The sequence below is a fragment of the Robertmurraya mangrovi genome (assembly GCF_034427655.1).
In the GTDB taxonomy this organism is placed as follows: domain Bacteria; phylum Bacillota; class Bacilli; order Bacillales; family Cytobacillaceae; genus Robertmurraya_A; species Robertmurraya_A mangrovi.
The window spans coordinates 1-57,157 of the sequence record NZ_JAXOFX010000009.1 but is presented as its reverse complement, the minus strand read 5'-3'; the positions used below and the strand labels follow the sequence as shown (position 1 = coordinate 57,157).

The 57,157-nt window shown below is 35.3% G+C and carries 63 protein-coding genes and 1 pseudogene (1 of these 64 cut by a window edge); 50 read left to right on the top strand and 14 right to left on the bottom strand.

What is annotated here, in order from left to right; translation table 11 throughout:
* The 3 genes in view from SM124_RS14130 to SM124_RS14120 are tightly spaced (at most 30 nt apart) and all read left to right on the top strand, a layout consistent with a single transcriptional unit that may run on beyond the window.
* On the top strand, nt 1-812 hold the 3' portion of the coding sequence (locus SM124_RS14130) for a DMT family transporter (RefSeq protein WP_322447171.1). The gene continues 184 nt to the left of window position 1, outside the view; 812 of the gene's 996 nt are visible here — the last part of the coding sequence; its start codon lies off the left edge, out of view; its stop codon occupies nt 810-812.
* Between the two features lie 30 nt (nt 813-842).
* Nucleotides 843-2,063, top strand: a complete 1,221-nt coding sequence (locus SM124_RS14125; protein ID WP_322447170.1) for an MDR family MFS transporter — start codon at nt 843-845, stop codon at nt 2,061-2,063.
* A gap of 13 nt (nt 2,064-2,076) precedes the next feature.
* Complete coding sequence (locus SM124_RS14120; protein WP_322447169.1) at nt 2,077-2,676, top strand: short chain dehydrogenase; 600 nt, start codon at nt 2,077-2,079, stop codon at nt 2,674-2,676.
* A 77-nt stretch (nt 2,677-2,753) separates the two neighbouring features.
* On the opposite strand, the gene SM124_RS14115 is transcribed toward SM124_RS14120, so the two are convergent.
* The gene (locus SM124_RS14115; RefSeq protein WP_322447168.1) at nt 2,754-3,578 is read right to left on the bottom strand and encodes an SAM-dependent methyltransferase; all 825 of its coding nucleotides are present in this window, start codon (nt 3,576-3,578) and stop codon (nt 2,754-2,756) included.
* A 269-nt stretch (nt 3,579-3,847) separates the two neighbouring features.
* Here SM124_RS14115 and SM124_RS14110 point away from each other — a divergent pair, with 269 nt between their 5' ends.
* Nucleotides 3,848-4,927, top strand: coding sequence for a metallophosphoesterase (locus SM124_RS14110; protein ID WP_322447167.1), 1,080 nt, complete (start codon nt 3,848-3,850; stop codon nt 4,925-4,927).
* Nucleotides 4,928-5,008: 81 nt separating this feature from the next.
* Here SM124_RS14110 and SM124_RS14105 read toward each other — a convergent pair whose 3' ends face one another.
* Nucleotides 5,009-6,520: a methyl-accepting chemotaxis protein gene (locus SM124_RS14105; protein WP_322447166.1), complete on the bottom strand. Its 1,512-nt coding sequence runs from the start codon at nt 6,518-6,520 to the stop codon at nt 5,009-5,011.
* A gap of 466 nt (nt 6,521-6,986) precedes the next feature.
* On the opposite strand from SM124_RS14105, the gene SM124_RS14100 reads away from it, so the two are divergent.
* From SM124_RS14100 to SM124_RS14090, 3 genes are all read left to right on the top strand, one after another.
* The gene (locus SM124_RS14100) at nt 6,987-7,604 is read left to right on the top strand and encodes a hypothetical protein (RefSeq protein ID WP_322447165.1); all 618 of its coding nucleotides are present in this window, start codon (nt 6,987-6,989) and stop codon (nt 7,602-7,604) included.
* Between the two features lie 237 nt (nt 7,605-7,841).
* Nucleotides 7,842-8,894: a P-loop NTPase family protein gene (locus tag SM124_RS14095; protein ID WP_322447164.1), complete on the top strand. Its 1,053-nt coding sequence runs from the start codon at nt 7,842-7,844 to the stop codon at nt 8,892-8,894.
* A gap of 59 nt (nt 8,895-8,953) precedes the next feature.
* Nucleotides 8,954-9,766, top strand: a complete 813-nt coding sequence (locus SM124_RS14090; protein ID WP_322447163.1) for an alpha/beta fold hydrolase — start codon at nt 8,954-8,956, stop codon at nt 9,764-9,766.
* A 74-nt stretch (nt 9,767-9,840) separates the two neighbouring features.
* On the opposite strand, the gene SM124_RS14085 is transcribed toward SM124_RS14090, so the two are convergent.
* Complete coding sequence (locus SM124_RS14085) at nt 9,841-10,056, bottom strand: hypothetical protein (protein WP_322447162.1); 216 nt, start codon at nt 10,054-10,056, stop codon at nt 9,841-9,843.
* A gap of 307 nt (nt 10,057-10,363) precedes the next feature.
* Between SM124_RS14085 and SM124_RS14080 the strand changes: the two genes are divergently transcribed.
* Nucleotides 10,364-11,428 (top strand): alpha/beta hydrolase, encoded by a 1,065-nt coding sequence (locus SM124_RS14080; RefSeq protein WP_322447161.1) that lies wholly within the window; start codon nt 10,364-10,366, stop codon nt 11,426-11,428.
* 162 nt (nt 11,429-11,590) lie between these two features.
* On the opposite strand, the gene SM124_RS14075 is transcribed toward SM124_RS14080, so the two are convergent.
* Nucleotides 11,591-12,097: a MarR family winged helix-turn-helix transcriptional regulator gene (locus SM124_RS14075; protein ID WP_322447160.1), complete on the bottom strand. Its 507-nt coding sequence runs from the start codon at nt 12,095-12,097 to the stop codon at nt 11,591-11,593.
* 211 nt (nt 12,098-12,308) lie between these two features.
* Between SM124_RS14075 and SM124_RS14070 the strand changes: the two genes are divergently transcribed.
* From SM124_RS14070 to SM124_RS14055, 4 genes are all read left to right on the top strand, one after another.
* Complete coding sequence (locus SM124_RS14070; RefSeq protein WP_322447159.1) at nt 12,309-13,127, top strand: hypothetical protein; 819 nt, start codon at nt 12,309-12,311, stop codon at nt 13,125-13,127.
* A gap of 316 nt (nt 13,128-13,443) precedes the next feature.
* On the top strand, nt 13,444-13,656 hold the full coding sequence (locus SM124_RS14065) for a heavy-metal-associated domain-containing protein (protein WP_322447158.1): 213 nt from the start codon (nt 13,444-13,446) through the stop codon (nt 13,654-13,656).
* 21 nt (nt 13,657-13,677) lie between these two features.
* Nucleotides 13,678-14,064: a DoxX family protein gene (locus SM124_RS14060; protein ID WP_322447157.1), complete on the top strand. Its 387-nt coding sequence runs from the start codon at nt 13,678-13,680 to the stop codon at nt 14,062-14,064.
* Nucleotides 14,065-14,278: 214 nt separating this feature from the next.
* Nucleotides 14,279-14,434: a YpzG family protein gene (locus SM124_RS14055; RefSeq protein WP_322447156.1), complete on the top strand. Its 156-nt coding sequence runs from the start codon at nt 14,279-14,281 to the stop codon at nt 14,432-14,434.
* Nucleotides 14,435-14,595: 161 nt separating this feature from the next.
* Here SM124_RS14055 and SM124_RS14050 read toward each other — a convergent pair whose 3' ends face one another.
* Complete coding sequence (locus tag SM124_RS14050; protein ID WP_322447268.1) at nt 14,596-15,387, bottom strand: hypothetical protein; 792 nt, start codon at nt 15,385-15,387, stop codon at nt 14,596-14,598.
* Nucleotides 15,388-15,521: 134 nt separating this feature from the next.
* Here SM124_RS14050 and pepF point away from each other — a divergent pair, with 134 nt between their 5' ends.
* Complete coding sequence (pepF, locus tag SM124_RS14045; RefSeq protein WP_322447155.1) at nt 15,522-17,312, top strand: oligoendopeptidase F; 1,791 nt, start codon at nt 15,522-15,524, stop codon at nt 17,310-17,312.
* A 49-nt stretch (nt 17,313-17,361) separates the two neighbouring features.
* Here pepF and SM124_RS14040 read toward each other — a convergent pair whose 3' ends face one another.
* Nucleotides 17,362-17,697, bottom strand: coding sequence for a hypothetical protein (locus SM124_RS14040; protein ID WP_322447154.1), 336 nt, complete (start codon nt 17,695-17,697; stop codon nt 17,362-17,364).
* Nucleotides 17,698-17,718: 21 nt separating this feature from the next.
* Nucleotides 17,719-18,744: a hypothetical protein gene (locus SM124_RS14035; RefSeq protein ID WP_322447153.1), complete on the bottom strand. Its 1,026-nt coding sequence runs from the start codon at nt 18,742-18,744 to the stop codon at nt 17,719-17,721.
* A gap of 147 nt (nt 18,745-18,891) precedes the next feature.
* On the opposite strand from SM124_RS14035, the gene SM124_RS14030 reads away from it, so the two are divergent.
* Nucleotides 18,892-20,139 carry an ATP-binding protein gene (locus SM124_RS14030; RefSeq protein WP_322447152.1) on the top strand — a complete coding sequence of 416 codons (1,248 nt, stop codon included), beginning with the start codon at nt 18,892-18,894 and terminating at the stop codon, nt 20,137-20,139.
* A gap of 39 nt (nt 20,140-20,178) precedes the next feature.
* On the opposite strand, the gene SM124_RS14025 is transcribed toward SM124_RS14030, so the two are convergent.
* A complete protein-coding gene (locus tag SM124_RS14025; RefSeq protein ID WP_407691411.1) occupies nt 20,179-21,006 on the bottom strand; it encodes an arylamine N-acetyltransferase in 828 nt (275 codons plus the stop codon).
* 190 nt (nt 21,007-21,196) lie between these two features.
* On the opposite strand from SM124_RS14025, the gene SM124_RS14020 reads away from it, so the two are divergent.
* The 3 genes from SM124_RS14020 (at nt 21,197) to SM124_RS14010 (ending at nt 23,209) form a co-directional block, all read left to right on the top strand.
* On the top strand, nt 21,197-21,400 hold the full coding sequence (locus tag SM124_RS14020; protein WP_322447150.1) for a hypothetical protein: 204 nt from the start codon (nt 21,197-21,199) through the stop codon (nt 21,398-21,400).
* A gap of 201 nt (nt 21,401-21,601) precedes the next feature.
* Nucleotides 21,602-22,429, top strand: coding sequence for a VOC family protein (locus SM124_RS14015; RefSeq protein ID WP_322447149.1), 828 nt, complete (start codon nt 21,602-21,604; stop codon nt 22,427-22,429).
* An 18-nt stretch (nt 22,430-22,447) separates the two neighbouring features.
* Nucleotides 22,448-23,209 carry a helix-turn-helix domain-containing protein gene (locus SM124_RS14010; protein WP_322447148.1) on the top strand — a complete coding sequence of 254 codons (762 nt, stop codon included), beginning with the start codon at nt 22,448-22,450 and terminating at the stop codon, nt 23,207-23,209.
* 47 nt (nt 23,210-23,256) lie between these two features.
* Here the strand turns inward: SM124_RS14010 and SM124_RS14005 are convergent, their stop codons facing one another.
* Nucleotides 23,257-24,549: a DUF2254 domain-containing protein gene (locus SM124_RS14005; RefSeq protein WP_322447147.1), complete on the bottom strand. Its 1,293-nt coding sequence runs from the start codon at nt 24,547-24,549 to the stop codon at nt 23,257-23,259.
* Nucleotides 24,550-24,685: 136 nt separating this feature from the next.
* On the opposite strand from SM124_RS14005, the gene SM124_RS14000 reads away from it, so the two are divergent.
* Both SM124_RS14000 and SM124_RS13995 read left to right on the top strand, forming a co-directional pair.
* The gene (locus SM124_RS14000; RefSeq protein ID WP_322447146.1) at nt 24,686-25,153 is read left to right on the top strand and encodes a hypothetical protein; all 468 of its coding nucleotides are present in this window, start codon (nt 24,686-24,688) and stop codon (nt 25,151-25,153) included.
* A gap of 240 nt (nt 25,154-25,393) precedes the next feature.
* Nucleotides 25,394-25,765 (top strand): VOC family protein, encoded by a 372-nt coding sequence (locus SM124_RS13995; protein ID WP_322447145.1) that lies wholly within the window; start codon nt 25,394-25,396, stop codon nt 25,763-25,765.
* A gap of 47 nt (nt 25,766-25,812) precedes the next feature.
* Here SM124_RS13995 and SM124_RS13990 read toward each other — a convergent pair whose 3' ends face one another.
* On the bottom strand, nt 25,813-26,517 hold the full coding sequence (locus SM124_RS13990; protein ID WP_322447144.1) for a DUF421 domain-containing protein: 705 nt from the start codon (nt 26,515-26,517) through the stop codon (nt 25,813-25,815).
* Between the two features lie 295 nt (nt 26,518-26,812).
* Here SM124_RS13990 and SM124_RS13985 point away from each other — a divergent pair, with 295 nt between their 5' ends.
* Nucleotides 26,813-28,117 (top strand): uracil/xanthine transporter, encoded by a 1,305-nt coding sequence (locus SM124_RS13985; RefSeq protein WP_322447143.1) that lies wholly within the window; start codon nt 26,813-26,815, stop codon nt 28,115-28,117.
* A gap of 22 nt (nt 28,118-28,139) precedes the next feature.
* Nucleotides 28,140-28,301, top strand: a complete 162-nt coding sequence (locus tag SM124_RS13980) for a hypothetical protein (protein ID WP_322447142.1) — start codon at nt 28,140-28,142, stop codon at nt 28,299-28,301.
* 100 nt (nt 28,302-28,401) lie between these two features.
* Here SM124_RS13980 and SM124_RS13975 read toward each other — a convergent pair whose 3' ends face one another.
* Nucleotides 28,402-28,842 (bottom strand): cell wall hydrolase, encoded by a 441-nt coding sequence (locus SM124_RS13975; RefSeq protein ID WP_322447141.1) that lies wholly within the window; start codon nt 28,840-28,842, stop codon nt 28,402-28,404.
* A gap of 262 nt (nt 28,843-29,104) precedes the next feature.
* Between SM124_RS13975 and SM124_RS13970 the strand changes: the two genes are divergently transcribed.
* The 12 genes from SM124_RS13970 to SM124_RS13915 all read left to right on the top strand — a co-directional run bounded on the left by SM124_RS13970 (nt 29,105) and on the right by SM124_RS13915 (nt 41,148).
* Nucleotides 29,105-29,587 carry a DUF2975 domain-containing protein gene (locus SM124_RS13970; RefSeq protein WP_322447140.1) on the top strand — a complete coding sequence of 161 codons (483 nt, stop codon included), beginning with the start codon at nt 29,105-29,107 and terminating at the stop codon, nt 29,585-29,587.
* Between the two features lie 10 nt (nt 29,588-29,597).
* Nucleotides 29,598-29,807 carry a helix-turn-helix domain-containing protein gene (locus tag SM124_RS13965; protein ID WP_322447139.1) on the top strand — a complete coding sequence of 70 codons (210 nt, stop codon included), beginning with the start codon at nt 29,598-29,600 and terminating at the stop codon, nt 29,805-29,807.
* A gap of 50 nt (nt 29,808-29,857) precedes the next feature.
* Nucleotides 29,858-30,691 carry a DUF817 domain-containing protein gene (locus SM124_RS13960; RefSeq protein ID WP_407691410.1) on the top strand — a complete coding sequence of 278 codons (834 nt, stop codon included), beginning with the start codon at nt 29,858-29,860 and terminating at the stop codon, nt 30,689-30,691.
* 273 nt (nt 30,692-30,964) lie between these two features.
* Nucleotides 30,965-31,963 carry a LysM peptidoglycan-binding domain-containing protein gene (locus SM124_RS13955; RefSeq protein ID WP_322447138.1) on the top strand — a complete coding sequence of 333 codons (999 nt, stop codon included), beginning with the start codon at nt 30,965-30,967 and terminating at the stop codon, nt 31,961-31,963.
* Nucleotides 31,964-32,439: 476 nt separating this feature from the next.
* Nucleotides 32,440-33,651 (top strand): MFS transporter, encoded by a 1,212-nt coding sequence (locus tag SM124_RS13950; RefSeq protein ID WP_322447137.1) that lies wholly within the window; start codon nt 32,440-32,442, stop codon nt 33,649-33,651.
* Nucleotides 33,652-33,750: 99 nt separating this feature from the next.
* Nucleotides 33,751-34,311, top strand: coding sequence for a GNAT family N-acetyltransferase (locus SM124_RS13945; RefSeq protein ID WP_322447136.1), 561 nt, complete (start codon nt 33,751-33,753; stop codon nt 34,309-34,311).
* Between the two features lie 178 nt (nt 34,312-34,489).
* On the top strand, nt 34,490-35,395 hold the full coding sequence (locus SM124_RS13940; protein ID WP_322447135.1) for a PhzF family isomerase: 906 nt from the start codon (nt 34,490-34,492) through the stop codon (nt 35,393-35,395).
* A gap of 222 nt (nt 35,396-35,617) precedes the next feature.
* Complete coding sequence (locus tag SM124_RS13935; protein ID WP_322447134.1) at nt 35,618-36,574, top strand: MBL fold metallo-hydrolase; 957 nt, start codon at nt 35,618-35,620, stop codon at nt 36,572-36,574.
* Nucleotides 36,575-36,610: 36 nt separating this feature from the next.
* A complete protein-coding gene (locus SM124_RS13930) occupies nt 36,611-37,468 on the top strand; it encodes an alpha/beta fold hydrolase (RefSeq protein ID WP_322447133.1) in 858 nt (285 codons plus the stop codon).
* Nucleotides 37,469-37,637: 169 nt separating this feature from the next.
* Complete coding sequence (locus SM124_RS13925; RefSeq protein WP_322447132.1) at nt 37,638-38,207, top strand: sigma-70 family RNA polymerase sigma factor; 570 nt, start codon at nt 37,638-37,640, stop codon at nt 38,205-38,207.
* A complete protein-coding gene (locus tag SM124_RS13920) occupies nt 38,204-39,289 on the top strand; it encodes a DUF4179 domain-containing protein (RefSeq protein ID WP_322447131.1) in 1,086 nt (361 codons plus the stop codon). The genes SM124_RS13925 and SM124_RS13920 overlap by 4 nt, the downstream gene beginning before the upstream one ends.
* A 227-nt stretch (nt 39,290-39,516) precedes the next feature.
* A complete protein-coding gene (locus tag SM124_RS13915; RefSeq protein ID WP_322447130.1) occupies nt 39,517-41,148 on the top strand; it encodes a WG repeat-containing protein in 1,632 nt (543 codons plus the stop codon).
* A gap of 121 nt (nt 41,149-41,269) precedes the next feature.
* Here the strand turns inward: SM124_RS13915 and SM124_RS13910 are convergent, their stop codons facing one another.
* Nucleotides 41,270-42,133, bottom strand: coding sequence for a methyl-accepting chemotaxis protein (locus SM124_RS13910; protein WP_322447129.1), 864 nt, complete (start codon nt 42,131-42,133; stop codon nt 41,270-41,272).
* 191 nt (nt 42,134-42,324) lie between these two features.
* Here SM124_RS13910 and SM124_RS13905 point away from each other — a divergent pair, with 191 nt between their 5' ends.
* The 7 genes from SM124_RS13905 to SM124_RS13875 all read left to right on the top strand — a co-directional run bounded on the left by SM124_RS13905 (nt 42,325) and on the right by SM124_RS13875 (nt 46,450).
* Nucleotides 42,325-43,071: a MerR family transcriptional regulator gene (locus SM124_RS13905; protein WP_322447128.1), complete on the top strand. Its 747-nt coding sequence runs from the start codon at nt 42,325-42,327 to the stop codon at nt 43,069-43,071.
* 14 nt (nt 43,072-43,085) lie between these two features.
* Nucleotides 43,086-43,811, top strand: coding sequence for a CPBP family glutamic-type intramembrane protease (locus SM124_RS13900; RefSeq protein WP_322447127.1), 726 nt, complete (start codon nt 43,086-43,088; stop codon nt 43,809-43,811).
* A 79-nt stretch (nt 43,812-43,890) separates the two neighbouring features.
* On the top strand, nt 43,891-44,091 hold the full coding sequence (locus SM124_RS13895; RefSeq protein ID WP_407691413.1) for a transcription initiation factor TFIIIB: 201 nt from the start codon (nt 43,891-43,893) through the stop codon (nt 44,089-44,091).
* A gap of 45 nt (nt 44,092-44,136) precedes the next feature.
* Nucleotides 44,137-44,547 carry a hypothetical protein gene (locus SM124_RS13890; protein WP_322447125.1) on the top strand — a complete coding sequence of 137 codons (411 nt, stop codon included), beginning with the start codon at nt 44,137-44,139 and terminating at the stop codon, nt 44,545-44,547.
* 8 nt (nt 44,548-44,555) lie between these two features.
* Nucleotides 44,556-44,981 (top strand): YhfM domain-containing protein, encoded by a 426-nt coding sequence (locus SM124_RS13885; RefSeq protein WP_322447124.1) that lies wholly within the window; start codon nt 44,556-44,558, stop codon nt 44,979-44,981.
* A 244-nt stretch (nt 44,982-45,225) separates the two neighbouring features.
* The gene (locus SM124_RS13880; protein WP_322447123.1) at nt 45,226-45,879 is read left to right on the top strand and encodes a TetR/AcrR family transcriptional regulator; all 654 of its coding nucleotides are present in this window, start codon (nt 45,226-45,228) and stop codon (nt 45,877-45,879) included.
* Nucleotides 45,866-46,450 carry a hypothetical protein gene (locus tag SM124_RS13875; RefSeq protein WP_322447266.1) on the top strand — a complete coding sequence of 195 codons (585 nt, stop codon included), beginning with the start codon at nt 45,866-45,868 and terminating at the stop codon, nt 46,448-46,450. Before SM124_RS13880 ends, SM124_RS13875 begins: the two co-directional genes overlap by 14 nt.
* Before the next feature lie 63 nt (nt 46,451-46,513).
* Here SM124_RS13875 and SM124_RS13870 read toward each other — a convergent pair.
* Nucleotides 46,514-46,855: pseudogene (locus tag SM124_RS13870) on the bottom strand (cell wall hydrolase); the annotation flags it as partial.
* A gap of 559 nt (nt 46,856-47,414) precedes the next feature.
* Here SM124_RS13870 and SM124_RS13865 point away from each other — a divergent pair.
* From SM124_RS13865 to SM124_RS13830, 8 genes are all read left to right on the top strand, one after another.
* Nucleotides 47,415-47,774 (top strand): cupin domain-containing protein, encoded by a 360-nt coding sequence (locus SM124_RS13865; RefSeq protein WP_322447122.1) that lies wholly within the window; start codon nt 47,415-47,417, stop codon nt 47,772-47,774.
* Nucleotides 47,775-48,110: 336 nt separating this feature from the next.
* Nucleotides 48,111-50,081, top strand: a complete 1,971-nt coding sequence (gene ltaS, locus SM124_RS13860) for a lipoteichoic acid synthase (RefSeq protein ID WP_322447121.1) — start codon at nt 48,111-48,113, stop codon at nt 50,079-50,081.
* Between the two features lie 262 nt (nt 50,082-50,343).
* Nucleotides 50,344-50,466 carry an FbpB family small basic protein gene (locus SM124_RS13855; RefSeq protein WP_322447120.1) on the top strand — a complete coding sequence of 41 codons (123 nt, stop codon included), beginning with the start codon at nt 50,344-50,346 and terminating at the stop codon, nt 50,464-50,466.
* 16 nt (nt 50,467-50,482) lie between these two features.
* Nucleotides 50,483-50,872, top strand: coding sequence for a sporulation protein (locus tag SM124_RS13850; RefSeq protein WP_322447119.1), 390 nt, complete (start codon nt 50,483-50,485; stop codon nt 50,870-50,872).
* Between the two features lie 118 nt (nt 50,873-50,990).
* Nucleotides 50,991-51,263, top strand: coding sequence for a YkvA family protein (locus tag SM124_RS13845; RefSeq protein WP_322447118.1), 273 nt, complete (start codon nt 50,991-50,993; stop codon nt 51,261-51,263).
* Nucleotides 51,264-51,279: 16 nt separating this feature from the next.
* The gene (locus SM124_RS13840; RefSeq protein ID WP_322447117.1) at nt 51,280-52,071 is read left to right on the top strand and encodes a TerC family protein; all 792 of its coding nucleotides are present in this window, start codon (nt 51,280-51,282) and stop codon (nt 52,069-52,071) included.
* Nucleotides 52,072-52,097: 26 nt separating this feature from the next.
* Nucleotides 52,098-52,733 (top strand): protein kinase family protein, encoded by a 636-nt coding sequence (locus SM124_RS13835; protein ID WP_322447116.1) that lies wholly within the window; start codon nt 52,098-52,100, stop codon nt 52,731-52,733.
* A 46-nt stretch (nt 52,734-52,779) separates the two neighbouring features.
* On the top strand, nt 52,780-53,385 hold the full coding sequence (locus SM124_RS13830) for a DedA family protein (RefSeq protein ID WP_322447115.1): 606 nt from the start codon (nt 52,780-52,782) through the stop codon (nt 53,383-53,385).
* 40 nt (nt 53,386-53,425) lie between these two features.
* Here SM124_RS13830 and SM124_RS13825 read toward each other — a convergent pair whose 3' ends face one another.
* Nucleotides 53,426-55,132 carry a methyl-accepting chemotaxis protein gene (locus SM124_RS13825; protein WP_322447114.1) on the bottom strand — a complete coding sequence of 569 codons (1,707 nt, stop codon included), beginning with the start codon at nt 55,130-55,132 and terminating at the stop codon, nt 53,426-53,428.
* 352 nt (nt 55,133-55,484) lie between these two features.
* Between SM124_RS13825 and SM124_RS13820 the strand changes: the two genes are divergently transcribed.
* Nucleotides 55,485-55,850, top strand: a complete 366-nt coding sequence (locus tag SM124_RS13820) for a DUF2500 domain-containing protein (protein WP_322447113.1) — start codon at nt 55,485-55,487, stop codon at nt 55,848-55,850.
* 369 nt (nt 55,851-56,219) lie between these two features.
* Complete coding sequence (locus SM124_RS13815) at nt 56,220-56,864, top strand: hypothetical protein (protein WP_322447112.1); 645 nt, start codon at nt 56,220-56,222, stop codon at nt 56,862-56,864.
* Nucleotides 56,865-57,157 lie beyond the last annotated feature (293 nt).

The window sequence follows — 57,157 nt, the reverse complement described above, 5'->3', positions numbered from 1 at the left end:
GGTTTTTATTAACGATTTACATGAAAAAGAGTAAACAAAAATTTAATCTCCAAGTGAAGGACAAAAAAACAATACTAACATTGATTGTCTTAGCTTTATTTTATCCTATTTTGTTTTTTAGTTTCCAAGCATGGGGACTTAAGTATACTACTTCTGCAGAGTGCGGAATTATTTTAGCTTTCTCTCCCGCTCTAACGGCTTTATTTGCGGCAATTTTTATAAAAGAAAAGCTTAATGCTATGCAAATATCATTTATCTTTCTGTCTATTTTTGGAGTGGTCTATATTTTCTTGATGAACGGAATGGCCATTCAAGTCTCGCAAGCAAAGTTATTGGGGATTGTGTTTTTAGTCATTTCATGTGTTTCTGTTTCTGGATATTCCGTTTCAGCGAGGTTTCTATCTGTAAAATACACTCCCATTCAACTGACTTATATCATGATCACATTTGGAATGATTTTTTTTAATCTATATGCGATCGGAGTAAAAATGGCAGAGGGTAGTGTCTTAGATTATTTCACTTTATTTACAAATGTAGAATTTATATTAGCTGTGATATTCTTGGGGGTACTTTCGACGTTACTTACGTCCTTTTTATCCAATTATATCCTATCAAAGTTATCTGCATCAAAGTCTAGTATTTTTACTAACTTATCGACCATTATATCGATTGCAGCTGGCGCGATTGTTTTAAAAGAAAGCATAGAGTACTACCATATTATAGGTTCAATGATGATTATTTTTGGTGTGTTAGGTACGAATTTATATAAAGGTAAAAATCAGAAAAAAATGGGGATCCGAAAAGTTTCATAGTAGGTAGTGGTAACAAAAGAGGGGGCCTATGTGAGTAAGATTTTCGTATTTTTTAAACAGTTTCATCCTGTTGTTTGGACGATTTTAGTCGGGATGATATTGATTAGAGGGGCCGCTTTTATGACATTGCCCTTCTTATCGATTTATTTATCTAGAAATCTTGATGTGAATCCTTGGATTATTGGGATAACCGTAGGAATTAGTCCATTAATGTCTACAGTAGGGGGATTTATTGGCGGGCAACTTTCTGACCGATGGGGTAGAAAGCCAATCATGCTTTTCTCGTTATTTACGATAGCCGTTGTTTATTTTGGATTTATGATTGCCGATCACGCCGGTTGGTTCATCCTATTAAATGCTGTACTGGGTCTTTGTAATGCATTCTTTGAACCAACCTCCCAAGCGTTAATCGCTGATTTGACAACGAAGGAAAATCGAATGCTTGCCTATTCTTTACGCTATACGGCCATTAATATTGGAGCTGCTGTTGGACCATTAGTCGGGGTGTACTTAATCAGCCAATCCGCACAAACGACATTTTTTTATACAGGATTGATTTATTTCATATATGGGCTCGTATTAATGTTGATTTTATCTAAGTACTCAAAAACCAATTCAATGGCGGTTAAAAGTAATAATAGTTTTAGAGAAGCTTTTCATATTGTAAAGAAAGATAAGGCATTAAGATATTTAATTTTTGGCGGCATTTTAATTAATATGGGTTATGCCCAGAATAGCTCTAATTTGCCACAGCACCTAGAAGGTTCAATTGAAAATGGCGTAGTTTTGTATTCTATTTTACTATCCATTAATGCCGTCTTGGTTGTTTTTCTATCGATGCCTGTAAGTATGATTGTTTCAAAATTTAAACCGATGCAAGTGATGAAGGTGGGAGCCATTCTTACCTCCTTAGGGCTCATTGGATTTGGTATGAGTCAGGGATGGGTGATCGCTATTATTGCGATGACGTTGTTAACTTTAGGGGAGATATTAATTTTCCCGACAAACAGTCTATTGATTGATGAACTAGCGAGTGAACAGTTAAGAGGAACGTATTTTGGTGCCAGTCAGTTCCGGAAGCTTGGTAGTTTTCTAGGGCCCGTTCTCGGGGGATATTTATTTAATTATTTTGATGGCCCAACGATGTTTATGATTATATCGATCATTTCGTTAGGAAGTCTGTATTTTTTCACAATAGGAAATAGAGTGTATGCAAATGCCCATATAAAGGAAGTTTCTAACTTTAACTAGGAGATGAATAAAGATGAAGGTTTTATTGATTGGTGCAAATGGAACAATCGGCAGTGCGGTGCGTAAGGAATTAGAAGAAAATCATGAAATTATTTCAGCTGGAAGAACAGGTGCGGATGTTACGGTAGACATTACTTCTCCAGAAAGCATCCAAGCGATGTTTGAGAAAGTAGGAAAAGTGGATGCCGTTATTAATGCATCGGGAGCGACTTACTTCGGTTCACTTGAAGAAATGACACCTGAAAACAATGAAATCTCTATTATGAGTAAGCTTAAAGGACAAGTGAATTTAGTATTAATAGGACATTCATATGTTAATGATAATGGTAGCTTTACATTGACGACGGGAGTGATTATGGATGACCCGATATTGACTGGAGCTTCAGCAGCGATGGCAAGTGGAGCGGTTAAAGCGTTTGTACAATCGGCAGCGATCGAAATGCCACGCGGAATTCGAATTAATAATGTGAGTCCAAACGTATTAATCGAGTCAATGGAAAAGTACGGTCCATACTTCCCAGGCTTTGACCCAGTCCCTGCTAGTCGAGTGGCACTTGCTTATCGAAAAAGTGTAGAAGGTGGGCAAACAGGGCAGACTTACCGAATTTATTAATCTTGTAGAATTAGTATAATGGCTATCCTAAAATAAGGGTAGCCATTTCGTATTAGTGAGCCAATCTTGTTCAAAAATTACTCTGCGCATAAAATGAAACTATTTAATGACTGTACATCTTCATTTGTCACATTCATGAGTTCATAATAGCTGTAAATAAGCGTTTGAATCATTGGGGGTACATGAATAAATTCGTTTCGAATGGTATTGGCATAACTCTTTTCCCAATGTCCGTCCTGTAAATACGAGGCATCCACGATATCTTGACGGACGATTTGAAAACCTGCCTCATTGAGTAACTTGATCATTTGTTCTTTATGAAATAAGTTCTGAATATTTCCGTCATTATTTACAAAGTTTGAGTACAGGCCGAGGATAGAAGCAGCACAGAAATGGGCTCGTTGAGAGAGATGAGTAAAGTCAAGGTCCCACTCTGCAATACATACGTACTTCGTCATCTTACGTAACTTTTTAAAATAACGGTGTAAATCTTCTTTTGACTTGAAATACCAAGAACTATGAGATAATACGGCCATATCAAATTTTTCAGTAGATTGGAACATGTCAAAATCCGTATTAAAATGGAAGGTAATTCGCTCTCCCAGTGCAGAACTTCTGATAATATCTGTTGCCTGTCCTAACGTTAACGGAGCTCCATAATCACGACTGGCAATATCAATGCCAATCACTTTCCCCGTTTCTCCGACTGCATCTGCTAATGCTACAGTTGTATCTCCTTGTCCACAGCCAATTTCTAATACTTTCATCCCTATTTTTATGCCAAATGCTTCTACTAAATCCATGCGGTGTTGCAGTTGCACTTTCTGTATTTCATCTGTTTCAAACAGTTTGTATGTAGATATAAAGGTTGTTGTTTTCTCATTCAGCTCGAATGAAGTCATTGTCAGACCTCCACTAATTTTTTCGCTTAGCTTAGCTAAGCTTTTCTTTTCTTACTTTAAATGTCTTACTACAGCTTGTTTTAAATAGGTATATTGCGCTTCATTCGACTTAGAAATTCTTATTTCTATAAAACTAGTTTCATTATTATACAATCTTCCTTTGAAGTCAACGCACCTAGCAAAAGCAAACCATTAAATAAAAGGAATGGAAATTAATCGAGCAAATCGTTAAAATATTTTTAATAGATGATTATTGAGGAGACGTTCAAATGCTTGATGTAAGAAGCTTAACCTTGGATAAAACTAAGCGTATCATAGTCACATCCGATATACATGCGAATCTAGAACTTTTTAAGAAGCTATTAAACAAAGTTAACTTCACTGAAGATGACTATTTATTTATCAACGGAGATCTTTGTGAAAAAGGACCGAACAGTTTAGAAGTGGTGGAATATGTCCGCAATCTCATGACCGTTAACCAAAATGTATTTCTGACAAAAGGAAATTGTGATGTGGTCTTTCGTTATGTATTTAATAACTTACAAGGAATTATTCCATATATGAAGAGGCAACCTTACTCCATTTTAAATGAAATGATTAACATTTACGGGAAAACAATAGATGATTTTGCAGATTTAAAGGAGTTGTCTAAATTTTACCGAGAGAATTTCGGAGAGCTTATTGATTGGTTAGAATCATTGCCAAATGCGTATGAAACCGAAGACTTTATTATTGTCCATGCTGCATTAGAGAATATAAACGATTGGAAAGAAACGAAAGACGAATACTCCCTGTATACATACGCATTTGGGGAAAGTGAACATCAGGCTAATAAAAACGTGATTGTTGGTCACTGGCCAGTGGTTAACTACCGCGCAACAGATATTAGCTCGCATAATCCATTAATTGACTTGAATAAAAGAATCATATCGATTGACGGTGGGAATCAAATTAAACCAGATGGGCAATTGAATGCCCTAATTTTTGAAAACGGAGAGTACTCCTTTACCTTTGTAGATGAGTTGACAAAGGAAATGATGATTCCTGAAGATTTTGAAGATACAACAGGTAGAAAGGGAACCGTCACTTACCCTAATTATGAAATTAACATACTTGAGAGAGAAAAGTTTTTTACCCTTTGTGAAAATAAGAATCTAGCAATTAAACAATGGATTAAAAATGAGTATTTGTCAGAAGAGGGAGAAAAGGTTGTATGTAAAGATGATTTAAGCACGACCTTCTTATCGGTTAGTAAAGGTGAACGAGTAAAAGTGGTGGATGATCAGTGTGAGGGGTATACATTGGTTAAAAAACAAACGGGAGAGATTGGGTGGGTGCCAAAAATGTAGCTGCTCTTCTAAAATTAATAGAATAGAAGAATGGGGCTGTCCTCAAAAATGATGACATTTTGGACAGCTCCATCAATCGAATTAAGTAGTCGCAAACTCTACCAAAGATTTAGACATACTATTGATTTCTTCCATCGAAGCATTTAACTGCTCAGTTAGGGCTGCTTGAGATTGAGTGAGAGAAGTCATATTGCTAATATGGCCTAGTATCTCCTCAATCAAATCCTTCATTTCGTTTAAACTTTTTTCGATATTACCTGTAGCATCTGCACTATGAACAGCTAGCTTTCTAACTTCTTCTGCAACGACACCAAATCCTCGACCTTGTTCTCCAGCTCGAGCCGCTTCAATTGAAGCATTTAAACCAAGGAGATTCGTTTGTTCAGCGATTTCTCTAATAAAGTTTGAAATCGTTTTTGTTTCTTCTGTACTCTTCTTAGCTTGGTTAGCGGCTATGGTCGATTGTTCTTGAGCACTAGCTAAATCTTGTGCCTGTAGAGTAACAGACTCAATTCCCGCCACCATTTCGCTAATAGAGTTTGAAAGTTGTTTCATTTGCTCATTCATTACCATGGAAACTTCTTCTTTACGTTTCTCAAGAGTAATATCACGAATCGTACCAGCTACTCGAAGTGGCGCACCGTTTCGATCACGAATGGTTTCTCCACCTGCATGGAACCAACGATATTCCCCATTTTTCAATTGTAATCGATAGTCTACATCAAAAGGTGTTCTACCTGTATGGTCATTTAAATGGTCAGCAAAACATTGCAATGCAAACTCTTTATCTTCTGGGTGAAGTCTGTCACTCCAACTACTAAGTACATTTGGAAAATCCTTTTCATTTTCGAATCCTAGTGTTTTCCTAAACTGAGGTGACCACCAAAATTCATTGTTCGGATTAACAGGATCACCAGCCACCACCGTCATATCCCATGGTGCTTCGACTAGTGCACGATTAATTAAATCATATCTAACGATGAATGCTTGTAACTCATCTTCTTTTAATTTCTTTTCGTGAATGTCAAATAAAGCTCCAACCACTCTTAATGGAACTCCGTTTTTGTCTCGTGATGTTGTTCCAGTTGCACGGAACCAGCGGTACTCCCCATTTTTAAGGCGAAGGCGATACTCAATATCATAAGGAGTTCTCCCTGAATGGTCTGTTAAGTGATTTGCAAAGGCTTCTAGGGCCCAACCTTGATCTTCCGGATGAAGCTTTGACGCCCAGCTGTCTAAAACATTTGGAAAATCATTTTCATCACGATAGCCAAGCATCCTTCTTAATTCATTCGACCACTTGAATTCGTTGTTTGGATTAACAGGATCTCCTGCAATGACATTCATATCCCATAGGCCTACTTGGATCGCTTCAGTTACTAAATGTAAGCGAACATCTGAATCACTTGCTGACTTTCTTAACAATTCAAAAGCCAAATTCACATTTTGTACAATTTCCTTTGCCTCCGGAGAATCTATGTTGGAGCCAGACAGAGATGCGAAAAGGTTACTCTGTTCCATTGACTTTACTAGATTCCTACTTTCCTCTAAAAGTAGATTTAGCTCCTTTGGACTAGCCGTTTTAAAAAACATCGAATCATCCCCTCCGAAAAATTAAAAACCATTCCAACTGTTTACAAGTTAAAAAATAGTAAAATAGTAATATCTTGTACTTTGGTATTAAGACCAAAATACTCATATAAATAATACTATTGAACTAGAAAAATGGAAATACGTTTATAAAAATTTGTATTTTTGTCATAATATGGTGTATATATTTGGGTTCGTGCTTTATTCATTGAAGTAATGTGTAAGAGGAACAAACAAGTACCTTTTTAATACTTCTTTTAATTTTTCTACTAATATAGGAGGTTTTTCTCTCTTGACCTTAATAGAATAATCATTCAAAGGAACTATTCATCAGTGAAACATTAGTCACTAATTCCTGTTTTTATTATTTTTGAATTATTTAGTGGTAAAATGTGCTAAAATCAACAATTGTTGGAACTATTTAAATGTTGTTTAACTTAATAAAGAGGATATTAGGAGTGGAGGAATAATGAATATAGGAATGAAGAAACTTAGAAAAGGTATCGTAATGTCAACCGTCTTAGCATGTAGTCTTATCTTTGGTTCAACCGTTGCTGGAGCAGAAAGCAATGTTACTAATAGCAAGGAAACTCAGAGTTTTACACAAGCTGCTTCCACGGTTTCAAAAAAAGGAGTTCTTACTTTTCCAAAGAAATACAGCATGAAGAAAGTAACTAGTGAATTAAAACCAGAAGCTGCGAAACTAATGAAAATCTATGCAGAATCACTAAGAACAGGTAAAACTAAACCTTTTCATACGTATGTTAATAAACATGTTGCGGAAAAATCAGACGATAATTGGCTGATTGGACGCAAATATGTAAGAGATGGCTATAGTGATAAAGTAAAAGGCATGAGAAAAGCCAATTCAAAAGATACCCTCTCCACTTACTCCAAGGAAGTTAAGAAAGTAACGACTTCTAAAGTGAAAACTAGCCATACGTATAAAGGATCAGGCTTTGCTACATTTCAGTACGATTTTCAGCCAGCAAACTTCAATGCGTTTGGAACCGTAACAGTACAATTTAAATTTACTCAATTGAAGAATGGGAAATATGTTTTGGAGAATGTTTATTTCGTATATTAAGATATATAACTTGATGCGCTAGCCTAAACGGTTAAGCGCTTATATTTTGAGTCCTATAACGAAACAAATTTCATTCCTAAATATATTAATAACTAGCCTGTAGACTTGGATAATTACATGTTCTACAGGCTTTTTTATGTCTAATTGAATAAAGGAAAAGTTTGACAGATACATAACTCGGTATTATATTACTCTTAAAGGTAATAAAATTTCTTTAAAAAGTAAAGGGGTGTTTTCGTGGATAACATTAAACTTAATGTCGAGTTGTTACGACAAAAAGTAAAAAATCTAACGGTAGCGGCTGCTTCTGTAGGTCTTCGCCCAGCAACAGTTTCAAATTTATGTACCGGAAAAATTCCTTTAGGAAGAGCGGAGGTTCGTACCCTTGTGGCACTTGCAGATTTAGCTGAGGTTTCGGTTGATGACTTGATCCTTCGAGGAGATGAAACGGAAATGATTGAAACGGGAATTAAGGTGATTGATTTGTTTGCACCATTAACTCGAGGGGGAATGATTGGTCTTGTTGCAAGACCTGGAATGGGACAGTTAGTCATGTTAGGAGAGATACTTCATCGATTGAACCAACAAGGTTGTGTGACGATGTTTATTAAACCAACGGATTTGGTACCTGGTATTGAAGACGTGTTATCGGAAAGTCAGCATATATGCCAGACTTCAAATGAAGTATTTGAATTAATAACAGGTTTACAAGATAAAAATAACCTCATTCTTGCTGCTGATCGACAGAACGTGATTAACGGTGAAATCTACACTTTATTAGAACAGCTTAATGATGTAGGAGTGCCCACTGTTACTACTCTATTAGTAGATTTAAGAGGGGATGCTGTGGATGATGTGGAGCCTTATGGTCCGCTAGACACGCTTTGGGAGTTTGACGCTGAACTTATTTCTCGAAGAATGTATCCTGCCATACATCCCGTCTACTCTACCTCTGTTCTCCTAGAGGGAGCGCAGTTGGAAAAAGAACATATGCATACACAGCAACAAGCCAGAAAGTTCCTTCGCCGTTATCGTGAGCTGAGATTCTTAGGTAGCACATATGGTATGGATAAAATGCCTACAACGGATCAAGACATTTATCACCGAGGGTTACGTTTGGAAGCTTATTTGACGCAACCATTTTTGACAACGGAGGCTTTCACAAATAAGAAAGGTGAAACAGTTTCTTTATCAGAGACGTTAGAAGACGTGAAGCGAATTCTAAAGGGAGAGGTCGACCAAATCCCTGTTGATGCATTTTATCAAACGGGTAGTATAGCTGGATTATAGCAAGTTTATAAAATTGTCTATACAATAGTATCTTCCAAAATAGAAATGGAGAGGTCAAAATGAATACTATTCAATCTCAATCAGGATTTTTAGAAATAAACGGAACAGATCTATACTATGAAATAAAAGGAACAGGATATCCACTTCTAATGATACATGGGAACCCACTTGATTGTAGAATGTGGGAACCTCAATTTAACGAGTTTTCAAAACATTTTCAAGTGATCCGTTTTGATTTAGCGGGTTTTGGTCAGTCGGGTGTACATCATCATGATTTTTCCTTGATTGAAGACATTAAAAGATTATTAGATTCCTTGGAAATTAAACAGACGAACATCCTTGGGTTCTCTGTTGGTGGAATGTTAAGCATGGATTTCTCAATACTTTATCCGGAAATGGTCAATAAATTAATCGTGGCCTCAACGGGTTTGTTAGGCTGGAGTGAATTCTCACTTGAAAGACAAAAGTTCAATGAGGAATTAAATCTTGCTTCTAATACTCGAGATCAGAATTTAGTGATTCAATTAATGACAGAGGGGTGGGTGGCAGGTCCGTTTAGAGAGTTAGACGAAGTGGAGCAAGGAGTCCCATCCATATTTGTTGAAATGGTGCGGAATAACTTCTCAAAAGAGAAAGGAAAAGGAAGCATGATCCTTCCTACAACTAAAACAATAGACCTTGTTAGTGAGATAAAAGCTCCAACACTAATCATCACTCCAGAAATGGACTTCCCAGAATTTATAGCTATCGCAAATTATCTAAATAAAAAGATTATCGATTCTACCATCGTTCACATACCCGGGACTGCACATATGATTAATATGGAAAAGCCGGTGGACTTTAATCAGAGGGTGATTGAATTTTTAAGTTAGTATAGCTAGTCCTAAACATATTCAAATGGCTGGCAAGGAACTGTTAAAGTGCCAGCCATTATCGTTCTCCTCATCTAGTAATCTAACTTCTCAAAACTACGAATATCTTCTACAAAAATAAAATAATCACCAAATTCTTTTTGCGTGACCACAATCCTCTCCGTTAAGTCCTCTGTACGGAAAACAAACTCCTTCACACCAATAAATTCGGATTCAGAAACTAGGTAGAAGAATTGTCCTTTTTTATATTTCTTTTTAAAAGCTTTCCTCAGTTTAAACTTCTTCATCATTACCTCTAAATATATGATTTCAGGTTGAATATGATATTGAGTTTATCAAAGCTACCTTAAGCAAGCAAATTTTTATCCAATATTTTCATAAAAGTTCATTGACGAAATCTGTCGGAATGACATAATGAAGAAAACGATTAATTTTTTGAATTGGTTTTAAAAAGATGATTGGGAAAGAGAAGATGCGAGCAATTGAGTTGAAGGATGATGGGAAAAGTACGGAATCGTTTGAAAAACAAATTAAGAATCATTAACTGTTTTTCTCTTCCATTGGTTGTCCGTAATTTCTTTGAAGGAGGGGTTTAGAGTGGCATTATTTTTAAAAAAAAGACACGATTTTACTATCCCTGAAGGGGGTATAAGTTCTGTTGAAACAATTCAAATAGGAGGAATGGAGCAAACCATCCTTTTACAAGGGGAAAAACAAACGAATCCCGTTCTTTTAGTGGTTCACGGTGGACCAACGATGCCTCTTCCGGGAGTTTCATCAAGGGGGCGAGACTATACAATTGTGACTAATGTGAAGGAATTGGTTAAACACTTTATCGTTGTGTTTTGGGATCAGCGCGGAACAGGAAGATCCTATCAAAAAGATATACTTCCTCATACGATGACGATTGACCAGTTTGTTTCCGATGCGAATGAACTGACAGATTATTTGCGGACACGTTTTAATCAACCGAAAATCTTTCTTGCAGCCCATTCGTGGGGTACAACGGTAAGTTTAGAACTTGTCTCGAAATATCCGGAGAAATTTTATTCTTATGTAGGGTTATCCCAAATTGTTAGCTGGACTGAGAACGACCGATTAGCCCTCCGTTGGATAAAAGAAGAAGCAAAACGCAGAGGTCATACAAAAGCGCTAGGAGAGCTAAATTCCATAGGTGAACCGCCATTTGTAGAAAGCTTTAAGCAGTGGGGGATTTTAAGAAAATGGCAACGAAAGTTTAATACATTGATTTATACAGATGATCAGATTAAGCACCCTGGATTATTAGGGGTTTCCAAACCGATGTTTCAATCAGATGATTATACATTTAAAGACATTTTGAATTCCTATTATTATGGTTTTAAGCTTATCTATACACAAAATTTTATCGAAGAACTGGCTGAAAGAAATTTTATGGAAACAGTCAAAGAACTTCCTATTCCTATAACACTAATTCATGGCAAAAAGGATTTCCACGTCCACGGCATCTTGGCAGAACAATTATTAAATCAACTATATGCGAGCCAAGGGAAACAATTTGTTTGGGTAGAGAAATCGGCTCATTTATTCCATCCAGATGATACGAGATTAATAGAACAATATTTAATAAATGAATTAAGACATATAAAAAAAACCGAAACTCTAGAGGAGAAGGGATTATAAGATAAAAGGAAAAATAAATGTTTATGAAGGCATTAGTAGGAGGAAAGCTCATTTCTAAAGAGCCACTAAACCAAATGATGAATGGAATAAACTAACTGTAGGCCCAGAAAGTTATCTTTCTGGGTTGTTATACTTGGTAAAAATGTATAGGTTTTCTAAGTTTTAAATCTCTTTTAAATAGTCCGAAGTTCTTATGGCCCAATCCGTATATCTTTTACCTAAAAGTTCTTTACTCAAGTATGTTGAAACTTCAATATAGGTTTTTAAATCATTTTCAGGTATTTTTAATAATATGGAAAATAGATGTAAATTTGTACTATGAGAATGTTCATTGAGAATGGTATCGACCAATTCTTTTCCTTTTTCTGTTAGGCTAATCTCTCTAACTCGAGCATCCTCGTGTATTCCGATTGTCACTATGTTTAAGTCGCTTAATTTTAAAAGTTGTCTATATGTGTTAGACAGATTTGTGAGAGTAATCTCCTTAATTTCGGACATCGTCATTTTTTTATCAAAGGAAAGAATCCATAGAATTTTAAAGGTAGGGTAGGTTAATCCGTAAAGATTTTTAAGTCTAATCCTAATGTCCTCTTCAATCACTGTATTAAGACCTCGTAAAAAGGTGAACACTAAATGACCTTTTGAGTATAGCTCTTTCTCTTGTTTCACTAGTACTCCCTCCCGAGTAAATAAAATACATGTACATTATTTCCTTTAAATCCCAAATCATTCTTCTTCTGTCAACTAATTTTAAGATTTGGTTCATATTTAGGATTTTTTTCCTATTTCTATGTATATCCATTTCGGGAAAAGGGGAATATACAAGTACATATTTGCGAGCGCAAACATTCATGTTCCGTGCGGCAGGAAGGGATTCTATATGAAAAATAAAACGATTCCTTTTATGGTTTTGGCGATTCTACATATCATCTTATTTTTCTATACCTTTTATAAAAACAAGCAAAAAACGCTCGCAGTACTGTTCTTCGGTATAGGTCTTAGTTATGTGTTTGAATATTTTGTCCTCAATCTATTTAAGATGTATACCTATTATCCGAAAGTGTCTAAAAATCGCTGGATTGACTCCGTCTTTGGCGCGGTACTATCTCAATCAGTATTTGTTCCTATTGCAGGGACTTTCTTAGTTCTTTTTAACTTAAGTTGGAAATGGAAAATGGGCTTTACATTATTCTACGGAATCGTGGAGCAACTTTTTATTAGATGGAAAGTCTTTAGGAACAATTGGTGGAAGACAGCCTATACCATAACAGCCATGCCCATTTTTTTTTACTTAGTAAAAAAATGGTGGGTTAGTATCCAGAATGGAGGCAAACTTAATAAAAATTTTGCCTTGTTTCTTTTCTATTGGGTCAATTATACAAATATCTTATTTCTCCCTTTAGCCCTATTTAGAAAGTACTTTTTCCACATTGGTTTTCTGAAAGATCGGTACTGGGAGCACTTTGTATTAATACCCATTTATACATTCGTAACATCAGTAGGAGCAACCATTAATACTTTTGTGAGTAATAGAAAAAAACCGATTGTCCTATTGTTATTACATTTATTTGATCAGTTGTTATTTAAATTAAAAATCATTCAACCCAATAACAAAATCTATCTATATATGTTGATGCCTGTGCATTTGCTTGTGTTATATATGGGTGTTCTTTATAGACGTTTAATGGCAAATATCTAATGGTGAACATTGAAATACTCTCAGCCCTTAACATAAAAGCCAACTAGAAACCCTAAGGACATTAACCTTAGGGTATTTTAAATGATGGATTTTTTGTAATGGTAAACAATTACTAAATTTTTCTAAAAAAAGCAGTTGACAATATAGGGTACAGGGGTATAGTATAAAAATGTAAGTTAAAGATAAATTTGGAAGGGGGGGTATTAGTAAAAAATCATAAGTGTAAATTTTATATTTTTTTACCATTTTATATACCCTACGGCGGTATAGTAAGCAAAATGCACATTTCTTAAAATTCCAGAGGAGGAAATAGCAAATGAAACAAATGAAAATAAATATAAACGGTATGTCGTGTGGTAGTTGCGTTAGGAAAATTGAGGGTAGTTTGCAGCAACTGAATGGTGTGGAACATGTTGAGGTTCAGTTACAAGAGAAAAAAGCTGTAATTGAATTTAGTCCAGATTTAGTGGACGAACAGAAAATTATTAATAATATTACAGAACTAGGGTATAAAGTTTTAACTAAATAATGTGTAAAGGGAGAGAGAAACATGAATAACGGTTTGTTTATTGCTGGAAGAATTCTCATGGGAGCCGTTTTTGCCTATATGGGATTTTATAAAATTATAAATTGGGGAGCAACAACAGCTTGGATGGATATGAAAGGATTACCGTTCATTTCTTTCCTATTAGTAATCGCAATTGTGATTGAGCTAGGAGGAGGAATTTTACTCATCTTAGGTTACAAGACAAAAATAATAGCAACCATCATTGCCTTGTTTTTAATTCCAACTACTTTTATTTTCCACAACTTCTGGGCTTTACCACCGGAAATGAAAGCAAGTGAGTTTTTAAGCTTTTTACAAAATATCACGATCATTGGTGGATTACTTGTAGTATCAACAGGATTGGTAAATAAGGAAGTAAGCCGCGGCTAGTTTGTTTTGTTCTTTTACGCCCCCCGGAGTTTAAAGACAATTTCAGGTACTAGTGCGTTCACTTTATATTATCTCTATTGATATGTGAGTATTCGGTCATTAACTTAGGAAATCGTGTATTTTTTACAGCTAAAACTCACATACTTTAAAAGATATTCCCTGTAATATCATGGTTGATGAGAAATAACCTATCCTGACTATGAGGTGATTACGCGTGAGTTATAAAGATCATTTAGATCCACATTCTCAACTGTTTCACCATAATTGGACCAGACGTAAGAGAGCTAGCTCCCAAGTTAACGGACATACGATGCGTTCGCAGTCTGTTATCATTGCTAGAAGTAATGCGAAGGCTCACAGGATGTTCTAAGGTATTTCGAATAGACCGAATCAGGAAGAAGACTCTTTTGGGTCTTCTTTCTGTTTGTAAAATAGAAATCAACTAAGGTCTGTATGGGCACCATCTATAACTGATACTACTGTGCAAACTGAATGATTTACCCAATAACCAATCCTGAAATAACCTTAATTTCAAAATCCCATCTCAACTAATTCATCAAAATATAGTTCCTCAAACTTATGATTCAAAATTCCATAGTAATAGGCAACGGGTTTTCTAACGCTCTCACCAGATTTTATTTTACTAATCAGCTGTTTAAAAGACTTTATTGATACTTCTAGCATTTGACCACTTTCTTTCTCTCGGTTATTGCGATAAGCAGCAATTTTTGTCATATGCCAGTATTCTTCAATAACTCTTGCTTCTGGGTAAAAATACTTCACCAACTCTACAAAAGGCTGTGGCACTTGGTCACTGGTAAATGTGTAATCCAAATTATTCGCTTGCGTCACAATTAACGATGCGTCTTTACGTTTGTTGTTGTTTTCTTTTTTAGTTTTAGAAAGATCAAAAGCTTCTTTAGGGTGGTTCATTTTTTCCTCTTTAGGTGGTTCATTTGTTGGAAAACGGTTAAAAATATAGAGATTGCTGGTTTGGGAACCGTTTTTACGTTCGGTTTCATGTACTGTAATAATCCCTAGTTCCTTTGCTTTTATAATCATTCGTTTAAAAGTAGAGCGGGAGATGCCGTTGCCTTCATATTCCGTATGTATCGCTTTTAAAATGGTACCAATTTTCGCGTTGCAAACTCCAGGAATTTTAGCCGAATAACGAATTAATCTTTTTAAGCCAACGATTTCACTTTTAGAAAATTCATGGCCAAGCTCAAGAAACCACCTCTCCATATGGTGATTAAATTCTTTCAAATCGCAAAAAGAAGAAAACTTTTCAAATTGTTCAATGTTTCCAGATTTCATGTTCATCACATGCACCATCCCTTCATATATGTTATATAGATTTTTGGCAAAATCGGACATGGTGGTGTCAGAACAATTGTGGCAATTATGTGAAAATTAATTCAGACTTTAGTACAATAGAAAAAGGAAGGAGAGATCATATGACAACAACCTATAAAACAAGAATAGAAGTTCCTGAAAATGAAAAGTGGAATTTAGAAGATTTGTACTCTGATTTAAGCAAGTGGGAAGAGGACTTACAGGCGATTGAAAAAATGGCTGAGGAACAAAAGAAGTTCGATGGTGAAATAAAGGACGGTAAAAAATTATACCAATATTTAAAACAAGGAGAGGAGTTATCCTACAAGTTTAACCATGTGTTCGCCTATGCGATGTTAAAAGTGGATGAAGACACTAGAGAAACTTCTTCTCAATCGCTACTGGACCGAGCGAAAAGCTTAAGCGTAAAGGTTAGCTCTGCAACATCCTTTTTTATGCCGTTTTTATTAAGCTTAGATGAAGAGACGTTAAAAGGTTACATAGAGGAAGAAGAGGGCTTGAAATATTTTGAGGAAGATTTGTTTGAATCTTTCCGCTACAAAGCTCACGTACTTAGCAAGGAGCAAGAAGAAATTATCTCTCAACTTGGGGAAGCACTATCATCTCCTAGTAACACATTTGGAATGATAAACAATGCCGACATTAAGTTTGGTGAGGTTACGGATGAAAATGGGGAAAAGGTTGAACTTACAAGAGGAATGTATTCAAAGCTAATTGAGGATGAAGACCGTGAGAAACGGAAAGAAGCCTATAAAGCTTATTACAAGCCATATGTACAATTGAAGAATTCCATTGCATCGACCTTGTCAGCTGCTATTAAAAATAATGTAACGATTTCCAAATTACGAAAGTATCCTTCCGCTTTAGAAAAAGCATTATTCGGAGATAATGTTCCAAAAGAAGTTTATGAGAATCTGATTCAAGCAACGAAGGACAATATTGCATCACTACATCAATATTCAAAAATTCGTAAAGAAAAGCTTCAGCTTGAGGAACTGCGTCAATATGATATGAATGTTCCATTAGTTAGCGGAGTGAAACCAGAGATTTCGTATGAGCAAGCTTATGAAACGATGCTAAAGGCTCTAGCACCACTAGGGGAAGACTACGTAGAAATTTTAAGAGAATTCCGTGACTCCAGGTATATTGATGTACGAGAAACACCAGGAAAGCGTTCCGGTGCATACAACTTAGGCGTGTATGGAGTCCATCCTTATATCCTGCTAAACCATCGTGACAACCTAGACAGCTTATTTACACTTGCTCATGAATGTGGCCATGGGGTACACAGCAAGTTAAGCTCCCAGCATCAACCGCAAATTACGGCTCGCTATAGCATTTTTGTAGCGGAGGTAGCTTCTACCGTAAATGAGGTATTATTAATCAATTATCTGTTAAAAAACGAACAAGATGAAAAAGTTCGTAAGCACCTGTTGAACCATTTTATCGACCAGTTCAGAGGAACGTTCTTTACTCAAGTGATGTTTGCTGAGTTTGAAAAGCTTACACATGAAAAAGCAGAAAACAATCAGCCATTAAATGTGGAAGTATTTAACGAAACATATGAGACGCTATTTAAGGAGTATTACGGGGATGAGCTCGTGTTAGATGAGGAAGTCAAATATGGCTGGTCACGCATTCCGCATTTCTATCGTCCATTCTATGTGTATAAGTACGCAACAGGGTTTGCTTCAGCCATTCACATTGCGACGAACATTCTAGATGGAGATGAAGAAACACTTACTTCCTATTTAGAATTCCTGAAAAGTGGAAGTTCAGATTACCCATTAGAGCTATTAAAGAAAACAGGGGTAGACTTAACCACACCAGAACCGATTGCTAATTCCTTGAAAAAGTTTGCTGAGCTTGTTGAGGAGTTTTCTAAACTATAAAAAGGAATCCACCATCTTTCATTTGATGGTGGATTTTTACGTAATTTAACTAGTTCCCATATTTGTCGTCTCTTACCGGTATTCCATGCTCTTTCGGATGATTAAAGTAATCCTCATAAGGTAAGGAATCCACCACTTCAAACTCTTTCGTATCTGGGTTATATTCAAAAATCACCAATTGTTCCCAGCCGCTGGCAAAACCAGTATCAATCACACCAATTCGATTAGGTGCAATTTGAACCACCTTGCCGCCTTGATTGTTAACATCCACATTAGCAGGAGGTAAAATCTGTGGTTCTTCATTTGAGTTCAAGTTGAAAGCAATGACCATTAAGCATATTAAAATACCACTTAATATGACTTTTAAAAACAAATCATTTTTCATATTTTCTCCCGCCTTTATGTATTAATCTTTAAAAACATCCTTTAAGTACTGAATAAACTCATCTAATTCATAGGTTTGATACGCTACCCCTTTTTGATCAAAAACAAAGTAAACAGGGAATTTTTCTATTGGTAATTCTGGATAATATTCATGAAGCCCATCATTCTCATGAAAAATATGACCTGTACGATACATTGGTGAAGACTTTAAGAAAAAAGGAGAAACTTTTTCATCTATCTTTTGTATCAATTCATAGTCATTCACTATCGATAGAGTAGAAATGGTATTGTCCGTTTTAGGTAATATATTTTCAAATGCGGTTCCTACCTTAGATTCAAAGAAGGAGATAAACTCTTTTTTATTATTTGTGTTCAGCACGATTTTTTCCTGGTCTAAAAGAACAAAGGTCGGTATAGACTCTATATTTAATTCTGGGAAATCTTCTCGTACTTTTTCTATAGATTGGGTGCCCATACTTCCCATCATTAACACCTTCCCGGCAATATGAGGAGGGAGATGGATTGAGTTTGATCCATTTTCAGTATCAATAATTAAAAGACCGTAGCCATCGTCAGAAGGAGAGAGCCATCTTTGATAGGAGGTTTTTTGCTCGATGTCGACCGCTACACGATAAGTAGCTTCTCCTTTGTCCTTCCACTTAGCTTGAATCGACAATTCTAAAGTAGCAGGATAAACAGGCAATTTCATTTGGTTATCCTCAACCTTAGATTCCAAATAAGGTAAATAGTAACTTTTGGCGTTTGTCATCTCAATGACAAGTTCATCTGGTTCATCTTTCTCTGAAAACTGGACGACTAAATCGTTAAAAGGTTCTACTAATGTTTTCACAGGTTTGGTTTTGATTTTCTGTTTATTTCCGTTATGCCAGCTAAAAGACTGATAGACTGCTGGGACATTCTTCTCTCCAACAAAAACGGTTGGTAGAGGGGGCTTTTCTTCATTTTTAACCTTCTGCATGTCTACGATAACCATAGATATTAAGATTACTAACATTCCAACTGCAGATAGGATATATTTTTTCTTCAAGGTGAATCCTCCTAGATATAAATCTAATTGAATTTTACCATGTATTTTGAAAAAAAGGGCTAATATTCCAACATATCATAGCTTGCTAAAATAACCGTTGTCTAATTGTGTCGGAAAATGTAATATTTAATTAGGATGGTGGTATGTTTGGATCTAATCAAACACTTACTTTTTAATTATTCTATTTTATTAGTTTGCTTTTTTATTTTTCATATTTGGGCGGAACGTTTAGGATTTGGAACCTCTAGAATGCTTTGGTTTTATGGACTTTTTGTAGCCTTACTAGCCTGCTTTCTTTTTGCTCTTCCTTATCATCATGATACCTTTCGTTTTGATTTACGAGTGATACCCATATTGATTGCTGGACTTTATCATGGAATGGGTCCCATCTTTGTCGTATTCGCTATTTTTTTTCGGGGACTTCTTGAAATCGGTGACGGGTTTTATGTAACGATTCTTGTATTTGGACCTCTTGGAGTCATACTTTGGTACCTTCATCCGAAATTTAAACGTTTCTCTACCGGAAAGAAATACATTTGGGGGATGGGTCTTGCTTTTAGTACGAATTTGACCGCACTTTTATTAATGGGGTATTTGGGTAATCGTGTGGACAGTGTGACTGTATGGATTGCTTATATCATTATTCCTACATTAGGGATGGGGTTAATCACTTATTTACTTGAATTTATTCTGCAAAATAAAGTGCTAAGAGATATAGCTATCAAGTCAAAAAAGCTAGAAGCGGTTGAACATATGGGGGCCGCCATTTCTCATGAGGTTCGAAACCCATTGACATCAGCAAAAGGTTTTTTTCAGCTTATTCAGGAGCAAGAGAATCTATCGGATAAAACAAGAGAGTACGCGTTTATTGGAATTAGCGAACTCAATCAAGCGGAAAGAGTGATAAAAGACTACCTGACTTTTTCAAAGCCCACATTAAATAAGATGGAACAAATAGAGGTTTCAAAGGAATTAGATCTTATTTTATCGATCCTCCAGCCTTTAGCCAATCAATCTTCCGTTGAAATAGTTACCTATTATGAAGACAAGGGGATGTTACTGGGAGATCGAACGAAATTCCATCAATGTTTCATTAATGTCATTAAAAATGCGATTGAATCGATGCCGAACGGTGGTATAGTTACCATCCGCACTAACACATTTGAGAAAAATGTCTCCATTATGATTGAAGATGAAGGAATAGGCATGACAAAAGAGCAGCTTGAAAGGCTTGGGGAGCCTTATTACTCAACGAAGGATTACAAAGGAACAGGACTTGGAATGATGGTCGTGTACAGTATTGTTAAAGCGATGAAAGGCCAGATTAAGGTTCATAGTGAACTTGGAATGGGTACAACCTGTGAGTTTCATTTTCCAACCGAGAATAAAAATTAGTAAAAGGAGCTTTGTAGACAAAAACAAGCTCCTTTTATTTTATTCTTTTTCAAATAGATTGATTTGTAGTTCTTCTAGAATATCAATTGCATCCTTTGTTGGGAGTTTAGGAAGTTTAAATTCATACTCGATCACTTCTTTTATTTCTTGATACGATTTTAATATCGTTACATCGGACTCCCCGTTATCATGACGGATAGTAAGTGTATTATTGGTTAAAGAGACACTTCTATTTTTATTCGTCTGATAAAGTTGGCATCTTAGAAGAGTCATAAATGGTGCTTTTTCTTGATTTGATTTTAAAATAATATCTGAAAAATCCTCTATTATGTATTCTTCTTTAGGGGTGAATTCCCATGTTTCTCCACTTTGTACACCATTCATGAAACGTTTGTATTGGTATACACCAGCTTTGATGCTAGGTGAAATTCTTATGACATCTTTTCCAAACACGGTTTCATGTGTAGGGTTGAACTCAAAATCAACTGGTTTGAAAAACGGAGCAGCTGCACCGCAGTCCACGTAATATTTAACCCCATCTATTAATACGACAATGGCCATATGCTGTTCACTGAGCATGACTAGATAACAATCAAATCCTACTTGTTTCAATAAGAGCAGTAGATTGGAATTCAACGTGAAACATGTTCCCCCAAACTGAAATTCACGATAGTTATGTACGAACATAGAAGGATTAACATGATTAATTTTACTTTTGTAATAGATAAGTTTACTAATATTTTCAAAAGGAAAAGTATTTAAGTGAGCGGAACAGATTTTTTCTAAATATTCGTAGGTAGGTAATTCAACGTCTAAATGTAATAGGTCTACATATTGCTTAAAGGGTTCAAGAAGTTTCAAGTTCATTCCTCCGGATACTGTTATTGCATAAATTTTACCAGAAATTAAGGGGAATTCCTTTCATATAATAGTCTAAGATTTTCTCAGACTTTTAGTGTAGTTTTTCCACACATGTTGAAAAGAACTTGTAACACTTATTAGTGAATGTTTTTGAATATAGATTCATATTCTTTAGTAAAAGGAAGGAGGCATGTGAATGAAAGAAAAACATTATGGTTATTCCTTCCCTCTACAGGAAAAAAGAACATGGAGAGCCTTTTTAGAAGAGGAGGAAGTCATTAAGTCGTGTGAGAGGTGTGGATGCATCTTACCAAAAGACTTAACAAAAGCGACCGAATACTCCATTTATGAACAAAGATTATTGTGTGCAATGTGTTCTATGCATGAGAGTTATTTATAAGTTAGTTAGAAATGCCAATGGTTCAAGGTGCCATTGGCATTTTTTTATTTTGGAAAATTAGCATCAGATTGTGCAGATTATTTTCTAGTGAATCAAAGGGCTTAACTCTTTTTTTGGTTATTACAGGAAAAAAACGATTGACATTAAACCAGGTTCAACCTTTATCCTTAAGATATAGGAAAAAATAAAGGAGTGGTTCAGATGTATCGATGGGATGGAGGCTTTATTATGGTGGATCCTGACAAGTTTGATGAAGGGGTTCAGTGGTATGAAGAAGTGTTTGGTTGGAAGTGTGTAGATAAAATCACTACATGGATGGGTAGAAAAGGTTTTATGAAGCTTCCAAGGACAGGAATGGTCACCATTAAGTCATTTGAAGGGGAATATGAACACTTCCTTTCACCTGAAACGGAGGGGAACGTTAAGCTAGTATTTGTCACCTATGACCTTAACGAGACACTTAGCTATTTAGCGAACAGAAAAATAAGCTCTACAGAAGTGCATGTGTTGCCAAATGGTCAAAGGTATTGTGATATTTTAGCATTTGACAATATGAAGTTAACCGTTGTTGAAGAACAAAGGCAGAATGATGAAAATGAGTATCCCCCTTCTGGTATCATAGGCTTTGGGAGTGTGAACACGATTATACCCGTCATGGATCCAAAGGTTTCTGCAGAGTGGTATGAAAAGCACCTTGGATTTGAATTAGTAGAGTTAGATGAAGAAAAAGGATTTGCCCATATGCGAACGGAGGATGCCTACGATAGAAATGTTTTAGGTGAACAGTTCTGGGATTACATATGGTTAATCAAGAGTACGGACAAATCGGTAGAAAAACCAAATGACAACAAGGCAAGAACCTATTATGATATCCGCCCGGAAGTATTCTTTGATGAATACAATCTATTAATTCAAAATGGAATCAAGCCTTCTGAAGTTGCAGGTGATCCTTTAAAGGGTTGGGGAGGGTTCCATTTCTATGATCCTGATCATAACCGTATAGACGTTTGGTCTTACCAAGCAAATTAAATTCGGATTGGTGGTATCATGCATCTTACTATACAGGAGTTTTCAAAAAGAACGGGGCTGCCTCCTAGCAAGCTGAGATTTTATGATAAAAAGAAACTTCTGCAGCCCTCCACTCGATTGGATAATGGCTACAGAGCTTATACTTATGACCAAATTCATCAAGCAAAGATGATTGATTCTTTAAGACAAGCTGATATTTCTATTGAGGATATTAAACAATACAATGAAGCTGATGAACATAAAAAGGAAAAAATGCTACACAGCTGGAAGAAAGATTTGGATAAAAGAGTGGAAGTGCTTGTAGCGGCTAGAAACTATGTAGGGGGAATCAAGGTCAATAACCCTCAGACCCTCTTACTTTCAAGGTGGGAGAAAGAAAAGCATTTCGTTTGGCAAAAGTTAGAAGTAGAAAGAAGTCCCCACCCTTTTCGAAACCATTTTATGTCGGCTAAGAATTTGTTAGAAAAACTAGGAGCAATCTGTTCAGAAGAGGTATATGTAATAAACGAGAGAATTACGAAGGATAATATTATAGGAGAGATAGGGTTTGAGGTAAACGGAAGCTTCCAGATGGAGGAAAAAGAAGGCTTTCGATACGAACGAGTTCCACCCATTTTGTTTGCCGTCGTAGAGAACTGTCAAGGAGACGATCCCTTTCATTGTTTTTCCTACATTCAATTGGTCAACCGCTACGGTTTTCAGCCCGCAGAAAACAAATTAGAGAGATATTCTGAAATGAGTTCAGAAACGTTTGATTTTTTAATACCTTTGGTTATGTGAAGTCCCTTTCAGAAAGGGACTTTTGTCTATCATAAATGCGATTAAGCTTATTTCTCTAATAAATCTTTCAATCTTTCCTTCTTCTTATTTAGTCTTTTTTCATCCAGTCGGTGTAAGTTAGAATGATTGATTTTGTTGTAAACATATTCTCCGAATTGAAAGACTGCTTCTTTTATATGAGTAGTACCATCTATTGCGATTTCAATGAGAGCGTCATATACAGCAAACATAACGGAAATATCGTCTTTTCCGTAATGGCAAATTTGATAAAACGAATGGTATAAAATATCCTCAAATGAGATCTTCGGAATGGTCAGTCTTACTTTGTCTTCATGATCATAATAGACGATATATGTTCCGTGAAGCTTTGCAGACTCAGAAATACTGACTCCAATGTGACGTATACAATCTATTGCTGTATTCGGATCATTATATCCAGGTGAGATCGCTCGGAGTGCAACCTCAACAATTTTTTGAATACTAAATACAATATCCTGCTCCATTGACTTTTCTGTCCCAAGCATGACTGTCTCGAGTACAGAAAGATTGGGTTCTTTTTCCTTATAGTTAATGGTGAAAACAACATTTTTTGCCGATACGAATTGACCAATTGGATATTTCACTTCAATAACAACATCTTCTGTTTGAGCAAGATGATAAAGATGATCCATATCAAATGTTTGTATATATCCATAATTATCCGCCGATATATGCGTTTGCTTATCATATCCTGAAGGTATCACCGGCTTTACAGTGATAACGGAGATATTCTTATTGTCGGTAATTTTCTTATGCTTTTTATGTGTTGTTTCAATGACCCCATCTGTTAATGCTTGGATGAGCTCGCTTACTTGAATCGATGTGGCTACATGATGGATGAAATAAGCAAAGAAAGCAATGCAAATAAAGGCAATCAAGACACCAGCTAGGGTAGAGATGATTGGGTCAGCGATGGCTTTTTCACTCATGAAAAAGAGTGAGAATATAGAGTACACAAAGCCTCCCAAGAAAATCCCCAGTACACGCATAGATACTCGGTCACGAATAAAGTTTTGGAGAGTTCTAGGTGAAAATTGAGATGAATAAGTAGTTAGAACAACCATAACAGTAGAGAACGTAATCGTTGTCATTGTCAATAACGAACCGGCAATCGTTGATAGTAACGTTTTTGCTAAATCATGACTTGGAAAAATAAATTCAGGAAATAATAATTTTATTTTTTCAGCTAAAAAGATATCCATATACAGTACGATTATTGAAATGATAAAGGCAATAACACTATAAAAACTAGGTACCAGCCAAATACTTTTCCTTAGTTGCAAAAATATTGTCTTAAACAATGTAACCTCCAGAATTTTATTTATCTTCTATCTTTTCCTCATTTTAAATAATCGTAAACACCTTCTTTTATATTCATCGCTTTTGGACATCTTAAACAAGAGATCTTAAATAAAGTTGGTTGAGGTGAAATGGTTAATGGTATCAAAGAGACATTCCATGTTTAATCTGATCATTATTTTGATTCCATGGTTATCATTGTTGTTTATAGGAAAGCAAAATTTTAAAAGGTACTCCCTATCTGGCATATTTATTATTCTTTTCGAGATTGTTAATCACTTGTATGGTCACAGAAAAAAGTGGTGGAAGTTTTATGATAAGCCTAAATCCTTCATAAAGGATGAATTACCTTTTAGTGTGGGTCCGTATATGCCTCTTTCCATGTGGCTCCTTAAATTTTCATACGGAAACTTTAAAAAATTCGTTGCGCTAAACGCTATAGCGGATGGAGTTTTTGCATTCTTCGTTATGGATGTATTAAAAAAATTTAAAATCATTCGTTTAAACAAATTAAATCGTGTTCAATTCTTCTTTTATATAAATTATAAAGCGTATTTATTATATGGAGTTCAGTACTTGGTAGAGAAGTATAGAAGAGTTATCTGAATTGGAAAATGAAGCTCACTAAGGCCCCAATATAATATAAGTTGGGGGCTTTTTGTCATGAGAGAATTTACTTCAGGTATTTTAAAACATTCAGATTATTTGACTTTTCTTGAGAAGGTAAAAGAAAATTTAAGTAGAATATAATAGTACGGATCATTCTTGGAGCTAATTGAAAAGAAGGTAGGGAAAGAATTCAATTAGCAGAGTGGCCAAATTTTTTATTTGAATGGAGCGATTTACTTGATTAACAGATTAGGTCAAGTTATGTTGTATGTTAATGATCAAGACAAGGCAGTCCAATTCTGGACCGAAACAATAGGTTTTTGTGTAAAAGCTGAGGAAAACAATGGTATGAGATGGATCGAAATCGCTCCAACGATGGAATCTGAAACAAGTATCATCCTTCATGATAAGGAATTTATCGCAAAAATGGAACCTGATTTAAACCTTGGTACTCCTTCATTAATGTTTTTCTCTGAAAATCTCGATGAATTACATACCAAATTATCCAATAGCAATGTAACGGTAGGAGAGATTGTCAATATACCGACTGGCAGAGTATTTAACTTTGCAGATTACGAAGAAAATTACTTTGCGGTGATGGGGAAATAAGGGGTCAAAATGAATCAAGGACTGTGCTCATGTTGAACACAGTCCTTTTATTCACCGCTAATATAGATAACTCCACTTCGCTCATCTACCGTTAATAAAAAAATGTCCTTTATATTTTTATACCCATGTTTGGATATCTGTTCTTCCAACCATTTCACGTTGTGGCCAATCTTATTAAGGTTCGATCGATTGATTGCTCCCTGAAGAATTAAGACAGAAGGATATCCCTTTTCTGTAACGTCCAAATTCAAATCATCTGGAGTCAAGGAATCATGTTTACTCTTTTTAATGACACTAATCTCTCCATTAGGTTCTAGAATGGCATAATCAATTTCTGTTAAATCACTAACTTGGTTCAGTCTTAAATCCATTAATAAGGCTTCAATAGTCAATTTAGCTTTGCGCATTTGTTTGGCCATAATTTTACCCTTATTAACCACGACAATGGGTTCTGCTTCGACAAATCTTCTGATTTTTGCACTATACAAAGCAAGGTTGGTTAATAACAAATGGAGTCCTGCGATTAATGTTGCTGCTGCAAGAGGCCCACCAAGAGGGATATCTCCAGAAGATAAAGGTGCTCCCACAATATCTCCGATAATAATAGCGAAAATAAAATCAATAGGATGAAAAGATACCATAGAACGTTGCCCTAAAACTTTAACGACGATAAATATGTATAGGTAGACAATGACCCCACGAATTAAGTAGCTGTAAATAGGTAAATCCTCTGCCCCACTCCAAAAACTCAAGACGAACTCTCCTTTGCAACTCCATGATAAACGAACTAAAGTATTGACATATACCTAAAAAAAGCATAATTACTGTTAGTTTGGATCATTCCTGAAAAATTATCCAGAAATAATAATGGTGGATTTATTAGAATAAAAAATATGCTAATATAACAATGGGGATAAACCGATTCTAACTTGATTGTAAACTGTGTATATACATAGTATAGAAATTTTAGGATTCAATTTTAGACGACAGTCGGTTTCTGGAACATGTAATTACCCATGCAAATTTTTTAGAAGATAGGTGATAGGTGTGAATAAGATTACTTCTTGGACAGCAATCTTTGCTTCAGTGCAATGGCTGTTTTTTATTTTTGCAAACACAGTGGTTGTGCCAATCTCTATTGGTGCGGCTTTTGACTTATCTCCAGCTGAAACAGGGGCTATTTTACGAAGCTCCTTAATTGTCACGGGGATTGCCTGTATGCTTCAAGGTTTCGTAGGACATCGTTATCCTCTAATGGAGGGACATTCTGGGGTGATGTGGGGGCTCGTACTAAACTTAAGTGTGGCTTCATCGTCTATGGGAATGAGTCTTTCATCCATTGGTGGAGGAATAGCGACCGGAATGATTTTAGCAGGAGTGTTTATCGTTATTTTAGGAGTTTTTAAGTTAGTCTCTTATATTCAAAAAATCTTTACACCCATGGTGATGAGTGTTTATTTATTTCTATTAACATTTCAATTAATGATTATTTTTTTCACGGGTATGTTAAAGGTAACTCCAGATGGAAAGCTTGACATTCCTATCAGTTTATTTTCTATTGGAATTGTGATTTTAGTAAGTGCTCTTAAGATTAAAGGGAAAACGATGATTGGTAATTTTTCTATATTAATAGGGATGGTGGTTGGTTGGATTTTTTATTCTATATTATTCCAAACGGAGACACCATTAAGTAGCCAGAATGCAGCAACTTTTGTGTTATTTCCTTTAGGTACCCCTAATTTAAATATAGGAATTATTGCTATTACTTTTCTAGCAAGTATGATTAACTTGAGCAATACGATTGCATCTGTTCAAGCGGCTTCCAATCTATACAATGAACCACTTTCTCAAAAGAGATTAAATCGTTCATACCTTTTAACAGGTGCATACTCCATCGTGGGGGCGCCTTTAGGACTCGTATCTTATGCTCCTTATGCTTCATCTATAGGATTTTTAGAGAGTACACGGATTTTTAACCGTAACCCCTTTCTCTATGGAGGAGGGTTAATGACGATTCTTGGAATTATTCCGTTTATGGGTGCATTACTTGCCACCTTGCCAATAACAGTAGGTAACGCTGTATTATTCGTTGCTTATTTACAACTATTTGGTACTTCCCTTAAGAGTTTAAATGGGTATCAGTTCAATTCAATCACCATTCATCGTTTAGCCGGACCGATACTAGTAGGTTTATGCATTATGACTTTAGATCTTAGTCTATTTACGATATTCCCGGTTTTTCTACAACCTATAATTTCTAACGGTTTTATTATGGGAGTGTTAATTTCGATAATTTTAGAGGCTATTGTAAAATGGGATCAGTATTCTGTCACAGAGAAGGCAGATTCATAAATTTTTAAACGGTGGAGGAAACATGTTGAAATGGATTAACAACAAAAATAGAAAAATGATCATGGTAGGAATGATCATTATAATTTTTATCGCTGGGTTCCTTGATATAAAATACGAAGGACTGTTTTATCAACTCTTACCAGTATCTTTGCAGACATTTTTAACGGATGTTTTATATTTTTAAACCAACCTAAGAAGGGCGATTCTTCAGATAAAGAAGGATCGCCTTTTGATTATATATTTTTTTTTTTTTTTAATAGCAACATCGTTTTGCTTGTTGTTTTTTACCACCTATATGCACCTTCGCATGTATTCGCTATTGGTTCGTAATAGCAATGTTGTTTGTAATTTCCTGTAAACGGTTGATTGTACCATGTAGGAGGGCATGGACCATACGGATTAAAGTACCATAAAGAATATTTGGAAGGATGTTCTCTCCAAAAGTCTAAGTTTTGTTTAGCTAATTTTTTTTCTACATTTCTGGCTTTGTTATAAAAAACGTTCCCTTTTTGTACGGCTTCAAAAGAGTAATTACCACCTTGCACTTGAAAAATAACATCTCTTATGGATCTTAAATCTTTAAAATCTAAACAATTAGATTTTAATCGATTGACAATGACATTACCAACCATAAGCATCCCTAGTCGTCCTTCGCCTTCAGCTTCTGCCCTCATCATTCTTGCCATTAAATCAATGTCGCTGTTCGTATATTTTACTCTTGCCACTTTTTTATCACCTCTAAAAGAATTGTATTAAAAAAGGCTTGTAAAGATGTAGGCTTCCTGTATATTTCATCTGATTTGGTTAGTGATTGCCTTTTATAAAATTAATAATATAGAATCATTTTAAAAATTTTAAAGAGCATTCCTTTGATAGGGGTGCTTTTTGTCTTAAACAATAAAGAAATAAGCAAAAAGAATAAAAATTTATTGAAAAACGATAAAAAATGTATTAAATTAAAATAAAATAATAAGCGAGGTGCTTTAAATGAAACGAGGATCAACACTCTTTCTAAAATTAGCTCTGTTTTTCATCGGAGCTCCGATTCTTGCTCTATGTATATTCTTAGTCCCTCAAATTGGTAACTTTGCGGCTGAATTATACCCAGAATTACCTTATTTGAAATATCTCATTTGGATTGATATGTATGCATCGGCTATTCCTTTTTACTTTGCTTTATATCAAGCTTTTAAGCTTTTAAGCTATATTGACAGTAATCAAGCATTTTCAGAGTTATCCGTTAAAGCCTTAAAGAAAATCAAATACTGTGCCATTACCATCAGTTCTTTATATGTTTTTGGTCTGCCACTGTTATACCTTATAGCGGAGAAGGACGACGCCCCAGGTATTATTTTAATTGGTATGGTTATTGTTTTTGCTTCCATGGTGATTGCTGTATTTGCTGCTGTTCTCCAAAGACTTTTACAAGAAGCGATCAATATAAAATCAGAAAATGATTTAACGGTCTGAGGTGAATACAATGGCGATTATAATCAATATTGATGTGATGTTAGCTAAGAGGAAAATGAGTGTAACGGAACTTTCGGAGAGGGTCGGGATTACGATGGCGAACCTATCTATTTTAAAAAATGGAAAGGCCAAAGCGATTCGTTTTTCCACTCTAGAAGCGATCTGTAAGGCATTGGATTGTCAGCCTGGAGATATTTTAGAATACCGAAGCGAAGATTGAACATTTATATCGAATTTTTTAAAAGAATCTTTATAAAAGGGGAGCTACTCATGAATACATCCGTTGCAAAAATGGAGGCACAAATAGGTAGACCGATCATACAACTCGTTCGATTTGGATGGGAGCAATCTCTATCTTGTTTATTTCCAGTCGTTATTTTTGCCTCACTAGCTATTACACAGATCGTTCCACTTCCCTTTTTGCCGCGATACGATTGGCTGCTCATCATCTGCCTATTGATGCAGTGGGGTATGGTGAAATCGGGACTTGAAACACGTGATGAACTAAAGGTCATCACCTTGTTTCACTTGATTGGACTCGCGCTTGAAATTTTCAAGGTACATATGGGTTCTTGGTCTTATCCAGAGGAAGGGTATTTCAAAATCCTCGGTGTCCCACTGTATAGCGGATTCATGTATGCAAGTGTCGCAAGCTATCTTTGTCAGGCGTGGAGAAGGTTAAAAGTAGAATTGATTCAATGGCCACCGCTTTGGGCAGTTGTTCCTTTAGCAGCTGCCATTTATTTGAACTTCTTCACCCATCATTTTTGGATTGATATTCGTTGGTGGTTATCTGGACTTGTTATTGTAGTCTTTTGGAAATCTTGGGTTAAGTATGAGGTAGGCGGGACTTATTATCGTATGCCCATCGCTCTTTCTTTTGTACTCATCGGATTTTTTATATGGGTAGCTGAGAATATCGCAACGTTTTTTGGAGCTTGGAAATATCCTAACCAAACCGATGCGTGGAGTCTCGTCCATCTTGGAAAAGTGAGTTCTTGGCTCTTATTAGTAATTGTTAGCTTTCTGATCGTTGCCACGTTAAAGCGGGTGAAAGGGGAAAGTAAGGGTAAGTACGAGGATAGTCATACCTATAATGGTTAGTAAACTTTCAAGAATGTAAGTTTAAACATATGTAATACCAATATTGCTAGTAGAACTGGGAAGAGCTGTCCTCGAGGGCGGCTTTTTTTCATGGCAAAACAGCATTTTTATAAACTAGAGTCTTGTAACCTTTATTTTCCAGTATTATCATGTGCCTCCCTATGATAATTTGGAAATAGGCTACTTTAAATACATAAGATACCATTTTAAATTACGGAAAAATGCCTAGTAACCTTTTTAAAATCTCAGACGTCTAATTTTTTGGAGGCGATAATGATGAAAAAAAACAACATGAAAAAAATGATAGTAAGTGTGGGCCTTGCGACGATGCTTGCATTCAGTGCTGGGGCAGGAACTCATACGGTAGATGCAGCGTCTAACTATAAGACTATTACGATTAAAAAGGGAGATACACTATACGCACTGGCGAAAAAATACAATACTACCGTATCTAAATTGAAAAGTATAAACAAATTGAAATCAGATCGTATATATGCTGGGAAGAGTCTAAAGGTGCCGGCGGTTTCCACTTACAAAACAGCCAAGCAATATTATGCGGAGCTAGAAAAAAATAAAGATTATACCAAAAAACAAAAAGCTGCCATCAAGAAATCTAAGCTGATTGATTATGTCGTATCGACATATAAAGGAAGAATGGATATCACTTTGTATGTAACGGAAAATTTAGACCAAGAAGGGGATAATCCACCTTTTGTATCTCTAGAGCTAAAGGAGAAAAGTACAAAGTCTACTTATTATGTCTTTAAGGAGCTTGACGGAGATGATAGCGAATTTGTACATGACAATTACATGTTAGATGTAATCAGTTATGAAGCTAGAAAACTCGTAGATCCAAGCATCCAATCCACATTTAAGAAAAAGAATGTGAAATACCTAACGAAAGTGAATATAAAGCCGGAGATTCATAAGAAATTGACGGAGAAGGATTTGAAATGGGAATACAAGAGTGTGAAAAACAACAGCAGCAGTCAAGTGTTTTTGATGATACCTGACACGAAAGAATACCATGAGCTCGCCCTTAAGTATATGCAAGCACAAAACAAGAACAGTAAAATTAAAGTATTTGACTACGACCTATATTTCTACTCGGGGCCAACGAATGAAAAGTTAAGATATGTTCGTGTTAACAAATCACAATTGGGGGAAATCGATACGGTTAATAAACTAGTTTCGCAACTTGAAGAAGCGTCCCCCATTCAATACAAGAATGACACTAGAAGTCTAGTGAAACAGAATAAACTTTATAAATAAGCTTATTTAGAGCTAGTAAAAAGTGCGTAATCCAACTCGGAATACGCACTTTTTTTATCTATTGAACTAAAAAACTTTTTAAGCTAAATTATCAGTTATGAAAATAAGCCCACAAATCAAGATTCGCAAAAAAAATTGGCTTTTCGCAAGATTATGATGATTTTCGCAAAATTAAGTAGATATTCGCAAAATTAATCGGATTTTCGCAAAAAAAATACAATTGCCGCAAAATTATCTAATTTTACTAGTAGGTCAGTGTATCTGACCCCATCCAAACATCCATCCACATACAAAATAAACACCTATAGGCTTACTTAATAAACCAAAGGGTGCTTGTAACTTGTTTTCGGCATTTTGTAATCTCAAAAAGTGCTTTCCAAGTGTATATAAATCTTTTAAAAAAATAGATACAATATTTTGTAAATCTATAGTATCTTTAGAGTATCGAAATTTATTTTACGACGAGAGGCGCTACTATGTGGAAAAGTAAAAATGTTTGGATATTATTGATTGGAGAATTTATAGCCGGTTTAGGTTTATGGCTTGGTATTATTGGTAATCTAGAGTTTATGCAGGAAAAGGTCCCATCGGATTTCTTGAAATCCCTTATCATTGCTTCCGGATTATTAGCTGGAATTGCTGTCGGTCCTATGGCTGGAAGAATTACTGATCAGCTTAGTAAGAAAACCGTTATGCTCGCCTCCGGAATGGTTCGAGCATTTAGCGTAGTGTTTATGCTGATTGCTATTTATACTGGTTCCGTATGGTGGATGGTTGGATTTATGATTGTTCTTCAATTATCAGCAGCCTTTTACTTTCCAGCACTACAAGCGGCTATCCCACTTGTGGTTAATGAAAAAGATTTGCTTCAACTAAACGGGGTCCATATGAATGTTTCGACTCTTTCTAGGATATTGGGAACGGCTGTTGCAGGAATTTTAATAACCATGCTACCGCTTTCCATGCTCTATATCGGTTCCCTGGTCGCATACTTAGGATTGTTCATCTTAACATGGTTCTTGGATATTGAAGAAGCGAAACAAGAAATGAGTCCTGAAAAAGGCAAGGTTAAGAACAGCGGTGGATTTAAGGAAGTTTTTCCTATTATAAAAGGGTTGCCTATTGTCTCGATGACTCTCATCTTAACGTTGGTCCCGTTGTTATTTCTAGGTGGCTTCAACTTGATGGTCATTAATATTAGTGAACTTCAAGATAGCTCATCCATTAAAGGGATTATCTATACAGCGGAAGGGCTAGGTTTTATGCTAGGGGCCTTTTTCGTCAAGAAGATTAGCAGTAAAAGCTCGCCGTACTCTGTATTATTTTTCTTCTCTTTTATTATTGGATTTTCACAGCTTCTTCTCTTTTTTGCAGATGTAAAAGTGTTATCCATTGTTGCCTTTTTTGTATTTGGTTTTGCTGTAGGATGCTTTTTTCCGACTGCAGCCACTATCTTTCAAACAAGAGTACCAAAAGAATTCCACGGAAGATTCTTCTCGTTCCGAAGCATGCTTGACCGGATCGGTTTCCAGGTCGTACTCCTTTTAACGGGATTCCTTTTAGATGCAGTCGGGCTGCAGATTATGGTTACTATCTTCGGGATCTTATCGTTATTCATGACAGCCATTTTTTTATTAAGGTCTCGTCAAGTACGTACAGAGGTTGCGGTTAGCGATAAAATTAGTTAATACTGGTTAATTTAATAATGAATAAAAGGGTAAAGAATTTTTTCTTTGCCCTTTTTTTGTACATTAAACAGAGTTAAGGATTTGAACGGGAGGAATTATATGAACATAATAACCACTGGAGTTTGGGATGATGATCTCTGGAGGGATGCGGGTCCTCTCTATTTAGAGGCATTTGGAGACAAGGGAGCTAAGCCGGTAAAAATCATTAAAAATATGTTTGAACAAGGAATGGCAGAGCTTCATGTAGGCTACAACGAGTCGAAAGCCGTTGGTATGGCTCTCACAGGGAAGCTTGAAAGTGACAAAGTGATGATCATTGATTATGTAGCAGTTTCTGAAAAAGAACGAGGGCATGGGCTTGGCAAACACTTTGTAGATTACCTTCGACAAAAAGCAGTTGATTATGGATATCAGAAGTTAATTATTGAGGTAGAGTCCGAGGATACATTAGAAAATAGAAAGCGTATCGAATTTTGGCAATCATGCGGTTTTCATCTCACTGAGTATGTTCATCACTACATTTGGGTTCCGGAAACGTATCATGCGATGTATCTTCCTATGATTACTGAACAAAGAAAGGAAACCGGAGAGGAACTGTTTAAATACATAAATACTTTTCACCGTTTATCGTTTCGGGGTGGTGGGAAGAAGCGTGATTAAAGATTCCTATTTAGCGTTTTACTCTTTCCTTATTGAAATTTGATGAACTTCTAACCATTTTAATGATGGAAAATAAAGGTTTTTTCAAGTGTAACTAGAAATATATATATTGCTGTATTGCTGGGTTTCATTGATGGAGATTGAATGTTCACAAATTATTTTATTAGGAGATTGTTTTATGACAAAAGCATACCGTTTATATCAAATAGACTCGTTTACAAAGAACAAGTTTACAGGAAATCCTGCTGGGGTTATAACGAATGCAGATGGTTTGACTGAGAACGAGATGAGGAAGATCGCGAGGGAGCTTAACAATTCAGAAACAGCTTTTATATTTTCCCCTGATCACTCTACGTATGATGCTCATGTGCGATTTTTTACACCAACAACGGAGGTACCCATCTGTGGACATGCCACTATTGCCGCGCACTATGCACGAGCGATTGAATTACAACTCGATACGACCCGAGTTCATCATAAAACGGGGATAGGTATTTTGCCAGTTGATATTATTAGGGAAGAAAACGATTATAGAATCATTATGGAACAGGGGAAGATTGAGTTTGGTTCTATAATTGAAGGAGAAAATAAGGCGCTTCTCTTGTCTGCACTTAAGATTAGCGAAGAAGATTTAATGGGAGATTGCCCTTTTCAAATCGTCTCAACTGGAAACTCCAAGGTGATGATTGCTTTAAAGAGTCGTTCTTTATTAAATCAACTTAAGCCGAATAATCAAGCTCTTACAGATTTGAGCAAACGTATTGGGTGTAATGGCTATTATACTTTTACAAAGAATGATGATGACAAGGAGATTTTAGTACACGGGAGAATGTTTGCTCCCGCGGTAGGAATCAATGAGGACCCGGTAACTGGAAATGCAAATGGTCCCCTTGGTGCTTACCTTGTTCATCATAATCTCGTAAACTACGTTGGTGATTCCTTTGAATTTAAGGCAAAACAAGGTGAGGCAATAGAACGACCAGGTACGATTGATGTTTCAGTGCAAATGGAGAATGGGGTTCCTGTTGGAGTAAGTATTTCTGGATCAGCCGTCATCGTATATCAAACCGAATTAATATTATAAACAACAGTTTTAAAATGGATTAATAGAATACTATATTTTACGGAGTAAGATAGTTTTCTGGCTATTGAATCTTATAAAGGGGTATTAATCATAGAGATTAATGCCCTATTTAGTTTTAAAATAGGGTAAGTTAAAAGGTTCCTGTTCGAACAAAAAAGAAATATACTTGGTAAATTTTACATGTTAATATAAACAATATGTTTGATAGGGAGGGAAATACACATGAGTAATCTAACAAATACATTAACAAATTCAAAGCATTTTAAATTAACTGAAGTGGCTAATGGTGTGTATGCAGCTATATCCGTTCCAGGGACGGGCTCACTAGGAAACGCAGCTATTATTGATTTAGGTGATTCAACACTTGTGGTTGACACATTCACTACGATACAGGCGGCTGAAGACTTAAAGGCAGCTGCAATGGAGCTTACAGGTAAACCAGTTTCCTATGTAGTTAACACACATTGGCACAGTGACCATACAAGTGGAAATCAAGTTTTCACTCCTCAAGCACAAATTATATCTACAACTACAACATATGAAATCATGAATACTTTTGGTAGAGAACGAATAAGTCAACAGCAATTAAAACCGGATTCTATTTATAAAGCCCTCGATGAAGTTGAGGAGAACATAAAACAAGAAACTGATGAAAAATTAAAACAGGAGATGCAATGGGAACTAGCTAGCGATAGGGAATATATGAGCATGCTACCTGGATTGGTGTATACCGTTCCAACGATAACATTTGATCAACAACTTGCCATTCACGGAAGAGACAGAACGGTACAGATTATTACGTATGGGGGAGGACATACCCAAAGTGATACATTTGTATATTTACCTGAAGAAAAAATTGCTGTGATGGGGGATTTGGTTCTCTCAAAGCATCATCCAGTACTAATTCATGCGAATCCTAAGGAATGGCTAACGATATTAGAACAAGTTGAACAACTGGATATTGAAACAATCGTTCCGGGACATGGTGAGGTCTGTTCCATGAATGCACTTTATGATGTGAAAGGATATCTTAATGAACTATTAACCTTGGTAGAGGAAGCTGTTGCTGAACAAATAAGCATTGAAGAAATATTAGTGCCTCTAGCTTATCAAGAGTGGTCTTTTACAACATACTTTAAGGGAAATGTAAAAAAGGTTTTTGAATTCATTACACGCTAAACTTCGGTTAATAATTAGTAAAGGGAGTTGGACTCTTTGGAAAGAAGAGTAGAAACATATACGATAGATGGAGTCACAATCGAATATTCCATAATGGGAAAGGGAGAACCCGTTTTCATTTTGCATGGGGGTCATTCAAACTGTTACGAGGAGTTTGGTTACAGAGCTCTTGTGGAAAACGGATTTTCGATTATAACTCCTTCAAGAGCGGGTTATGGAAGGACATCTAAAGAAATAGGAAAGAGTCTTTCTAGTGCTTGTGAGTATTATTTGAAACTATTAAATTATTTAGAAGTTGAAAAAGTACATTTAGTTGGTATCTCTGCTGGTGGTCCTAGCAGTATCTATTTTGCAGCTCACTACCCAGAGAAGGTTCGTACACTGACTTTACAATCAGCCGTTACAAAGGAATGGCTTACCCCAAAAAATACGGAATACAAAGCGGCAAAAATATTATTTAATCCTAGTACTGAAAAGCACACATGGAAATTAATTTCTTTCATGAATAATCAATTTCCGCAGTTTATATTTAAGCAGATGTTTCCTTCATTTAGTAAATTAACGTATCGTGAGGCAAAAGAAAAACTACATAAAGAAGATATTGAAGCCATTAGAAGAATGAACAACCGTCAACGATCAGGAAATGGTTTTCTAATAGACTTGTTACAAGTGAATGAAATCTCAAAGGAAGATTTGCAGGCTGTAAAATGTCCAACTTTAATCATGCATAGTAAACATGACAGTTCAGTTCCTTTAGAACATGCCTATTTTGCTCAGGAAAACATTTCTTCCTCAAAATTATGCTTACTTGATGCATGGGGGCACTTAATTTGGCTTGGAGCATCATCTAAAGAAACAGACGTCAAGCTTCTAACATTTTTAAAAGGTTCTTAAAGATTTACTTCCAGAGTGGAGTAGGTCTTTTTTATTTTGTGGTTAAAAAATGAGGATAGTAATAAGGTACAATAAAAATTACTATAAAAATAAATAAAAATGAGAGAAAAATATTTTTTCTCCGTTATATAAGGTATAAAAGCTTTGAAAGATGCAAGGAGAGTTGTACATGAAGTCGAATGATAGCAATTTTATAACAAGGCTACAGCATCAAAAAGAAGATGCACTAGAATTTATTGTTGATCAATATTTACCAGTAATAAAAGGGATTGCCTATAAGGTTCTTTCTTCCCTAGGGAACGAAGGAATTATAGAAGAGTGTATCAACGATGTATTTTTGTCTATATGGAACCATTCAGGAAAGTTTCAAGGTGGTTCGGAAACGGAATTCAAGAAGTGGATTTGTACCATTACCAAATATAAAGCCATTGACTACTACAGGAAAACTAAAAAAAAGCAGGAGTATAGCTCTGAATATCTACCCACAACCATGGAGAGCTCTGCTGAAGATGAATTGATATTAATGGAAGACCAGGCGGAATTAATTAAACTAATTAATCAGCTGGAGCCGGTTGATCGAAATATTTTTATTATGAAGTATTTTCTCGGTTTAAAAACAGAAGAAATATCCACTCGACTCGGTTTAACCCATTCTTCCATATTGAACCGGATTCATCGTGGTAAGAAAAAACTGTATAACAAAGCTCTAAATTTGAATATTGGAGGTAGTGTTGTATGAAGGATATTTATGAATTATTAAATGATATTGATATAGATGAGAATGAGTTTGAAGAAATGGAAGTTACAGAAATCGAGAAAGCTAGATTCAAAAGCAACTTGAAGAAGTCAATTAAGCAAAAGAAAAAGAGATTTCGATGGAAAAAGAGTGCAGCTGCCGTTGCGATCATAGGTTTGTCAGTTGTTTCATTTGGTCTTACATTTCCTACCTATGCAGCCAATATTCCGTTAGTGGGAGATATTTTTAGATTTATTGATGGTGGGAAAACGGGAATTTATGATCAATATAAGGAACATTCCACTGAGGTAAACTTGTCAAAAGAAAGCCAGGGTATCAAAATCACGCTAAATGATATCATTTTTGATGGGAAGACCGTTTCCGTCACTTATTTAATTGAAAGTGAACACGAGCTAGAAGTAGAACCAAATTATAAACCAGGGGACGAAATCAACCCTTTTGCACAGCCGTTTTTAGTCATTAAAGGTGAACAAGGTTGGTCAGGGAACTCAAAGTTTTCAAAAATAGATAACAATCATTATGCTGCCATAACTACGGCTAGTATAAATAAATTTACTGAAAAGAAAGAGATTGATGTTGAACTTTTATTATCTGGTATAACAACGAAAAGTAACAAGGTGTTGCAAGGGGATTGGAGCTTTGATCTTGGCGTGATAAAGGCTACGGACAACAACGTACAAGTTATTAATCAAAGTTCCGAAAAAGATGGGGTAACGGTTGAGGTAGGAAAAATTACTACTACGCCGATGTCGTTTATTGTCTATTCCAACCATACAATCTCTGAAGAGGTTAAAGAGAAGTGGCCTTTTGCAGAGGTAGATCTCCAAGTAAAAGATGATTTAGGGAATCAATATCATGGAGAATGGAATGGTGGCTGGTCGGATGATGAAAAAGGAGTTACGTTTGGAAACAGCAAAGCCTTTGGTAAACTAGACCCCAAAGCAACTAAACTTATTATTACTCCTCATATAAGAGCATATAACGATACGATAGTCGATGGTTCCCATGTTAAGGATGAAAAAACTTTCGTAGCTGACGACATAATCGTTGATTTAAAGAAATAAGAACAGAGAAGGGCTGTCCTAATTAGTGGACATCCTTTTTTCTGTATAAGTATTAATATAGTAATATAGCACTATCTTCTTGTATTTTCATTAATTTCTAGATTATATTGAAACTTTTGTAAAATAAACACGTCAAAACAAATAAGAGAGGTGATATATTTCAAAATAATGTTTTTGTGAATTTTTCGAAAGCAACTAGTTGTTACGTAAAACTGGAGGAGTTACATATGAAGAAAAACTTTAATTTTTTATTGATGGGAGTTCTATTATTTAGTTTCCTGATGGGTTTCGCTCAATCAACTACAGCCGTGAGTGGAGATAAATATATCGATCATCGTTTTCATAATAATCTTGTGTTGTTTAAGCAAAAAGGAAAATATGGGATGTTAGATACAAAAGGAAAAGTTATTATTAAACCGCTTTATCAAGAAATTCTTCATGACTACCGTACCAATGTCGTTCGAGTTAAACAAAACAATAAATACGGTTACATTAATACGAAAGGGAAGGTTGTTTTTACACCGCAATTCGATTCAGCTAGTATTCAAAACTTTCCTACTGACGAAAAATTGTCTTTAACTGTAATGGTAACTAAGAACAACAAGTATGGGCTTATTCATTTAGCAACGGGTAAAACAATTGTAAAACCTCAGTATGATATGATTGGAGACTTTGAGAACGGAGTAACTTTCTTTAAAAGTAAAGGTAAGTACGGGATTATTGATGAGAAGGGAAAAATAATTGTAAAGCCAACTTATACTAAAGTCCCTCAAAACTCTAACGGAACTTTTATTATCTACCAAAATAAAAAGTACGGCTTAATTAATAAGCAAGGCAAAGTGATTGTTAAGCCGTTTTATGAATCGATGACGGGTTTTAATGGTGGGTATTTTAAAATAAAAATGAATAAGAAATATGGGGTTGTTAACTCAAAGGGTAAATTGATAGCCGAACCAAAATATGATGCTGTCGGAGCATTTAATGCGAATTCTGATTATGTTTTTACAAAAATAAAAAATAAATACGGAATCATTAGTACAGATGGCAAAGTCGTGATTAAACCAAGTTATGATTCTGTTGGCAAGTTTGAAAGAGGGTTAGCACCCGTTGAAATTAGTGGGAAGTTAGGTTATATCAATACAAAAGGTGAATATGTAGTGAAACCACAGTATGAAAAAGCTTACGATACACGTGAGAACCCAAGCTATACGTTTCGTTCAAATGCGGCAGTCGTTATAAAGGATGATAAATATGGAGTGCTTAATACAAAAGGGGAAGTAATTGTTGATTTCATCTTTGACTCTATAAGTTCTTTCAGTGAAAATGGCTTTGCATTAGTGGAGCAAAATAAAAAATTTGGGTTAATCAATGATAAGGGCGATATGATCGTGGAACCATCCTATGACTCATTACAATTTTCAGGTCATACAGGGGATGAGGGTATGTTTACCGATGAGTTTATTCGTTTTACAAAAGATAACAAGGTCGGCGCCTTAAATAAAGAAGGTAAAGTGATCATTGAACCAATATACGACCAAATCATGCCTTTCGATAATGAAGAATTAATCAGTGTCTTAGATGGTGATAAGTATGGAATAATTTCTTCAGAAGGAAAGGTAGTAGTCCAGCTAAAATACGATTATATTCAGGAATTCCAAGAAAATAAATTAGCGAATGTACAGTATAAAGGGAAACAAGGATTTATCGATCATAAAGGAAATGTTGTTGTAACCCCACAGTATGATTCTGTTGGAAATTTCTTTGAGGGTCTTGCTTTCGTAAGTAAAAATGGAAAAGCGGGCTTTATTGATGAAAAGGGTAAGGTTGTTTTGAAGTTGACTTATAAAGAGCTAAGATAGAACGTATTTATGTCCCTGATCAGCTACTGTAAAATTAAGAATTGCTGTTTAATTTAGCCGGAAAATTAATAAAAGCCGAGAATAAGGGTGAATTATTCTCGGCTTTGCTAGTTTCTATAACTCACAGAAGTTCAGAAGCATATTGATTTAATACTTTGCTCATTTTCTCAATTTCATCTATGTATTCTGATATTTCTACAGTGGAGGTGGCTTGCTTGTTTCCGATTAATACCACTCTTTCAACTAATTTGGAAATTTCAGACATGGATGTTTGAATGTTCGTTAAAGTTCCTTTTATTTTCTCTGTAGAGGCAACAGTTTCGTTGGAAAGTTTACGAATTTCGCTCGCAACTACCCCAAATCCTGATCCAAACTCTCCTGCTCTAGCAGCTTCGATAGACGCATTTAATCCTAATAAGTTTGTTTGGTCTGCTATCTTTTTAATAAATTTTAATACTTCATCAGTACTTTTAACTTCTAAAGAAGCTTTATTCGATTGTTCTAGAAGCGTATTACTTGTAACAGATAACTCATCTGCCCCTTTTGAGATGTCAGATACTCTTGAACTCGTTTGAGTAAGCGATTTTACAATTTCGTCTGAAATACGGAGTAACTCCTTCTCATTTTGTTCTTGAAGTTGTATGGCTATAGCTCCAACAACTTTACCTTCCTCTGTAATAGGTGTAGCTAACCCTGTAAACGGAAACCCAAAAAACTGAGCATCTACTTGCGTTTTAATTACCTTATTATTCTTTATACAGTCGGCCAATGGTTCATCTGGATTAATTAAATCCCCTTGCTTAACTCCTAGATTAATTTTTTTACTAGGATAGTAATTTAACCATTTTTCTCTATCAGTAATTCCTACTGCGATATCTGGCAACATGCTTTGTATAATTGGAACTACTTGAGTAAATGAGTGTAATATACCATTTAGATCTTCTGTATCTCTTTTACTAGTACTAAATGAATAGGGTGTCTTCATATTTTCCTCCGAAATATTAAATTTATATATATATTAAATCAAGCAGAGAATTTACTAAAGTTATAATGTGCTAGTATAAAAGTCTTGTTTAGGTAAAGGGTTGTTATGAAGAATTTTTAATTATTTTCTTGAACCTAACGTAACGTAATGTTTTATGATAATGATAGAAATAAATGGAGGTGAAGAGCCAGATGGAACAGCATTATTCTATTGGTGAATTCGCAAAGAAAACAGGAGTAACGGTCAGAACTCTACATTATTATGATGAGTTAGCCATCTTGACGCCACATCGATCGGAAAGTGGTAGAAGATTTTATGATAGTAATCATTTTGTAACTATGCAAAAGATAGTAACTTTAAAGTATTTAGGTTATTCCTTAGAACAAATGAAGGACCTACTATCACAAAATAACTGGAATATAAAAGAGTCGTTGATGTTCCAAAAGCAGATTATGGAGGAAAATCTTCGTCAATTGGAAAGAACGATCCAAGCATTAGACCATGCGATTCATCTTGCTGATGAACAAGAGAATATTGATGCTAGTATTTTTTCATCGATCATACAAGGAATTCAGTTCCAGGATGAACATAAGGAATGGTTAAAGGGAATTTATCCAGAGGAGAAAGTAGAGAAAATTTTCAATATTTCGAGTGAAAAACAACTCGAATTAGAAAAAGAATTTTCAACAATCTTATCTGCTCTAAAATTAAAATTTGGACTAGACCCTAGTGACAGTCAGGTTCAGTTGTTGATGAAAGATTTAATCACTTTGTTTCAAGAAGTCGTTGGTGAAGATGTCCAGTCCTTTATAAAAGTGACGAGCGGTTCTGCTTCTGAGGAAGAAGATCCACTTTACCCATTACCGTTAACTCGAGAAGAGGAAGAGTGGGTAGGGGAAGCCATAAAAATTTATTTACATAATGGTGAATTAATATAGAAGGAGTTGAGAGAATGGGCACGTTTGCTTCGTTATTAATAATAGTACTAGTTTTACCCGGTATCTTGTCCATGACACTGAATGAAAAGAAGGTGTATCAAGATGTAATAAAAGATGGTGATATCCCGTCCTTTTGGCTTCGTTTATTAAACCACGTGATAATTGTTGTGCCTTTTGCCATTTTAGGATTATTTTTCTACGAGCGTGAAGGTTTTGACATACAATCCATACAAGGACTGAACATCAATTCAGTGTCTATTAGTCTACTTTGTGCATTAATAAATGTCGCAGCTTATTATTTATTTTTTAAAAGAAGAGTCTCATTAGATACGTTTACAAAAGCTGAAAGGTCCAGAACACAGTTGGGGATTTGGACCCGTATCTTTTACGGGGGAGTGGTAGAGGAAGTTATTTTTCGTTTTGGTCTCATGAGTTTTCTTGTTTGGCTATTTAATCTTTTTATAACCAATACGATTCTATCTGTTTGGCTTTCGAATTTACTAGCCAGTATCCTTTTTGCACTCGCTCATTTGCCTGGAGTCTATCAAATGAAAGTTTCTGTTACGAAGACGGTTCTGATTTATACGAATGGAATGAATATAATAGTAGGTTTAACTTGTGGTTGGTTGTATTGGAAAGAGGGACTTGCTGCAGCTGTGATGTGTCATATGATTTTCCATTTGGTTTGGTATGTATTTGAAAAATTAGGCAAAAGAACAGTTAAAGCTCTAGAAATGTGAAACCAATTTCCAATTTTGTACGTATAGAAAATAAAGGAATTTCAAGATAGTTCGAGAGGGAGTATGAAAAATGAGACATATGATAAAAGCAACAGAATGTCCGAAATGTGGCGGTAAAGAATTAGGGATAGGGAAACAAAGTGGTTATGCTGTTATGTACCCAGATAACAAGATGAGCTTAGGTTCCAATATTGAGTACGTGATTTGTACGGATTGTGGCTTCATTATTGAAAGCTATGTGATAAAACCTGAGAAATTTAAGGGGACTTTATTAAGATAGACTCATTCATCGTGATTGCTTATTTAATTTGGAGGAATTTTATTTATGAGACTAAGAGTGTTTCTCAGTATTTTTCTAATGATGATTTTGGCAGCGTGTTCATCTACGAAAACGGTTGTTTCCGATGAAGTAGTATTCTTTGGTGAGGGAAAATACTGGGACGTTAAATACACCTTCAATCCAGAATTATATAAGGAAAAAAAGATCAGCTGGGTTGAGATGGAAGCAAAGGATTTAGAATTATCTAAGTTAGATTTAGATCAATTAGTTGTTGAGCTTGAAAGTAGAGATGGTACGGTTTCAGGAAAAGTTGGAGATATGGAAGTAAAAATAGAGGGGAAAGTTCTCTCATTCGTCGTTGGTACAGTCAATACTGACACATTTTTAGAGGATGAATACAAATTGAAAATAAACTATGAAGACCAACAGGATGTAATTAAGTTAAAGGTAGAATAGAGGTACCAATGAAATTTAAATTGTTGATTGCAGTGTTATGCCTTTTAATCAGTACCATTTTGTCGGGTTGCTTAAATCAGAAAGAAACGATGGTGCTGTTAGACGAAAAGATACAGGGAATTGAAGTTTCGAAATCTATGGGTGTTGGAAATGTTAATGAAGATATCCACGTTTCATTTAATCACAAAAACTCAATCAAGGTATTCGAAAAGGCTATAAAAAGTGCAATAAAAGATAAAGTAGAATTAAAAGCAGAACCAGACTATGATATTGTGGTTTCGTATGGAGATGAGTTTCCTAAGCATGCCGTACATTTATGGTTAGGAAAAGAAAATGAAGAAAGTATTCTTACATATATGGTTGGAGAAGGGGAAACATACAGAACTTCAGCTAAGATAACGAATCAATTACGGGAACTAATATTAACAAAATAATAACAATTAAAGGAGTAATAAAATATTCCCTTCAACCACAAATAAATAAGTCTACAAACCGTGTCTGTATGAGTTAGGACCTTGTTTGTAAAACTAACTTGCCGTCTAACAAACGGCTTTTTTCTGTTCTAGGAATAAATTTTAAAATGTTATGTTAGTAGGAAACTATTTACAATTAATTGCTTGCGTGTTAATATGACACTATCGTCATATGACAGTTGTGTCATATCAAAGGAGGATCACTTTGCCTAACCCTACTTTTTATAATTTACCCCCTGAAAAAAGGGAGCTTATTACTACAGTTGCCATTGATGAGTTTTATGAAAAAGGCTATGAGAAAACGAGTATTGCTAAAATCATCGATAAAGCAAAAATACCAAGAGGGAGCTTTTATCAATATTTTGAAGATAAAAATGATTTGTATCGCTATCTCATCATCGAAGTGATTGGGGCTCGGAAACATCAATACTCCGCTCATCTATCAAATTTAAAAGAACTCTCGTTTTTTGATTATATTCGTCATTTGTTTTTGAGTGGTATTCAGTTTTATCGAGATTATCCAAAATTAGCTTCCATCGCAATTGATTTTATGTCTATTCGGGATAAAGAATTAAGGATCATTATTCTTGGTGAAAGTCAAAAAAAGGCTGATGACTACTTTATTCAATATATAAATGAAAGAAAAGATGATGGAGAAATTGTTAATAGCCTTGACACAAGTACTTTAGTTTACTTCATTCATTCCATGAATCAAACATTGGCAAATTTCTTTTTAGATCATGGTAAGACCTTTGAGGATGATCATCTAGTACAGCAGGTAAATAACATGATTTCGATTTTAGAAAACGGTATAAAACCATTGGAAGGTGAGAACATTGGAAAAAATGAAGAAATATGATAAACAAATAGCGTTTATGTTATTTAGTCTTACTGTTATTTTTGTATTAATTGCCTCTATTAATAAAGATTTCTTAGACTGGATATTTGCAAGACATCATAATCAATTAAGTTGGTATATCCGTCCACTATTTCTTCTGCCTTTTTGCTACTTTGCTTTTAAAAGAAGCTGGGCTGGAATTATGGGAACTATCTTCTTACTAACTACAAGCATGGCATGGTTCCCAGTGCCTGAAACGATAAATGCTCAAGTGAAAGAGTTTTTACAATATGAAGTGGATTATCTTACAGGGGATTGGGGAGTAGGGAAAATTCTAATAACCTTGCTAGTACCTTTTTCTCTCACTGCTTTAGCATTAGCATTTTGGAAAAGAAATTTGTGGATTGGTTTAACCGTTCTAGTGTTAATAGCTGTAGGTAAAATGACGTGGAGTGTTACTTCAGCCGGTGATGCAGGTAAATCAATTTTTATCCCTGCCTTAGTCGGGTTGTTCCTTTGTATTTTCCTCATTTACTGGGGATTTAAGAAAGCTCAAAAGAAGAATGATAATCAAAACAACTTGAAAATTTAATGGATACGAAAAGGACCGAGCGTTTTCTGCCCGGTCCTTTTCGTATAATTTAGGTCGTACATTTTATTTTGCAAAAACATGATTTCCAATGGTTTTTACTACCGTACGTGAACGAATCCATGTATCTGTAGCAATATCAGGGTTATAGAAGTAAACGGAATTATTTAACCGATCATTTCTAGTTAAGGCTTCCTCCACGGCTTTTTTGGCCTCTTTTGAAGCTGGATTATTGATTTTCCCATTCTGAACAGGTGAAAAGGCGTACGTGCCACCTACTACTTGTTTAATGACACCTGTAACACTATTTGGAAATTGAGATGAATCCACTCGGTTTAGGACAACCGTTGCTACTGCTACTTTTCCTTTATAACTTTCTCCTTTTGCTTCGGCTTCAACTAGACGAGCAAACAAATCTTTTTCCTGATTAGAAATTTGTTCATCCTCTATTTTTTCCGGCATTTCTTTTTTTAATCCAGATGAAAGCTTTGGTGCATGAAGCATATCTTTTGTTTCTTGTGTTAATTCAGTGTTCTCATCTATTAACTCATTATTCGAAGATACTGTTTGATCTTCGGTATTAGCTTGTGCGGTATTGATTTGTTGGCCGATAAATGAAAGTGTAGCTACACAAGCTATCATGAGTGTTTTCATTGTTGTTTTATTCATGTGAGCTACCTCCTAATGTGTTAGTGTATTTTTACACTACCATGGGCTTGTACTGAATGACAGAACGAAAGCATTACATTACATGTTTGTTTGATGACAACATTACAGTTGGTGTGTAAATATGACAATCTTCCTGTATGAATGTAATAATCATTCCAATGATTGCGATATAGAGGGATTTATTTCTATGTTGTAGAATTCATCTTCTTATAATATATAATTAGTACATGATTACCTGAAAAAGAGTTGGAATCAGTTAATATTAAACAATTGAATAACTAGGAAAAGGATGTTTTGAGTGGAAAAGGTAAATATAGTAGAAAAATTTTCGTTATTTAATGAACATTGGAGCCCAAAAATAGCTGGAGAAGTAAATAATATGCATGTGAAATTTGCTAAATTAAAAGGTGAATTTGTTTGGCATCGTCATGAACATGAGGATGAGATGTTCCTAGTAGTTAAAGGAAAATTAATACTTAAATTCAGAGATAAGGAAGTCAGTATAAATGAAGGGGAGTTCATCATTGTTCCAAAAGGTGTAGAACACCTTCCTGTTGCTGAAGAAGAAGTTCACGTACTACTGTTTGAACCTAAATCAACACTTAATACAGGGGACCAAGTAAACGATAGGACGGTCTCGAACCTTCAATCCATTTAAGAGCTGGTATCAGCTCTTTTTATTATTAGTTTGAAAATTTAAACTTTAATCTTTTTTGAAACTTTATTAATTTTAATACGTCTAACAATTATTGAGATTTTAATCAGCAACCTAACATAGTTTATTTGAACGAAATCGTTGATTAGGCATAAGGTGAAAAATAGAATTTTCTTTCTTTTTTTTAGCAATTGATTTTTTACAAGACTCTAGTATAATGAGGAGTCGAAGTTGCTGCATTTGATAAAAATTAAAATAGATTTATTGCTTAATAGACCCATATAGGGACATTAAATATAAAAATTATCATGAAGTTTTTTGGAAAGTAGGTGTGTAAACATGAATAATACATTTTCAAAAATTAATTTGAATAATAAATATGTTCATTTTTTCTTATTAGCTGTCATTTTACTTTGGTTGAAAACATATGTTGTTCAGTTAACACAGTTTGATTTAGGTATTGATAGTGCATTACAACAATTTCTATTATTTTTGAATCCTTTAGGATCGTCCGTATTGTTTTTAGGGTTTGCTTTATTTTTTAAAGGAAAAAAGAAATATGTGTACTTAATTATTCTTGATTTCCTATTATCATTTATTGTTTACGCGAATGTTCTTTATTATCGTTTCTTTAATGACTTTATTACATTCCCCACTTTAACTCAGACGCAAAACTTTGGGGATGTTAGTGGAAGTATTGTTACGTTATTTAGACCATTAGATTTTCTATTCTTCTTTGATGTCATTTTATTAATTGCTTTACTTTCTTTTAAAGTGGTAAAAGTGGAAGTTAAGGAAATTAAACGTCATCAAATTGCGGCAATTTTTTCAATTGCACTAGGAATTTCATTTCTTAACTTAGCGATTGCTGAAGCGGATCGTCCTCAATTATTAACGAGAGGATTCGACCGTAACTATATTGTTAAATATTTAGGTATGTATAATTACACCATTTATGATGGAGTATTAAGTACGAAAGCAAAAGCCCAAAGAGGTTTCGCGAATAGTAATGATATTACAGAAGTCATCAACTTTACTAAGTCTAATTATGCAGAGCCGAATCCGGCATACTTTGGTGCTGGTAAAGGCATGAATGTCGTTTATCTTCACTTAGAGTCGATTCAAAACTTCTTGATTGACTATAAGTTGCATGGGGAAGAAGTTACGCCATTCTTAAATTCAATGGCAAAAGGAGAAAACTCTCTTTACTTTAAGAATTTCTTCCACCAAACCGCTCAAGGAAAGACTGCGGATGCGGAATATATGATTGAAAATTCTCTATATGGTACTCAGCAAGGGGCTGCTTTTACTACTAAAGGGTTAAATACGTATCAAGCTGCTCCAGCCATTCTTGGCCAGCAAGGATATACTTCAGCTGTTTTCCACGGAAATACGGGCAGCTTCTGGAATCGTAACGAAATATACAAATCATTTGGTATGGATCATTTCTTTGATGAAAAATCGTTTGAATATAATGATGCAGATGTAGCAGACTACGGTCTAATGGACAAACCGTTTTTCGAGCAGTCGATGCCTTTACTTGAATCACTGCCGCAACCGTTCTATACAAAATTTATTACGGTATCACACCATTTTCCATTTACGATTGACCAAGAGGAAGCAACGATTGCCCCTCATACAACAGGTAATAAAACAGTTGATAACTACTTCCAAACGGCACGCTATGCGGATGAAGCGTTAGAACAATTTGTAAATTACCTGAAGGAATCTGGATTATATGACAATACAATCATTGTTATGTACGGTGACCACTATGGTATTTCACAAAACCATAATAAAGCAATGGAGCAAGTCATTGGAAAGGAAGTAACTCCGTTTGAAAGTGCAGGGTTACAACGAGTTCCATTAATCATTCATGTACCAGGTGTGGAAGGTAAAGTAATGGAGGAATACGGTGGACAGATTGATTTACTTCCTACACTCCTTCATTTATTAGGAAAAAGCGCAAAAGATTATATTCACTTTGGGACAGATTTATTATCTGAAAATCATGATGATGTAGTGCCTTTTAGAAACGGTGATTTTGTAAGCTCGACTTACACATCAGTAGGCGGAGTGTTTTATGATTCAAAAACAGGATTACCGCTAGAGGATGAAGCAAAAATGACTGAGGCTTATAAATATCAACAAAGTGCAGATCAAAAACTGCATTTATCAGATAAAGTAGTAAATGGAGATTTATTGCGATTCTACACTCCTAAAAACTTTACACCAGTAGATCGTTCCCTTTATAACTACAACTTAAAACAAGAAGACAGTGATACAGAAGAACAGACTGAAAATCAGTAAAAAGTTTCGGTTTTATGATTGACAGTTTTAAAGATATATATTATGATTATCTCAAATAGTTTAATATGTTTCTCCTAAAGGGGAGTAGCTTTTACAGCAAAGTCGTCATTTCAGAGTTCATCACTCTCGGCTTTGTTGGCAACACTTACGTTGTTAGCAAGACCTTTACCAAACGGTAGAGGTCTTTTTTGTTTTTTTAAAAGCCTTTACCAACTACTGGTAAAGGCTTTTCTGTTTATGGAGATAAAAAGGAGAATGAAAAATGAAAAAAACAAAGGTATCAATAACAGAATTAATTAAGAAAAACAAAGAGGAACTTTTAAAAGATAAGTCAAGGCTCGAAAAAATTGAGAAACGAATTGAAGAAAAATACGCTAAACAATAATAGGGGAGGGTATAAATTGTTACTAAGAAAGTACATGTCTCTTTTAGGTATAGGCTCTGCCAAAATTGATCTTATTTTACCGAAAGAAAAGTATAAGCTTGGTGAACAAATTAATGGTTACTTTCTATTGAAGGGTGGAACCATCGAACAGCAGTTAAAAAGAATCGACTGTGATTTAATTTGTATTGATAAGCAAGGTGAATCAGAAAAAGTCATAGATTCTGTTACGATATTAACATCTAAATGTATTGAATCTGAGGAAACGAATCAAATGCCTTTCACATTTACTTTACCAGCCTCAATACCATTTGTGACAGAAGACGTATCATTCCGGTTTACAACAAGGCTTACTTTTAACGAGGGTGTAAAAAGCATCGATCAAGATTTTATAGAAATCGTCCAATAAACGTTTATGTAGTAGTAAACATAATAATTCAGATTTATAATTCAGATTTATAATTCAGATTCATAATTCATAATTCAGATTAAGCTTATTAAAGGTCATAAAGGAATGGGGGATTCAGTTGTTGAAATTTTTCAAAAGAATGAAGTTTATTTTGAAATTTTGGAGGTTCATACCTTTCCTTAAAGATTATTTCTTATCAAAGGAAGTGGAGCTTCATACTAAGGCATTAGGGATACTATTAATTTTAACCTACGCATTTTTCCCTTTTGATTTAATACCGGATTTTCTAGCTTTCTTTGGAATAGTTGATGATGTGGTTATTGCAACATTGGTTCTTGAGAGATTGGTAAAATGGGCACCGTCATCTCTAAGAGAAAAATATAAATTGTAAGGAGGTCATTTGATCAATGGAATTAGCACTTTTATTTGAATATGGTTGGGTATTATTACTTTTAATTGCTATTGAAGGTCTGTTAGCAGCTGATAATGCACTTGTATTAGCTATTATGGTCAAGCATTTACCGGAAGAGGAAAGGAAAAAAGCATTGTTCTATGGGTTAGCGGGGGCATTTGTGTTCCGATTTGGATCCTTATTTGCAATCTCTTTCCTTGTTAATGTATGGCAGGTACAAGCGATAGGTGCTTTATATCTGTTATTTATCGCAGGAAATCATATATTTAGAAAATTAGTGGTGCATAAATCTAAAGAAAAGAGTGAAGCATCCAACGAGAAGAAAAAGAAGCCATCGGGTTTTTGGGGAACGGTCTTTAAGGTCGAACTAGCTGACATTGCTTTCGCTGTCGATTCTATCTTAGCTGCAGTAGCACTAGCAATGACTCTACCAAATACACCACTTCCGAATATCGGCGGGTTAGACGGAGGTAAATTCTTAGTAATCTTTGCTGGAGGACTGATTGGTCTAGTCATTATGCGTTTTGCAGCCAATTTCTTTGTGACATTACTACAAACTCGTCCTGGTTTAGAGATAGCAGCTTTCTTAATTGTAGGTTGGGTAGGGGTTAAACTTTCTGTCTACACCTTAGCTCATCCAGCTTTAGCTGTATTACCAGAAGGATTTCCAAAATCTCCTGAATGGAAAATTTCCTTCTACGTCGTCCTTCTCCTTATCGCAGTAGGCGGGTGGTTTTTATCCAAGGAGAAAACGGAAGAAGTGGTTCTTACAGGGGAAAGTAAATAGTAATGGAAGATGATAGGAGGTTCGGGATGAAAACATTCAGTGAATTGGCTCAAAGCGTCAGTTATGCGGAAAAAGGTACACAAATCTTACTGAATAAGAAAGATCCCGAATTAAGTTTAATGGGTAAGGGAAGAAGTGCTTTTGCCTTTAGAATTGGAGCGACAAACAAAGTGCTAAAAGTATTCTTTCCTGCTTTTACTCACCTAGCTGAAAAAGAAGCATCTATCTATCAACAATTAATTGGGATTCCATATTTTCCAATCTTATACGAGTGGGGAGCCAATTATATAGTCATTGATTATATTGAAGGCAATACTCTCTTTCAATGCCTACAAAAAGGAATTCCGATTAGCAGCGACCATATAAAGGAAATTGATCAAGCATTGGCATTTGCGAGAGAGGTGGGCCTAAATCCATCGGACATCCACTTAAGAAACATTTTTATTACAAGGGTTGGAACGGTTAAGATTATTGATGTAGTAAGGTATAGACAAAATAAATGGTGCTCTCAATGGGATGATCTAAAAACTGGGTATAATAAGTATTATGTACAACGATGGTTTCCTAAAAAGATACCTGAATTCATACTTAACTTGGTTGCATCTCTTTATAAGAGTGAATCTTTTTCAAAGAATCTATTAAAAAAATTGTTGAGTAATTAGTATCCTATACAGGGGATTGAATAATATAGATAATTTGGAGTAAAGCATGGAAAACTCGTTAATAAATATCATGAATGAATATGGGTATATGGGGATTATGTTCTTATTAGCCCTAGAAAACATATTCCCACCCATCCCGTCAGAAATCATTCTTACATTTGCAGGGTTTATGACAACTTCATCTGAGATAAGTATCATGGGTGTTGTTCTGTCAGCAACAGCAGGTTCCATTATTGGTGCCATTATTCTTTATGGAATTGGATTGCAATTAGATGTACAAAGGCTAGAGAAGGTTATTGATCGCTGGGGAAATATGCTTCGATTAACGAAAAATGATGTTCATAAAGCGGATGCTTGGTTTGATAAGTTTGGTGGATGGACCGTCTTATTTTGCCGAGTCATTCCCTTAGTAAGAAGTTTAATCTCCATTCCAGCTGGTATGTCTAATATGAATTTTGGTGTATTTCTAGTGTTAACAACTGTAGGGACATTGATTTGGAATATTATCCTTGTCAATCTAGGTGCATCTGTTGGGGAGTCTTGGGATGTTATTGTAGAATATATGGATATTTATTCTAAGGTGATTTATTTAATTTTGTTACTTATAGTTATTTTGGCTATTTCTCTCTATATAAATAAAAGAATACGTTAGAAGCAGAAAAAGGACCATTAGAGGTCCTTTTTCTGATAAACTATTTTATTTTAAATTTACTTACGACCGATTGTAATTCTTCCGCCATGGAGGATAGCAAGGTAGAAGCAGATGAAATTTCCTCCATCGTCGCATTGGTTTCTTCTGTGGCACCAGCTACATTCTGTGCATTTGCAGCTGATTGTTCAGAAATACTAGCTACTCCGTCAATAGCTTGAACTAATGTTTCCGAACCTGCATTTACTTGCTGTACGGCAGCGGAAACTTCTTGTGCTTGTTTAGAGACATTTTCTACGGCTTGAAGAATTTCCTTAAAAGAATCCCCGGCATTTTTTGCTAAAGAGATTCCTTCACCGACAGCTTCTGTTCCTTCATTCATGACAATTACCGCTTTTTGGGTGTCATGCTGAATATGGTGAATTAAATCCGTAATTTGCCTAGTTGCCGTTTCACTTTGTTCCGCTAATTTCCTAACTTCATCGGCTACGACAGCAAAACCTTTTCCATGTTCACCTGCTCTTGCCGCTTCGATAGCTGCATTTAGAGCTAGTAAATTCGTTTGAGAAGCAATACTGGAAATGAGCGTGACAATTTGGCCAATTTCGGCAGATCTAGTTCCTAAATCGGTAACCACTTCTGCTGTTTGTGTTACTTTTTCGTGGATGGTGTTCATTTGATTGACTACTTTTGAAACCGTTTCATCTCCACTATTAGCTTTTTCTGTAGCTTCAATGGAAGAATCTGTTGCATGTTGAATGCTCATACCAATCTGACCCATGCCATTTGTCATTTCTTTTAAGACTTCAGAAGCATCAATCACACTGGAGACTTGTTGTTCAGACCCGGCTGCTACTTCTTGAATAGCGATTGTAATCTGTTCTGTAGCTCTCGTTGTTTCTTCAGCACTTGCTGATAATTGTTCCGATGTAGAAGCAACCTGTTGAGATTGGTGTGCCACTTGTCCAATAATATGACGTAAACTGTTCGTCATTTGGTTAAAGTCTGTAACGAGTTGACCTGTCTCATCTTTACTTGTTACTTTCAGTTCTTCCATCGTCAGGTCACCATTGGCTACTTTTTTTACATGTTCGGCTAAAGTGATTAGAGGTTTTGAAATCATTCTAGCAATTACTATGGCTAAGCTAATGCCTAGAATAAAAGCCATTACGGAAATAATGATAGTCCATAATCTCCCCGTTGAGAATAAATTCATTGATTCAGAAGAAGCCGCTTGTGCGCCTTCAATGTTATTCTTCACTAGGAGAGAGATATGCTCATTTGCCTCATTAAAAACAGGGTCCGCTAGTTGTAATAAGGAATTGGCAAACTCAAAATCTGTATTTTTACCTGCCTGAAGAATAGATGGAATTTGTTCGATATAAACTTCCCAATCATTAGCAAACTCGTGATATAAATTCCTTTCCTCTTCAGTGGATATTAGAGTGTTTTCATATTCAGTTCTCATATTCTCAATGTTTTCTAAAGTTTGTGTTAACTGACTCTCTATTTCAGACATTTTAGCGCTATCTTTTTCAAGTATGTACATCCCTAAAAGGCCTCTAACATCTGAAACTTCCCCATTTAATTCACCCAGTTTAATAACACTCGGTAACCAGCTATGGTCAATCTCTTCTGTTTTGGCTCCCATTCCAGAAATATTGAAAATGGCTACAGCACTTGTCGCACCTAACAAACATAAAATCAAGCCAAAGCTAAGTAGTAATTTTCTCCTAATCGTCATTTTCATACTTTTCACCTCATCAATTGTTAAATTCTTTGTTGTTTTTTGAAGGACAATCTCTCAGTATAGTGCTTTAAACCTATATATATATATCTATTCTTATTATCCATATTAACAGGGCTTTATTACATCAACTTCCGTTCTTATTTTTATAGAAAGGAGGGTAGTATGTCAGTATGTAAATAGGAATGGAATACTATTGACTAGTGTTCTTATTTACCTATCTTCATAAATGGTATTGATTTGATAAAATTTATTACTATATAATGCTAGGATTATTACGTTTTTATGGAATAGTGAAACCTTTTTTAAATCGTATTCGTATATAATGTTTATTAAGTGAAGAGGAGGGGCTAAAATGTTTGTTGATGATCCAACAGGTGGAGATCTTATGTTTCAAATAGTTCCCATATTTATAGGCATTATTTTTATTATTGTTATAGGTTTTATCATTATAAATATAATTAAAGGGTTCTCACAATGGAGTAGTAATAATCAATCTCCTATTCTTATAGAAAAAGCAAAGGTTGTTACTAAAAGAACGGCAGTTAGAGGAGGAGGGGAGACTCGGGCATACAACGAGTATTATGTTACCTTCCAAATGGACAATGGTGAGAGGGTAGAATTTAAAGTAAAAGATAACGATTATGGGATGCTTGTTGAAGGTGATGAAGGTATGTTGAATTTTCAAGGTACACGTTATTTAAATTTTAAAAGAATTTAAATTTAATAAATACGTATTTTATAGAAGCCTGGACATTGAAACGTAAATCAGTATTGGTTTGTGTTTTCTTTGTTTAAATGAGGTTCAATTTAAAGTTAATAAATGTGTAACTTTCAGGAGTTCAATCGGAGTTCAATCGTATTTCTTATAAGGGTTGATGAGGAAAGATCATTTTTCAAAGTTTAAGAAAGTATAAGCTTTTTGAAGTTAGACAACTTTCCAGCTCCAGCGCCTAGCCCTTCGAGTCAAATAACCTTCCATCCTAAAAGTCAAAAACCAGACTTTTAGGATGGAAGAACATTTGCTTGTCAGGGCTGACCAAGGCGCTTGCGCTTTTCTTATCTGCATATAGCCTAAAAAGGAGGACCTATGAAAAAATTTCTAAACATATTACTTGGAATCGTTAGCCTGTTTCTTATAGTTGCTGGGGTAGTTGCCTTTATGTTTGTCCAAGATATGAAACCGGACAAAGAAAAAGAGGCTGAGATAAGAGTTCTTGCGGAGGACTACTTACAGGATCATTTTAACGGAGATTTTGAAATCTATGATGTATTATTCGATAACATGGGGAACTTTGGCTTTGAATATGCAGCAAAAGCAAGAAATAAGAACAATCATGTGGATTTCTTGATTTATATGGACGATGAAACCAAGCAGCTGGTGGACACTTATATTTCGAAAAAGTGGGCGAAAGAGGTCGAAACCTTGATTAGGCCAATCATTACCGAGAAGTTGGGGACTGAAACTGATTTATACGTATACTTTGATGATGAAATAGGTAAAAATTTAGGATTGAACCCTCTAGCAGAATCGAGTTATAAAGAGTTCGATGTTAAACCAACCATTCGAATGACTATCCCTCGAAAAAAGAAGGATGAAGATGAAATGTATTTAAATGCGTTAATATCTGATTTGAAAGAGAAAGAGATTCTAAAACATGGGACAGTCAATGTCGGTTATATTACAACTACAGGAGAAATTCTTGAGGATACAGAATGGAGTAAAGAGTTTTAAATATAGGTGAGTATGGGAGTTCATTTTATTATGAAAAAAGGGGCTGCCCGATAAGTCCCTGTTCTTATTTAGAATTATTCCTTGAAAGTTCCATCTTTATATTGAGTAGTCTGTTGATTGGAGTGGAAGGCGCGAAGACTCCTGCGGGGGCAGCGGGACAGGTGAGACCCACTGGCTTTGCACACCTTCCAAAATAAGTAAGTTGATGTATGAAGTTATAGACAAACGCAAAAAAAGCTCCTATTGTAGAAATGTTGAATGTTTGTTCCCTAAAACAAACTTCTACAAAGGAG

What these genes read in the sequence shown, in the direction of transcription:
- SM124_RS14120 (WP_322447169.1), top strand. Translation starts at nt 2,077, where the DNA reads ATGAAGGTTTTATTGATTGGTGCAAATGGAACAATCGGCAGTGCGGTG.
- SM124_RS14115 (WP_322447168.1), bottom strand. Translation starts at nt 3,578, where the DNA reads ATGACTTCATTCGAGCTGAATGAGAAAACAACAACCTTTATATCTACA.
- SM124_RS14110 (WP_322447167.1), top strand. Translation starts at nt 3,848, where the DNA reads ATGCTTGATGTAAGAAGCTTAACCTTGGATAAAACTAAGCGTATCATA.
- SM124_RS14105 (WP_322447166.1), bottom strand. Translation starts at nt 6,520, where the DNA reads ATGTTTTTTAAAACGGCTAGTCCAAAGGAGCTAAATCTACTTTTAGAG.
- SM124_RS14100 (WP_322447165.1), top strand. Translation starts at nt 6,987, where the DNA reads ATGAATATAGGAATGAAGAAACTTAGAAAAGGTATCGTAATGTCAACC.
- SM124_RS14090 (WP_322447163.1), top strand. Translation starts at nt 8,954, where the DNA reads ATGAATACTATTCAATCTCAATCAGGATTTTTAGAAATAAACGGAACA.
- SM124_RS14085 (WP_322447162.1), bottom strand. Translation starts at nt 10,056, where the DNA reads ATGATGAAGAAGTTTAAACTGAGGAAAGCTTTTAAAAAGAAATATAAA.
- SM124_RS14070 (WP_322447159.1), top strand. Translation starts at nt 12,309, where the DNA reads ATGAAAAATAAAACGATTCCTTTTATGGTTTTGGCGATTCTACATATC.
- SM124_RS14065 (WP_322447158.1), top strand. Translation starts at nt 13,444, where the DNA reads ATGAAACAAATGAAAATAAATATAAACGGTATGTCGTGTGGTAGTTGC.
- SM124_RS14060 (WP_322447157.1), top strand. Translation starts at nt 13,678, where the DNA reads ATGAATAACGGTTTGTTTATTGCTGGAAGAATTCTCATGGGAGCCGTT.
- SM124_RS14050 (WP_322447268.1), bottom strand. Translation starts at nt 15,387, where the DNA reads ATGAACATGAAATCTGGAAACATTGAACAATTTGAAAAGTTTTCTTCT.
- pepF (WP_322447155.1), top strand. Translation starts at nt 15,522, where the DNA reads ATGACAACAACCTATAAAACAAGAATAGAAGTTCCTGAAAATGAAAAG.
- SM124_RS14040 (WP_322447154.1), bottom strand. Translation starts at nt 17,697, where the DNA reads ATGAAAAATGATTTGTTTTTAAAAGTCATATTAAGTGGTATTTTAATA.
- SM124_RS14025 (WP_407691411.1), bottom strand. Translation starts at nt 21,006, where the DNA reads ATGAACTTGAAACTTCTTGAACCCTTTAAGCAATATGTAGACCTATTA.
- SM124_RS14020 (WP_322447150.1), top strand. Translation starts at nt 21,197, where the DNA reads ATGAAAGAAAAACATTATGGTTATTCCTTCCCTCTACAGGAAAAAAGA.
- SM124_RS14015 (WP_322447149.1), top strand. Translation starts at nt 21,602, where the DNA reads ATGTATCGATGGGATGGAGGCTTTATTATGGTGGATCCTGACAAGTTT.
- SM124_RS14010 (WP_322447148.1), top strand. Translation starts at nt 22,448, where the DNA reads ATGCATCTTACTATACAGGAGTTTTCAAAAAGAACGGGGCTGCCTCCT.
- SM124_RS14000 (WP_322447146.1), top strand. Translation starts at nt 24,686, where the DNA reads ATGGTATCAAAGAGACATTCCATGTTTAATCTGATCATTATTTTGATT.
- SM124_RS13980 (WP_322447142.1), top strand. Translation starts at nt 28,140, where the DNA reads ATGTTGAAATGGATTAACAACAAAAATAGAAAAATGATCATGGTAGGA.
- SM124_RS13970 (WP_322447140.1), top strand. Translation starts at nt 29,105, where the DNA reads ATGAAACGAGGATCAACACTCTTTCTAAAATTAGCTCTGTTTTTCATC.
- SM124_RS13965 (WP_322447139.1), top strand. Translation starts at nt 29,598, where the DNA reads ATGGCGATTATAATCAATATTGATGTGATGTTAGCTAAGAGGAAAATG.
- SM124_RS13960 (WP_407691410.1), top strand. Translation starts at nt 29,858, where the DNA reads ATGAATACATCCGTTGCAAAAATGGAGGCACAAATAGGTAGACCGATC.
- SM124_RS13955 (WP_322447138.1), top strand. Translation starts at nt 30,965, where the DNA reads ATGATGAAAAAAAACAACATGAAAAAAATGATAGTAAGTGTGGGCCTT.
- SM124_RS13950 (WP_322447137.1), top strand. Translation starts at nt 32,440, where the DNA reads ATGTGGAAAAGTAAAAATGTTTGGATATTATTGATTGGAGAATTTATA.
- SM124_RS13945 (WP_322447136.1), top strand. Translation starts at nt 33,751, where the DNA reads ATGAACATAATAACCACTGGAGTTTGGGATGATGATCTCTGGAGGGAT.
- SM124_RS13940 (WP_322447135.1), top strand. Translation starts at nt 34,490, where the DNA reads ATGACAAAAGCATACCGTTTATATCAAATAGACTCGTTTACAAAGAAC.
- SM124_RS13935 (WP_322447134.1), top strand. Translation starts at nt 35,618, where the DNA reads ATGAGTAATCTAACAAATACATTAACAAATTCAAAGCATTTTAAATTA.
- SM124_RS13925 (WP_322447132.1), top strand. Translation starts at nt 37,638, where the DNA reads ATGAAGTCGAATGATAGCAATTTTATAACAAGGCTACAGCATCAAAAA.
- SM124_RS13920 (WP_322447131.1), top strand. Translation starts at nt 38,204, where the DNA reads ATGAAGGATATTTATGAATTATTAAATGATATTGATATAGATGAGAAT.
- SM124_RS13915 (WP_322447130.1), top strand. Translation starts at nt 39,517, where the DNA reads ATGAAGAAAAACTTTAATTTTTTATTGATGGGAGTTCTATTATTTAGT.
- SM124_RS13910 (WP_322447129.1), bottom strand. Translation starts at nt 42,133, where the DNA reads ATGAAGACACCCTATTCATTTAGTACTAGTAAAAGAGATACAGAAGAT.
- SM124_RS13905 (WP_322447128.1), top strand. Translation starts at nt 42,325, where the DNA reads ATGGAACAGCATTATTCTATTGGTGAATTCGCAAAGAAAACAGGAGTA.
- SM124_RS13900 (WP_322447127.1), top strand. Translation starts at nt 43,086, where the DNA reads ATGGGCACGTTTGCTTCGTTATTAATAATAGTACTAGTTTTACCCGGT.
- SM124_RS13895 (WP_407691413.1), top strand. Translation starts at nt 43,891, where the DNA reads ATGATAAAAGCAACAGAATGTCCGAAATGTGGCGGTAAAGAATTAGGG.
- SM124_RS13890 (WP_322447125.1), top strand. Translation starts at nt 44,137, where the DNA reads ATGAGACTAAGAGTGTTTCTCAGTATTTTTCTAATGATGATTTTGGCA.
- SM124_RS13885 (WP_322447124.1), top strand. Translation starts at nt 44,556, where the DNA reads ATGAAATTTAAATTGTTGATTGCAGTGTTATGCCTTTTAATCAGTACC.
- SM124_RS13875 (WP_322447266.1), top strand. Translation starts at nt 45,866, where the DNA reads ATGAAGAAATATGATAAACAAATAGCGTTTATGTTATTTAGTCTTACT.
- ltaS (WP_322447121.1), top strand. Translation starts at nt 48,111, where the DNA reads ATGAATAATACATTTTCAAAAATTAATTTGAATAATAAATATGTTCAT.
- SM124_RS13855 (WP_322447120.1), top strand. Translation starts at nt 50,344, where the DNA reads ATGAAAAAAACAAAGGTATCAATAACAGAATTAATTAAGAAAAACAAA.
- SM124_RS13840 (WP_322447117.1), top strand. Translation starts at nt 51,280, where the DNA reads ATGGAATTAGCACTTTTATTTGAATATGGTTGGGTATTATTACTTTTA.
- SM124_RS13835 (WP_322447116.1), top strand. Translation starts at nt 52,098, where the DNA reads ATGAAAACATTCAGTGAATTGGCTCAAAGCGTCAGTTATGCGGAAAAA.
- SM124_RS13830 (WP_322447115.1), top strand. Translation starts at nt 52,780, where the DNA reads ATGGAAAACTCGTTAATAAATATCATGAATGAATATGGGTATATGGGG.
- SM124_RS13825 (WP_322447114.1), bottom strand. Translation starts at nt 55,132, where the DNA reads ATGAAAATGACGATTAGGAGAAAATTACTACTTAGCTTTGGCTTGATT.
- SM124_RS13820 (WP_322447113.1), top strand. Translation starts at nt 55,485, where the DNA reads ATGTTTGTTGATGATCCAACAGGTGGAGATCTTATGTTTCAAATAGTT.
- SM124_RS13815 (WP_322447112.1), top strand. Translation starts at nt 56,220, where the DNA reads ATGAAAAAATTTCTAAACATATTACTTGGAATCGTTAGCCTGTTTCTT.